Raw genomic sequence first — 57671 nt, 5'->3', positions numbered from 1 at the left:
ATGTAACGATTCCCGCAGCATCCTGCCCTCGATGTTGCAAAACAGTCAAGGCATCATAAAGTTCTTGGTTAACAGGTGAATTTGATACGATTCCAACAATCCCACACATGGCGATACTTCTCCGATTTCTTTACCCAGCTTTAATGATTAAGTTATTTGGGTGATTGCTTTAACTTAACCAATTCCGATTGAATTCGTAAAATACGATCCAAACGTTGTTGATCTTTTATGGCTTCTGCTTTGGAAATATAAGGACCGACTCTTACAGAGTAATAATCATTTTCAGGAAAATGTTTAACAAAGGTCTCATAATCATATTTCAAACGTGTCTGTAAGGCTTCAGCCAATTCTTTCTTTCGATAAGCCACTAAACGAATAATCCATTCATACTGTTCAACATCAGCGCTCTTCCGACTGATATTGCTCTTTCCCATATCAGAAAGTGCTTTTTCTTTTTGAGCCATTGCATCGTTTTTTTGAGAAGACGATTTTACTTGCTCCTCGCTTGAATGATTTATTATTTTTTTGTCAGTTGTTTCTTTTGTCTGATCTTGAGGCAAAACAAAAGGTTTTTCAATCAATACCGATTTTTTAACAGATGCTTCATCTTGTTTAATAGGATCAAAATTAACTGGATTGCTATACCAAATAGGAACAATTATGACCAACAAGCCCAACCAGAAAATGGCTCCCGTTAAGCGATACTTCAGAACCGTATGGTTCGATAAATCTTGATCAGATTCTAAATCAATCATTCTGAAAATAAGCCAACGTTTGTGAAACAGTAAAAAAAGAACCCCAGACTAAAACATCTTTTTCCGATGTTTGACGGTTAAAAGCAACGGCCTCTGAAATATCAGAATATTTTACAATATTCTCAGGCAATACGCCCGATTGAAGTAACACTGTTTCAAGCTGATCGACTGACATAGCCCGTGGAACCGCTAAATCAGCGATAGACCATTTTTTGATATAAGGTTTAACGACTTCAATCATTGGAAGTACATCTTTATCTTGCAACACCGAAAAAATGGCATCTGCCTGAATTGAGTTTTGTTTTAGATAATCTGCAAGAACACTCGCTGCTTGAGGATTATGCGCTACATCAACCAACCAATCCTGGTGTCCTAATCGAGTTTTTTGTAAACGACCTGAGTGTTTGACACAACTTAATCCTTCAGATAGCTGTTCGGATGACACAGGCAATTCGGACTGTAAGGATTCAATCAAAGCAACAACACCCGCCGCATTTTGAATTTGAAACTCGCCTGAAAGCGCCGGTAAGGTTAGCGCCGGATAAACTGATTTTTTTTGAGGATCTAGAAACGACCAGGCCTGGTTATTTTTTTGATAAAAGAAGTCTTTAGATAACCTTTTTAAAGGCACGGCTTGTTCTGCAGCATAGCGTAACAATGTATCAGGAATATTATCGTCTGAACAAACGGATGGCTTGCCAGCTCGCATAACACCGGCCTTTTCTAATGCAATTTGATCCCGATCACTGCCCAACCAGTCTTCATGATCAACATCAATAGCCGTAATTAAGCTGGCGTCTGCATCCACTAAATTCACCGCATCCAATCGCCCTCCCAAACCGACTTCAAGCAAAACAACATCCAAAGAATATTTTGCAAAAACCCATAAAGCAGCCAAGGTAGAAAATTCGAAATAGGTTAATTTGGTCTCGCCGCGAGCAGCTTCAATAGCAGAAAAAGCTTGCACGATTTGTTTATCGTCAGCCAAGTGACCTTGAACTCGAATGCGCTCATTGAAGCGTAACAAATGCGGCGAAGTATACGCCCCAACTTGATATCCTGCCGACTCATAGATTGAAGTCAGCATCGCAACACTTGAGCCTTTTCCATTGGTGCCGGCAACTGAAATAACAACAGGCTTTATCGGTATCAAATTCATCGCTATTGCGACGGATTTTACCCGATCAATCCCAAGATCAATTTCATCTGCATGCAACGAAATCAACCAATCAATCCATACCGCTAAAGAAGTCGTTTCAGTGGGTTTCACTTAATTGAATTCACCCGATTATCTTCACGCTGACTTTTGTAACAACATGCGACAGATTGATGCCAGTTCTTCACTTAGGTTATGACGGTGAATGATTCGATCAATTGCGCCATGCTCTAGCAAAAACTCACTGCGTTGAAATCCTTCTGGAAGTTTTTCACGTACAGTTTGCTCAATAACACGTGGCCCTGCAAACCCGATTAAGGCTTTCGGTTCTGCAACATTTAAATCACCTAACATCGCAAAACTGGCTGAAACACCTCCCATCGTTGGATCCGTCAACACAGAAATAAATGGCAATTTATTTGCTCGTAAACGGCCTAAAGCCGCACTGGTTTTTGCCATTTGCATCAAAGAAAATAATGCTTCTTGCATTCGAGCACCACCACTGGCGGAAAAAACGATTAAAGGACATTTTTGTTCAATCGCTTCGTTTACTGCGCGAACAAATTTTTCACCCATGACCGACCCCATAGAACCGCCCATAAATTTAAATTCAAATGCACCCGCCACGATATTCAAACCTTGGATTTTTCCCGTCATCGTGATAAAAGAATCGGTTTCGCCCGTAGCTTTTTGCGCTTGGGCAATACGCGTTTTGTAGGGTTTCAAATCTTTAAACTTTAGCGCATCAACGGGGGTAACTTCTGCCGAAATCTCAACACCTGTGCCTTCATCAAAAAAAGCTTCTAAACGGTCACGCCCCCCTAATCGCATATGATGATCACATTTTGGGCACACTTCTAAGTTACGTCTGACTTCAGCACGATATAAAGTACTTTCACACTTAGGACATTTGGTCCATAGCCCTTCAGGAACATTCTTCTTACGTTCCGCCACTTGTTTAATACTCGGTAAAATCTTTTCAAACCAACTCATTTTATTCTCCAAAGAGTTTTGTTCTTACTGTGTGCCTGTTATAAAAACTGACACAATCTAATCTTTATTCGTTATCTGCTTTATCAATTGCTTGTCTGAATTCGCACATTTTATCACTTAATACCTTTTGAATGACAGCGGCGTCAGCGGAAGCATTCTGTTCTATCAAGCTAACTAAAGCGGAACCAACAATAATCGCATCGCCTAGTTTAGCCATCTGATAAGCAGTTTCGCCATTTCGAATTCCAAACCCAATCGCCACAGGCATTGAGATTTTTTCTCTTAAATGCCCTACATGGTGAGCAACATCATCTGCATCTAAAGCTTTGGAACCGGTGACGCCCTTCAAAGAAACATAATAAACAAACCCGCTTCCCTTCTCACTCACTGCATTAAGACGCCCATCTGGCGTTGTCGGAGAGACAAGAAAGATTCGGTTGAGTTGTGCTTGTGATAGGTTTTCAAAATATCCTTCACTTTCTTCTGGTGGCATATCAACGGTTAAAACACCATCTACTCCCGCTTTAGCGGCAGCTTTGGCAAAAATATCACTCCCCATCGCTTCAATCGGGTTTAAATATCCCATTAAAATGACAGGCGTCTTTGAATCCGTTTTACGAAATTCTACAACATAACTCAACACATCTTTCAAACTCACATTATGAGTCAAAGCACGCTCAACCGCTTTTTGAATCACAGGGCCATCAGCCATCGGGTCCGAAAAAGGGACACCGAGTTCAATCATATCGGCGCCCTGCTCCACCAAGCTATGCATTAAGTTAACGGTCATTTCTGGCTTAGGATCACCCGCCGTAATATAAGGGATTAACGCAGTTTTGTTATTGGATTTTAAATCACTCAGCGTCGTATCAATTCTGTTCATTTTAAAACTCAAACCCCTCAATTTTCGCTATGGTATTCATATCTTTGTCACCACGACCTGATAAGTTCACAATAATGGTTTGGTCTTTAGACATCGTTGGGGCGAGCTTTGTCGCATAGGCCAATGCATGACTTGATTCTAATGCTGGAATAATCCCTTCAAACTTAGTCAAATCACGACAGCCCTGCATTGCCTCATCATCATTAATCGCTACATATTTAACGCGACCAATGTCTTTTAGCCATGAATGCTCTGGCCCGACTCCCGGATAATCCAACCCAGCAGAAATAGAATGGGTTCCTAAAATCTGACCGTTCTCATCTTCCATCAAATAAGTGCGATTACCATGCAGTACACCTGACTTTCCTTCACACAAGGGTGCTGCGTGCTGCCCTGTTTCCAGACCAAGTCCACCCGCTTCAACACCATAAATCTTGACCGATTCATCGGGTAAAAAATCATAAAACAAACCAATTGCGTTTGACCCGCCGCCAACACAGGCAATCAAAGCATCCGGTAATTTACCTTCTTTTTCAAAATGTTGTTGCTTGGCTTCACGACCAATAATCGCTTGAAAATCACGCACCATTGCCGGATAAGGATGTGGGCCCGCGACCGTGCCGATAATGTAAAACGTATCATCCACATTCGTCACCCAATCACGCATCGCTTCATTCAAAGCATCTTTCAAGGTACGTGTACCGGACTCTACTCCAATGACTTCCGCACCCAGCATCTTCATACGTGCCACATTAGGCGCTTGGCGAACGACATCATCAGCCCCCATGTAAACCACGCATTCAAGACCCAGTCGGGCTGCAACCGTCGCGCTGGCAACACCATGTTGTCCTGCCCCCGTTTCGGCAATAATGCGTTTTTTACCTAGGCGTTTTGCCAATAAAGCTTGACCGATCGTGTTATTAATTTTGTGGGCACCAGTGTGATTCAAGTCTTCACGCTTTAAATAAATCTTGGCGCCGCCTAATGATTCTGACCATCGCTCTGCATAATATAAAGGCGTAGGACGTCCAACATAATCTTGATAGTCTTTAGTTAATTCAGCGATAAATGCTGGATCGTTTTTGACACTTTCATATTGTTGGCTCAGTTCTTCTAATGCAGCCATTAGAGTTTCAGGCGCAAAAATGCCACCATAAACTCCAAAATGTCCTTTTTTATCAGGATATTGCGAATAATCAATACTCATTCTATTTAATCCACTTTCGTTTTATCAAAACGGTAATCAAGCGCGTTTCGCGTTTACCGAACATCATTTACAGCTTGAATAAAAGCCTGTATTTTTTTTGAAGATTTTTGGCCAGGCGTTAATTCTACGCCCCCACTGACATCAACTGCCCATGGGTGAACGGACTCAATTCCCTGCCCAACATTTTCTTCACTTAACCCCCCCGCTAAAATAACGGGTAGCGTCATTTTTTGTCGCTTTTCAGGCGAAACCCAATCCCAATTAAAAGCAGCCCCTGTTCCACCCGGAATGCCTTTAACATAGGTATCAAGCAACAAACCTTGACTTGACGCATATTGGTCTGCCAATAGCTCTAAATCCGTCTCAGCCTGCATACGAATGGCTTTTATATAAGGACGAGAGAATTGCTCGCAAAATGCTGGCGATTCATCACCATGAAACTGTAACAAATCAACCTTAAGTTCTTCGATAACCTTTTGTACCAAAACAGCGCTTGGATTTACAAACAATGCTGTCGTCGTGACAAAAGCTGGCAAATTTTGAAAAATTGACCAGGCCTGGTCAATTGTGACCGCTCTGGGACTTTTTTCATAAAAAACGAATCCGATTGCATCCGCTCCGGCTTCAACAGCCGCCTTTGCATCAGTTATATTGGTAATGCCACAAATTTTAACACGCGTTCTAGTTTGCATCGTCCAACTCTTTTAGGCTTGCCAAAGCAGTTCGTCTAACGCAACTTTAGGCAGTTCAAACTGTTCAGGGTAAAGCGCATTCACAAAATATAAGCCGTCAGCCGGTGCCGTCATACCTGCTTGAGTCCGGTCTTGCTTTTTCAACAATTCTGCCACCCAATCAATAGGTTTTTCCAGCCGCCCCACTTCCAATAAAGTACCGACAATATTTCGGACCATATGGTGCAAAAACGCGTTGGCTTGGATATCAATAAACACAAAATTGCCTTGGCGCGAAACCTTTAAAGACTGCACATTGCGATTAGCGTGGGAAGCTTGACAACCAGATGCCCTGAAGGACGAGAAATCATTTTCACCCAATAAACTCTGAGCGGCACTATGCATTTTTTTCACATCTAAAGGGCGGTTTTCCCAGGTCACGCGATTGGCTAAAATGGCAGAATGAACAGGACGATTAAATATCACATAACGATATTGCCGAGCAATGGCAGAAAATCGAGCATGAAAATCTTCCTGCATCGATTTTACCCATGTCACCCGGATATCACTTGGTAACTGGGTATTAACCCCCTGAACCCACGCTTTATCCGGTCGATCAACATTCGTCTTAAAATGAGCGACTTGACCAACAGCATGCACGCCTGTATCCGTTCGGCCGGCACAATTCAAGCCAATTGTTTCATTAGCGATATTGGACAATGCTTTTTCAAGTTGTTGCTGAACAGAGTCACAATGTTTTTGATGCTGCCAGCCACAATAAGCGGTTCCTTGGTATTCAATACCAATCGCCAGTAAAGCCATGTCTATTAGATATGGTCTTTAATCAACAGCTCAGCAATTTGAACTGTGTTGGTAGCAGCACCTTTACGCACGTTATCTGCCACAACCCAGATATTCAAACCTTTATCACAAGAAATATCTTCGCGTACTCTTCCGACATAAACTGGGTTTGTATTAGCGGCATCCGTAACGGCTGTAGGGTATCCACCATCAACATGCTCATCAATTAAAACGATACCTTCGAAGTTTCTAAACAACTCTTTCGCTTGTTCAGCCGTGATTTTTTCTTTAGTTTCTAAATGAATCGCTTCACTGTGACCAAAGAAAACTGGGACACGTACTGCTGTCGGGTTGACAAGAATCGAATCATCTTCCATGATTTTTTTCGTTTCCCAAACCATTTTCATTTCTTCTTTGGTATAACCATTTTCTTGGAAAACATCAATTTGCGGAATACAGTTAAATGCGATTTGTTTAGGATAAACCTTAGTTTCCACTGGCTTCATATTAAGTAGATTAGCTGTTTGTGTTGCTAGCTCATCAATTGCTTCTTTACCTGAACCTGAAACCGCCTGATAGGTCGATACGTTAATACGTTCAATCCCCACTGCATCATAAATAGGTTTTAAAGCGACCATCATTTGAATAGTTGAACAGTTCGGGTTTGCAATAATGCCCCGGTTTTTATAACCTGCGACTGCTGCTGGGTTCACTTCTGGCACCACTAAAGGGATGTCTTCGTCATAACGGAATTCCGACGTGTTATCTACGACAATACATCCTGCAGCAGCGGCTTTAGGCGCATATTCTCTAGAAACACTGGCACCCGGTGAAAACAAACCGATCTGAACCTTTGAAAAATCAAATGTTGCCAAATCCTGAATCTCAACCCAACCCCCATTGAATTCTAGCTTCTTACCTGCAGAGCGACTGCTGGCAAGTGGGTATAAATTGCGAACTGGGAAATTACGTTCTTCAAGTACTTTTAAAATCGTTTCACCAACGGCACCCGTCGCACCTACAACGGCAATATCATACTGTTTTGTCATATTTTTCCCTTTACTTGCTTTTTACTGCTTCGGCTTCCGATGATTGTAGATCGTCCATAATGGATGCTTGATTTTTAATCATTTCAACAACCGATCTCGCCTGATTTTCTAATTTTTGTTTTTCGTTCTCTGGAAAACTGACAATTAAACCACCTTCAGTCAGCTCTCGGCTTTCACCAATAAACTTACCACCGGATTCAATCATCATTTCACCGCAAACGACTTCTCCTAAAAGCTTTCCAGTAGCCAGTATATCAATACTTTCACAAGCCACTTTGCCTTCTAGCGTGCCACTCACAACAATGGTTTTTGCTTTAATGAGCCCTGTAACAATCCCCTCATCACCAATAGAAACATCATAATCTGTCTCAACAACACCATCGATATGACCATCAATATGCAAGGCACCATCTAGGTCTTTAATTTCACCGTTTATTTTACATCCCGCAGCAATAATTGTTTTTCCACCTGCTGGACGCGACTTTGAACCACCTGACTTAAAGATCCCCATGGCACACCTTTTACCTTTTTAAATATTTCATCATAATGCTTTAAATCCCAGTTAATAAACGGAACTGGATTTAGTTTACGCTGTACAAAACTCACCTCATAATGCAAATGAGGCCCTGAAGATAATCCGGTAGAACCGATTTCACCGATTAACTCCCCTTTTTTAATCACTTGACCGGTTTTCACATGCAATTTGCTCATGTGCCCATAAAGTGTTTTAAAACCATTGTCGTGAGAAATGATGATTAAGCGCCCATACCCACTTCTTTTGTGATATCCGGCATATTCAATGGTACCGCTAGCCGTAGCAATAACACCATCTCCGCGCTTACCTCGATAATCAATCCCTCTATGATATTCTTTCGTGCCTTTCACTGGATGAATACGCCAACCAAAGCTACTACTAACCCCCTGATACTTCTGAACAGGTCGTCCACTGGGGATGTCTTCCAACATGATCTGCTTTTCAAGCGTAGTCAGCTGAACAATCTTTACGCGATCCGTTAATAACTCATCTTCATCCGGCTTCACGCCGATCAAGTCTTCCAAACCTTGCAAGGTTTGATCTAAAAATTGAATTTGTTTCGATTTATTATCCAACTGACTTTGAAGCTTTCGCTTTTCCGCTTCCAAAGTCATGTAAGAATTTTTACTCTCTTCTATCACAGAATGATAGCTGGCTTCGGCAACCTGTCGTTTATCCTGAATATCGATAATTTCCTGGTTCAACCACCAAATAACAGTGACCGCCCCGGCTAGCATCAAGAAGATAAACAACACAACAAACAGCGCGAATTTTCGCATAAACTGTTTGAAAGAGAAATGACGTGACCCATGCACATCACTTATGGTTATCGTAAAATGATTCTTCATCTTAAAAAGGCATTCCTAATCATCGTCTCGCAATGCAGTTTACACAATTATAGGAAAATTGCACTTTCTATCCGTAAAAATCTTTACAGACTTGCCACGACCGCATCGCCCATTTCTGATGTCGATACTTTTGTTAACCCTTCTGACCAAATATCACCCGTTCTTAAACCTTGATCCAACACCTTACTGACCGCTGCCTCGATTTTCAAGGCTAAATCTTCACGGTTCAAACTATACCGTAACATCATGGCTGCTGACAAAATCGTCGCCAAAGGGTTTGCGATGTTTTGACCTGCAATATCCGGCGCTGAACCATGACTCGGCTCATACATCCCTTTGTTGTTCGCATCCAAAGAAGCAGATGCCAACATACCAATCGATCCCGTCAACATAGACGCTTCATCTGATAAGATATCACCAAACATATTACCGGTCACCATCACATCAAACTGCTTCGGATTAAGTACCAATTGCATTGCCGCATTATCAACATACATGTGTTGAACCTCAACTTCTGGATACTCCTTAGCAACTTCATCAACAATCTCACGCCACATTTCGGTCACTTCCAACACGTTTGCTTTATCCACAGAACAAAGTTTTTTGTTGCGTTTCATCGCTGCTTCGAAAGCAACATGGGCGATACGTTTGATTTCAGATTCTGAGTAAACATAGGTGTTATACCCTTGACGCTCCCCATTCTCCAAAGTACGAATACCACGCGGCTGACCAAAGTAAATCCCCCCAGTCAATTCACGAACAATCAAGATATCCAACCCTGCAACCACTTCAGGCTTTAACGTAGAAGCATCCGCTAGTTGCGGAAAAAGATACGCCGGCCTTAGGTTGGCAAACAGCTCTAGATTAGAACGTAATGCCAACAATCCCTTTTCAGGACGTACCGAAATATCCAATGATTCCCATTGGTAACCACCGACTGCACCCAACAAAATCGCATCAGACTGCTTGGCCTTCTCTAGCGTCTCTTCTGCTAAAGGGACACCATGCGCATCATAAGCCGCACCACCAACCAAGTCATGCGTCATCGTGATATCCAGGTTATCATTCTGCTTAAGTGCCTCTAAAACCTTAACGGCTTCTGCTGTAATTTCTGGTCCAATCCCATCACCGGGCAAAATCAATACTTCTTGTGTCATTACATTTTCACTCTAAATTTAATAAATCTTATCGGTACAACCATGGAGAAGCAGCTTTATATTTCGCTTCAAAGGCTTTAATTTCATCTTCGTGCTGTAAAGTTAGTCCAATATCATCCAACCCGTTAAGCAAACAATGACGGCGGAAAGAATCCACCTCAAACGGAATTGCCTCTCCGTTTGGCTTTTTAATCTGTTGATGCTCTAAATCGACTGTTAACTGATACCCTTCTTCAGCAAAGACTTCTTTAAATAAGCCATCAATAATGGCTTCGTCCAGAACAATCGGCAAAATACCATTCTTAAAGCTGTTATTGAAAAAGATATCAGCAAAGCTTGGTGCGATAATGACATCAAACCCGTAATCTTTTAACGCCCAAGGCGCATGTTCTCGACTGGAACCACACCCAAAGTTTTCGCGCGCCAACAAAATACGCGCGCCCTGATAACGAGGCTGATTCAATAAAAATTCTTTACGTAGAGGACGATTTGAGTTATCCACTCCTGGCTCACCCACATCTTCATAGCGCCACTCATCAAATAAGTTAGGCCCAAACCCAGTCCGTTTAATCGACTTTAAAAACTGCTTAGGGATAATCGCATCCGTATCAACATTTGAACGATCCATCGGTGCTACAATCGCCGTTAAGGCTGTAAATTTATCCATACTCATCTTTAGCTTGCCTCTTTCATCATGTCACGCACATCAACAAAATGTCCCGCAACCGCTGCAGCCGCTGCCATTTGAGGACTGACCAAATGCGTACGACCACCAGCACCTTGGCGCCCTTCGAAGTTTCGATTTGAAGTAGACGCGCAATGCTTACCACTCGGAAGTCTATCCGCATTCATTGCAAGACACATCGAACAGCCCGGATTACGCCATTCAAAGCCGGCTTCAATAAAAATTTTATCCAAGCCTTCTTCCTCAGCTTGTTTTTTCACCAGGCCTGACCCAGGAACAACCAAAGCCTGTTCCACCGAACTGGCTACTTTCCGCCCTTTCAGCACAGCTGCTGCTTCACGGAAATCTTCAATACGTGAATTGGTACAAGAGCCAATAAAGACATAATCAACCGGAATATCCGTAATAGCCATATCCGCTTGAAGTCCCATATAGTCAAGTGCTCGGCGAATCCCACTTGCTTTCACATCATCAACTTCATGAGATGGATTAGGCACTTTACCATTCACATCCGATACCATCTCTGGAGACGTTCCCCAAGAGACTTGAGGCTCAATTTTTGACCCGTCAATTTCAACGACTTTGTCGAATTGAGCATTCTCGTCAGACTTTAAGTCTTGCCATGCCGCGACTGCTGCATCCCAATCTTCCGATTTCGGAGCAAAAGGGCGTCCTTTGACATACTCAACCGTCTTTTCGTCAACCGCCACCAAACCAACACGGGCGCCGGCTTCAATTGCCATATTACAAACCGTCATTCGCCCTTCGATCGACATATCGCGGAAAACCTGCCCGCCAAACTCAATCGCATGGCCGTTTCCACCCGCGGTTCCGATCTGTCCGATAATCGCCAACACGACATCTTTCGGGCTCACTCCCGGTTGAAGTCTGCCATCCACTTTGACCAGCATGTTTTTCATTTTCTTTTGAATCAGACATTGTGTTGCTAAAACATGTTCGACTTCAGAGGTTCCGACACCATGCGCCAACGCGCCTAAGGCACCATGCGTGGCGGTGTGCGAATCACCACACACCAACGTCATGCCTGGCAATGTTACCCCTTCTTCCGGGCCGACAACATGCACGATTCCTTGGCGCACATCCCCGATACCAAATTCGGTAATCCCGAACTGCTTGGTATTCGCATCCAATGTCTGCACCTGAATACGAGAAATCGGATCGACGATATCTTCCACTGAATTAAAAGCGGTGGTTGGCACATTATGATCCGGCGTAGCCAGGTTCGCATCGATACGCCAAGGCTTACGATTTGCAAGACGCAATCCTTCAAATGCTTGAGGTGAGGTCACTTCGTGCAACAACTGTCGATCAATATAAATCAAAGCCGTTCCGTCTTCTTCTTCGCGGACGACATGACTGTCCCACAATTTATCGTATAAGGTCTTAGCAGACATTGGTATAATTCCACTCCTAACATTGTTACTTGAACAGACTGAATCCCATCTAAGCACTCAAAAGGCGTTAACCGCCGCTTTAATGCATTCAATCTTTCAGGCGTCGAACAGTATTCGCTATAGAATTCAATGAATTTACAGGAACACAAGGTCTAAAAAATAGCTAAACATTATAGCATTTCAAAACCGTTTCATTGGAAAAATTAGCGCGTTCAACAAACCAAAAACCACGCTAAGGAACAACATGGGTTATCGCATTAAAGAAGCATTTTATTCTTTACAAGGGGAAGGATTTCATTCCGGACGCCCCGCCATTTTCTGCCGCTTCACAAATTGTAACTTGTGGACAGGTCGAGAAGCAGATCGCAGCAACGCCGTTTGCCAGTTTTGTGATACCGATTTTTTGGGTACAGATGGCCAGAATGGCGGGAGTTTTAAAGACGCTGACAGCTTAGCACAACATTTATTATCGCTTTGGCCGACCGATAAAAATGACCAGGCCTGCCCTCATCCGTTTGTGGTGTTAACGGGCGGAGAGCCCTTATTGCAAGTTGACCAAACACTGGTTGATATATTTCATCAACGCGGATTTGAAATTGCCGTTGAAACCAATGGTACGCAAAACGCCCCTGATAACATTGATTGGATTTGCGTCAGCCCAAAGGCAAACGCACCATTAATTCTGGACTCGGGAGATGAATTAAAACTGGTTTACCCGCAAGCAGAGTTGCAACCTGAAACAGTCAAGAACTTGGATTTCAAACACTTTTACCTTCAAGCAATGGATGATGCGGATCCGGTCATTCAAGCAAAAAACCTGAAAGCCACGTTAGCGTATTGCTTGAAACATCCTCAATGGAAGCTCAGCTTACAAACCCACAAGATACTGGGCGTCGATTAGTGCTTTGGCGTTATCGATTTTCCAGTTGCTGTTTAAGTTTTAATGCCAACTGGTTTTTATAGGCAAACGGCACGGGTTGGTTAATCATCAAAGCAAATGGAAGCCATTGCTCTTGCTGATAAATATATCCTGCCAAGGCACTCACACCAATCAAAGTGCCCGATTTGGCAAAGATGTGATCTTCAACTTCCGGCAACAACGATTTCCAAGGTCGAAATGCCTGCAATAACAAAACCAGTTGTTGCGGGCTCAACCGATTTTGATGGGATAATCCTGCACCATCTTCCAGATAAAAATCCTGCCAGCCCAAATAATGCGTTAAATCTGCCTTCATCATCCGCTTGACCTTTTCGGCTGAAGCTGGCGGTCCAAATTTTTCTGCGCTCAATTTCAAAGCCAGTTGATTGGCAATAAAGTTGGTCGAATATTGCATCATCGGGCGGATCATTTCGGCCAATGTCAACGTATTCTGGTGACGATAAAAAGGCGACTCACCATTCAAAACTGCGGAGTCTTTTAAGCTGCGCCACTGAACCTCATTTTTTACTTGTACGCCTGACTGCTGCAAGAAAGCGCTTAATAACTCAGCAAAATACCGCTCTCCCATTCTGGCATCCCCGCCCAAATTAAAGCGACCATGTCGCAAGTTGGCTTGTTTTCCAAGTTCAATTGCCAACGGTGTCAACGGGGTTTGAGATTCAGCAGAAACCAGCTTGCCATTTCTTTTTTTCAAATAGAGTGTATTAAAGTTGGCGGCCAAAGCCCCTGGAATCGCATCATAAGGATTATCTGTATTCGACCGCCCTGGAAGCACCACATTAGACTCAAAGTATCCCGTATCCAAAATAATGTTATCTATCTCTCCCACACCGACTTCTTTCAGCTGAAGCGCTAAACGACGTGCCATTTTTTGAATCTCTTCCGACACCAAAAAAGGGTCTCCATAACCTTTTACACAAAGCGTCGTAAGATCACTCGCATTTCGAGTCACATAAAAATCGGTTTTAAAACGGTAACCTGCACCCCAGTGCTTCAATGCCAAATAGGCGGTCACCAGCTTCGTGGTCGAAGCGGGCACTCTGAGTTTTGAAGGGTCTTTTTCGACCAACGGTTCTTGCTGAGCATTTAACATCAGCGCACCCGTTTCCCGAAGCTGACCCAACGCTTCTTGTATAGAAAGCGAAGCAGGCGCGGCATAAAGAAGCATACTTCCCAATAAAAGCCCGACGCCAACACCCCACTGATGCACAAATCGTTTCACGATATTTCAAAACCTTATCAATCATTTATCTTTTCATTTTAACGCCTTTTGCTTTCGTTTGGTATAAGCTTTCAAGCAACTCAAGTGTGTCCTGTTATTTTTGACCAGGCCTGGTCATTTTTAGCTTCATTTCCCAGCGAATTGCAAACACAGATGCAGTTCAAAAATGATAAGATATAAAAATAACATAACGATTCATTTTACTTATTTATTGGTTACGACGAGAGTCGTCATCTTTGCTCAGAAACGTCATTAATGGGACACGCTATGCAAGTTCAAGACATGGAAAAGTTCTCGCAAATCCTAAGTTGGGTTTTTGCATATTATGAAAAGGATTTAACAGATCTTACCTTCGAAATGTATTGGAATGGTCTGAAAGATTACTCCATTGATGAAGTGCAAGCCGCATTCAATGCGCATATGCAACATCCCGAAGATGGAAAGTGGTGGCCAAAAGTTTCTGACATTATCAAAAACTGTAAAGGCGGCACGCAAGACAATGCGCTCCGTGCTTGGAGTGAAGTCGAAACCGCCATTCGTAAAGTCGGGGCTTATCAGGATGTGGTTTTCCACGACCCATTAATCCACCAAATCATTCATAAAATGGGCGGTTGGATGGCTTTATGTGATATCCCAGATGAAAAATCTTTGGTATTCAAGGCGAATGAATTTAAAAATGCCTACCGTGCACTTTATGGCACTCCTGCGCAACAACAGCCTCCTATTGAATTAACAGGCATCATCAACGCACAAAACGCTAAAATCAAAGGCGCCAAAAAGGCTCCGCCAGTGTTGATCGGTGACCCAGAAAAAGCCAAAGAAGTGATGAAAAAACTGAAAAGCCCAGACAATCTGATTACCATCAGCCAGGCGACCGAAAAATTGGTTAAAAATTTACAAAGCCCTGCCAACTCCGCCAAATAATTTTAAGGCACACGTATGAATATTCGTTTTGAAACGCAAGTTGCTGAAAAGTTATCCATTCATGAAGCAATTTTTCTAGGCTGGCTACAGTTTAACTATGCCAGAACCCCTATTAAAACCGATGAACTGGAACAGATTTTTTCCTTTTGGAAAGATGAACTGCTTTATAAAGTTTTATTGCGCTTGGAAGAACGCAAGATCATTGAAGTCAGGCGCAACCTGGAAGACTTCTGCATTTTCACCATCAACCCAACCGCTTATCAAGAACAAACCGGGTTGACGTTAGAAGCAGACAGCAATTTGCGTGGCAGCGAACCTTTACTGGATGACAACCTGAAAAAACATCTAAAACGATTCCAAGGGACAGATTCCATATTAAACAAAAAACTGTCTCAACTGATTCGAGAAGACACCGAAGCGTTGCTTTTATATGCGCAGGAAGAAGGCTTAACGGCAGAAGTGTCAAATGCCAGTTTTGACAAATTTCTGCATTATGTCGCCTCTAACCCAGACCGTTTCTGGAACAGCGATTTGGTGGCTTATTGGCGCTTCTGGGTCAGTAACAATAAAGAAAAAGCACAAACCGATGCCAAGAACAACGGGACAGGAAAACGTGCCGCCATTGAGCGCTCAGTACAAAGCGCTGCCAACAGCTGGTTAAAAAAGAAAACGCAAGATCCACAACTGTACAAGTCGGTAAAAATCACCCACGAGTAAATCAGATTTTACGCACGAGACATATACTTACCTGTCTCAGAATTGACTTTAACCACTTCGCCTTGATCAATATATTCCGGCACCTGAATTTCCAACCCGGTACTTAAAACCGCCGGTTTGGTTCGACTGTTAGCCGAAGCACTTTTCATCCCAGGTGCCGTTTCAGCAATTTCCAATGCAATCGCAACCGGTAATTCAACCGAAATCACTTGTTCATCCAAGACGATGGCATCCATTCCTTCCAAGGTTTCGGAAATATAGCCCGTTTGACCTTCTAGATCCTCGGGAGAAAGCATGTATTGTGAATAATCAGTCAAATTCATAAACACATAATTCTCACCGTCCATGTAACTGAATTGAATCGGCATTCTCTGACAATCCAGCTCTTTTAGAAAGTCATCACCTTTTAAGGATTCATCCAGTTTCTGGCCGGTTTTCACATTATTAAAACGTACTTTATACAAAGTCGCCGCACCGCGAGACGAAGGGCTTTTACAATCCACCGTCTTGACCACATAAGGCGCGTCATTAATCTCGACCACCATTCCTTTTTTTAACTCATTCGCTTTTGGCATCTTACAACTCTCAACCTTGCTGTTTAAAATACATCGTTCATATCAACCAATGCACCAACCGTAACGGCTTCACACTGAGGCTGTTTTTCAAGCCACGACTTGATCGTTTGACGATCTTCTTCAGTGGCAGAGGCATACCGCTTTTCAGAAGCGACAATGCCTCGGAACTGACAAGTACCGTCCCCACTGCCGCCCAAAACCAAATGATTTGCTTCAATGACATCAATAAACTCATCTACAAACTGTTCAAATGCGTCTAAAGACATTTCTTTAAGCTGAAGAGAGACTTCAAAAACATAAACCGTAAACTCTCCAACAAATAATTTTTTACGCAATCGTCTATTACGCTGCGACGTTTGTTCAATACTCATAAAACAGGATTCCTAATTTGAATCAATAAAAGGGAAATATAGCAGACTTATCTTAAAAAGAATGGCTTTAAACTAAAAAATGACCAGGCCTGGTCATTTTTCACAACTTTAAGCTTGATGAAGCGTAATCGCATCCGGAAAGATTTCTTGTCGAATAGAATCATTCACAATATCGGCCAGGGTAAACTGTTCTAGGTACGACAGATATTGATTCTGAGCTTGATTTAGATATTTCTTCAACTGGCAGACATCATGAATTTTACAAACCGGCTCGTCGCAATTTACAGGGTTTAACGTCACTTCCATCAACTCAACTACTTGCCGCACCGAAATGTCATGAAGGTCTTTCTCCAAATAAATACCGCCCTGCTGTCCCCTGACCGAATGAACCAGTCCATGGCTCGCTAATTTTTGAACCACCTTCATCAAGTGACTTTTAGAAACATCATATCGCTCAGAAATCATTTGAATATTCGACAGTTCACCTTGCTTTTTCGAAGCCAAATAAATCAACACCCGAAAAGCAAAATCAGTTTGTTTGGTTAATTGCATCGCTCGCCCACTCCTAATTTATATCTCATTATATTTGACAAGCCACCAAACATTCAAATATGATGCACCTTTAAAGATGCATGTAAAATGCATCTTTATTTTAAATCGTTAAACCACAAAGGAAATTTCGCAATATGCTATCTGAAAACGTTATACAAACCATCAAAGAAACGGCTCCTGTATTGGCAGAACAAGGGATTGAAATTACAGATCTTTTTTATCAAAAACTATTCTTAAATCATCCTGAACTTAAAAATATTTTTAATATGGCCAACCAAGCGCAAGGTGACCAGTCCAAAGCTTTAGCAGAATCGATATTCATGTATGCCAGCAAAATTGACGAACTACAAGAACTGACTCCTATGGTTAAACGCATTGCCCACAAACATGCCAGTTTATCAATTCAACCAGAGCACTACCCAATTGTTGGAAAGTATCTTCTTGAAGCAATACAACAACATCTCAGCCTTCCCAACAATCATCCCATCCTTGAAGCTTGGGGGGTTGCTTATAACGCTTTAGCAGACATTTTTATTGCCACAGAAGAAGATATTTATACTGCAAATGAACAAAAACTAAATGGGTGGAGAGGATTTAAACCCTTTAAGATTGATCAAATCGTTACAGAATCAAATAACGTTAAATCTTTTTATTTAAAAGCGAAAGATGGGCTTCATCCCAAATTTGACGCAGGACAGTATGTTGGAGTTCGTATCAAACCAGAACAACAAGGGTATGAAGAAATTCGTCAATATTCTTTATCCAATGCACCTGGTGATGATTTTTATCGAATCACAGTTAAATCAGAAAAGAACCATTCAAGTTGCCCTGGCGTCGTCTCAAACTATTTACACGATGCGCACGAAAACGAGACCGTTTGGTTGCAACCACCCACTGGTGATTTTGTCATTCAAAACCCTAACGACCAGCACATGACTTTTATTGCTGGCGGCGTCGGTATTACCCCTTTACTTAGCATGCTTTTACAGCAACTACCAAAAGTTGACGCTAACCAACTAACTTTTATTCAATGCTGCCGCAGTAGCGAGCACCACATCATGAAAGATGCTTTAAACGATTTACAGCAGCAGTATGGCTTTAATTATTATGTCGCTTATGAAGCGGAATCAGGAGGAGATCACAAGGGCATTTTAACCCATGATGTCTTACAGGAATGGCTGCCAAATACGCAGTCAGATATCTATTTTTGTGGCGCTAAACCATTTATGCGTTCTGTGAATGAGATATGTTTAAACATGGGCTTTAATGAAGAGCAGCTCCATTATGAAATATTTGGCCCAACAACCAAGCTGAGTTAAACCGATCGCCCTCTCTTCACCAAGAGAGGGCTGTTATCTTTAATGTGTCTTCACTACTGAATTGGCACCCATTCGTCTTTCAAGCGCTTTGGTCATTTCCCCTTTACTCGCATGCCAAACAGCACCACTGCTTAACACGAACGTAACCAATAAAATCAATAACATCAAGTTACCAGAAAGATATAGAAAAATAGTCATAATGATCTGGCTCATATTGGGATCATGCGTCATATTGTTCGATAAAAAATAACCAAGTGATAATAAAGTGCCACCAATGATATACCCAATCAAAATGTTACGGTTATGTCGATTGACCAGTTTCCAGTTCGCTAAAACATACTGCTTATTTACATCCTCCTCTCCTTTTTGCTCTGAAAGCAATGATCTAGAAAAAGCGTATTGTGATAGCATAATCATTATCGAAATGACGGGAATAATCCAAAACCAATGATAAAGATGAAATTCAAACAAAAACACAACTGCAAATAAATGCACAAGAATCATATTTAAATTAAAAATGTGATGCGGGGTTTTCGACAGCTTTTTTTGACGATAATTTAAATTTGTAACGGACATGCTCTTACTCCTTTAAGATGCAACCAAAATACATCTTAAAGACTTTATTCGCAAATGTCCATAAAGATACATATAAGATACACTTTTATGCAATTAACTAAATATACAGACTATGCCCTAAGAGTATTAATGTACTTGGCAATGCAAGACAAACCAGATACCAAAGTGCAAATCAAAACCATTTCAGAAAAGTTTGGCATTCCTAAAAACCACTTAATTAAAGTGGTGCACCATTTAGGAAAAGAAAACATGATTAAGACCATTCGAGGTAAAAACGGCGGCATTATTTTATCCAAAGCGCCATCAGATATTGTTGTCGGTCAGGTTGTTAGAAAATTTGAAATAACGTTAAAACCTGTTAACTGTGAACAACCGGAATGCCACATTCAACAAATTTGTTTGTTAAAGCCAGCTTTATTCAAGGCAATGGAAGCGTTTTTAACCACATTAGACCAGTATACGTTAGCCGATATTACTAAAAATCAACAATGCTTAAGACAATGCTTACTTTCGCAAAATACGACAGAGCTTTCTGAGAGCTAACGCTTTCTTTATTCATGCTCAACTCGATTTCGACCCGATTCTTTAGCTTGGTAAAGCAAATGATCTAAGCGTGCTTGCAACGATTTTAAGCTATCATTGTTATGCAACTCAATCACACTGATACTAATGGTCATTTTTACGTCATTCGGCCAGATATTTCCCTCAACCAATTGACGAAGTTCTTCTGCTTTTTCAATAGCTTGCTGCAAATGCGCTTCTTTTAAAATAATCGCAAACTCTTCGCCCCCCCATCGCACCAGTAAATCCTCTGAGCGAAGGTGATTTCGCATAAAATGGCTTAAGGCTTTTAAAATTTCATCGCCAACTAAATGCCCGTGCGTATCATTAATATTTTTAAAAAAATCAATATCATAAAACAATACTGACACGGGATGTCTATTGTCTTGATAATGTAAAAGCTGACGCAGTTTTTGATTAAAGTAACGACGGTTATACGCTTGCGTCAACTCATCGATTTCACTGCTATACTTCATCGCCTCATTTTTTTGCTGCAAAACATTAATCGTGTTCATCGATTTTATCAATCGGTCACTATAACGCTTCAAAATAAAGAACATTAAAATCAGAAAAACCAACAAACCAATAATGTTTAACAACCAATGCAGCCAAAAACTTTGCATATGCTTTTCATAAAAAGAAGAAATATCTTCAACCACTTGAAATTCCGCCAAAGGCTGACCGTCATAAGAATCCAAATGAAGTCCTGAAACCACTAAATAGGTTTTACCCGCCTTGTGAATCAACTGCGACTTCTCAGATTTGTGAATCTCAATATCATTAAAGATTGGATCGGAATAAATAATCGAATAATGCCCGAGATCTGAATAGTCTTCCTGATAGTCATAATGATTAAAGGCACTTTTTTTAACCAATAACCGAGATTGAATATGAAATCGCTCCTTCAGCCGATCAATAAAATATTTGGGCTTAACTCCAAATTCCAACACACCGAGATATTTCCCGTTCGCGCCAAAAAAAGGCGTATTGATTCGATAAGAAAGGCCTGTTCTTCCCGCTTCAAAGGCGCTGACTTGGTGACGGTTTTTATTAACATAAACCACCATAGGTCGCGTATCAGAGACATCATCCCCATAAGCATCAGGATTATGCACCCGCAAAATCGTGATGTTATGCGGATCATGGAAATGCATCACGAATAAATTAGGATCTTTCTGTTTCATGGCATCAAAGTCAACTTTGACCTTCTGATAAAGAGCAAGTCTATCTGCGTGATTCACTAAACGGGTAATATCGTCCAGATGACTGTAGTGCAATAACAAAAAGTTATACTTATCTTTCAAATTGGTCGCAGAATCATAAAACACACCCTGAACTCTTTCGGTCAGGTATTTCACTTGGGTATCGAATAATGCCTGATTTTGCTTTAGACTATAAATCAGCTGAAACAACAGCGTAATCACTCCGACAAATGCGATTGCAATAAAGTAGCCCCATCTCGGCGGAGACGAATGAGCAAGTTGTTTTTTATCCGGCACTAATCATTCCTTTGACAATTTCATTCCGCGGCTTGCGTCAAATCATCACTACAATCAAAGCAGATTTAAGTTAAGATAATAACCATACGCATAACTCAAGTATAGCAAAAGTATAACTTAAACACCCCATGTTACCCAATTAACTTTACCACGCGAAGAAGGATGTTGCTTCATGTTTCAAAAACTGACGTTATTTGCCTTAACCATAGCAAGCTTTTCTGCCCAGGCCAATCCTTTAAAAATCGGGGACCTCGCACCCGGTTTTACGCTCTATAACCAACACCAAGAGCAAATCAAGTTATCTGGCCAACAAGGGAAATGGGTCGTGTTATATTTTTATCCTAAAAATGACACCCCTGGTTGCACCACCGAAGCTTGTAGTTTCAGAGATAACGTCAACAAATTGATTCAGAAAAAAGCCGTTATCTTGGGTGTCAGTTTAGATAGCCTCGACAGCCATCAAGCTTTTGCTAAAAAATATCAATTACCGTTTAGCCTACTTTCCGATTCGGAAGGTAACGTTGCTGCAAAGTACGGTGCCTTAAGTGATTTCATTGTCTTTAAGTTCGCAAAACGCCACAGCTTCATTATTGATCCGAGCGGACATATTGTTAAAATTTACCGTGACGTTGATCCTCAAGAACATGTCGGCATTGTTTTAAAAGAACTCAACACGTTACAAAATGCCAAACATTAATCGGTCTGCCAATAATAGTCACTGTCATGTTTTCTCAACACCGTTTAGAAAGATTCTGTCTTTTAACGGGTCTATTCTAATAAGCATCTTAAAAAGGAAACAATCATGTTGAGCAAATTGTTGACAACCCTACTTCTTTCAACCAGTCTAATACTCAATGCATGTGCAAAGGAGCCCGCTATGGATTCAACCCTTCCATCTTCTGAAAAAACTGACAGCATCGTTCTAGGAATGGGATGTTTCTGGGGCGCTGAAAAACGCATGGGAGAAATTCCGGGTGTGATCAGCGTTGAAAGTGGCTACGCCGGAGGAGATCAAAAAAATGCTGGGTACTATGATGTTCTGGGATTGGAAAAAGAAATCCGTTTTGGCAAAAGTGATTTACGTAACCATGCAGAAGTGGTTAAAGTCACTTTCGACCCTCAAAAAGTTGGCCTGGAAACCATCTTAATTAAATTCTGGGAAAGCCACGACCCAACGCAAGGTGACCGACAAGGCAATGACATCGGTACCAACTATCGTAGTGCAATCTACACACATTCCGATGCACAGACAGCCTTGGCACAAAAGACCAAAGAGGTATACCAAAAAGCGCTAGAGAAAGCGGGTTACGGTAAAATTACCACCGAAATCGCGCCCTTACGTAACTATATTACCGCGGAAGAATACCACCAAGACTATCTGAAAAAAAATCCGAACGGCTATTGTGGCCTCGGGGGAACGGGCGTGAAATATCCGGCCACATCTCCAGACAACGCAAGTGCGATGCCAGAGAAGATGCCCCCCGCAGAACGGTTAGTGGGTGCCGACTTAAATGCGGAAAGACAATTGGTGGTCTTTGAAGCGGAAGACTGTGCCTTTTGTAAAAAATTCAAGGCAGAAGTGCTTTCGACCTGGCAATCGGAAGTCCCGATTGTCACCACATTAAACCCGAATGTGCCAGAAGGCTGGACTTTGGAAAAAGCGCTTTTTGCCACCCCGACCATCGTATTGTTTGAAAAAGGCAAAGAAGTCTCTCGCTATACTGGTTACAACGCCGACAAAGAACGCTTTTGGAAATGGCTAGGCTTTAGACTACTTACCCCTGAACAGCGTCAGATCGCATTTGAACAAGGAACCGAGCACGCTTTTTCTGGCTCTCATCTTGATGAAAAACGTCCCGGTACATTTGTGGATCCGATTACCGGAGCGGCGCTCTTTAGAAGCGACACTAAATTTGAAAGCGGGTCAGGCTGGCCAAGCTTTTTCAACCCAGTGGAAGGCGCAATCACCGAGCATAAGGACACCAGTCATGGCATGACGCGAATTGAAGTCCGCAGTGCCAGTTCTGGCATCCATTTAGGCCATGTTTTCAATGATGGCCCGCCACCAACCCACAAACGCTATTGCATCAATGGCAATGTGCTCAAGTTTGTACCGGATGAAGAGAGTAAATAAATCATTCAATGTTTTAGGTTGAGAAGGAAAGCATATGAAAATTGTCATTCTAGGCGGAACCGGGTTAATCGGCTCATATCTGAAACAATTTTTTGAAAAACAAAACCACTCCGTGTCCTGTTTGGGCAGGGAAGTCTTTCAAGCTTCCTTCAACTTAGCGGGAGAACTTAACGGCATTGATTTATTGATTAATCTATCAGGCGCTAATATTGGTCAGCGCTGGCCAAAAGGCTATCAAGATGTGCTTTGGAACAGTCGCGTCCAGACCACGCAACAGGTGGCACAAGTTATAAAATCACTGTCCGAGCCGCCGAAAAGAGTGATTGCAGCCTCTGCTATCGGCTTCTACCCAGAAAGCGATTGTGCACACCCTGTCGATGAATCCACGACCCAACCGGGCGATAATTTTCTTGCCAAGTTAAGTGTCGCTTGGGAAGATGCCTCCCGCCAATTGGCAGATAAAGTATTGATCTTTCGGTTTGGTGTGGTTTTATCAACCCAAGGTGGTGCCTTACAAAAAATGTTACCCCCTTTTAAACTCGGACTAGGCGGTCCGGTTGCCGGTGGGAATCAGTGCTTTTCTTGGATACATATTGAGGACTTAGCACAAGGGTTTCTATTCGCCCTCAATCATCCCGAGATGCAAGGCATTTATAACCTAACAGCGCCGCATCCTCTAACACAAAAAGCATTTGGCCAGACTCTGGCAACCACACTCAACCGCCCTTTTTTCCTTCCCCTGCCCCTATGGCAACTCAAACTGATGTTTGGTAAAGGGGCACAAGTATTAACTCACAGCAGCGCTGTTCTCCCCAGTAAATTAATCACCATGGGGTTTCAATTTCACTACCCAACGGCAGAAAGCGCTTTACAAAATTTACTGACAGCCAAGTCATAAGCGCTCAGAAATGACCAGGCCTGGTCATTTTTTACACCCTCTATAATCATCAATCACAAACCATTATTCTTAAAAACAGAACAGTCTTTTCGTTTTTTAATGATTTTCAAGGACTTAAGAAATCGGTACGCTATTCATATAGCCAACACATAAGATTAAGGTCACCCATGAAACTCACGAATACCGACAAACGATATGGTTGGACCAGCATCGGTCTGCATTGGTTAATTGCCATCGGATTAATCGGCCTATTTACACTGGGATTGTGGATGGTTGATTTAAGCTTTTACAGCCCTTGGTACCATGATGCGCCCGCCATTCATAAAAGCGTTGGGGTTTTGTTAGTGGGTTTCATGGTGCTACGACTCATTTGGCGTTGGAGCAACCCGATTCCGCAAGAGGTATCTGGACAAGTCCCTTTTTTAAATTGGGTCGCCCATTCAGTACACATTTTATTTTATGTCTTGGTACTGGCATTGGGCGTCAGTGGTTATTTAATTTCCACTGCGGAAGGCCACGGCATTGAGGTTTTTAACTGGTTTACGTTACCTGCTGTCGGCTTAAAAATAGAAGAGCAAGCAGATACCGCTGGGGAAATTCATTTTTGGCTGGCCTGGACACTGATTGGGTTTGCGACAATCCATGCTCTGGCTGCTTTAAAGCATCACTTTATCAATAAAGATAAGACCTTGAAGCGCATGTTAACCCCCAGAGACTGATTTAAATTTTAACGACTACTTTTAACTTTTACAGGAGAAACACCATGAAACCCTTTAATAGATTGAGCCCCTTTATTTTAGCCGCCGGATTAATGCTATTCTCAAGCTTAGGGTGGTCTGCCCCCGTCAAATACCAAATTGACACTAAAGGCATGCATGCATCCATCAACTTTAAAATTCAGCATCTAGGGTATAGCTGGCTAACAGGACGATTCGATAAATTCGATGGGAACTTCACTTATGACAAAGAAAAGGTTTCCAATAGCCAGGTGAACGTGACTATTGACACTAAAAGTGTCAACACCAACCATGCAGAAAGAGATAAGCATTTAAGAAGTGATGACTTTTTAGACGTGAACAAATTTCCTACCGCGACTTTTGTCAGTAGCTCTATTAAAAAGACTGCTGACAACACCTTAAACATTAAAGGAAATTTAACCTTGCATGGTGTTACCAAAGCGATTGAAATCCAGGCACAAAAAATCGGTGAAGGGAAAGATCCTTGGGGTGGTTATCGTGCGGGGTTCAGCGGAACTACTTTAATCAAACTGGCTGATTATGGCATTACTTACAATCTTGGGCCGGCTTCTGCCAACGTTTACTTTCAGCTAAATTTGGAAGGGGTTCGTCAATAACACCTAACCGCATCACTTGACTCCATAAGTGAGTTAACCACTAAGGTTTGAGGTGCACCTTAGTGGTTTTTTTATCCTGCCACATAAGCACAATGACGCTTGACACGAAACCACCGAAACTATCGCTTTCAATAGCAATATACGGCAATATGCTGTAAGCTACACGACCAATCGTTGTGTGTTGAAAATACAGCGATTTTATCGCTTTTATTTTATGAGACCTATCTATGACTTTTGCTTCCTTGGGTTTATCCAAACCCATACTTGATGCTGTAACCCAACAAGGTTACGAAACCCCTTCTCCTATCCAGGCACAAGCCATTCCGGCTGTTCTTGAAGGAAAAGATGTGATGGCTGCAGCACAAACCGGGACCGGGAAAACCGCTGGCTTTACCTTACCTATTTTAGAACGCTTATCCAAAGGCAAACCCGCCGGCCCTAACCAAGCAAGAGCATTGATTTTAACGCCAACTCGTGAACTGGCTGCACAAGTCAGTGACAGTGTTGAGACTTATGGCAAGCAACTGTCATTGAAATCCACTGTTGTATTCGGCGGCGTCAAAATCAATCCCCAAATGATGCGCTTAAGAAAAGGGGTGGATATTTTAGTCGCCACACCTGGGCGTTTATTGGATTTATTTAATCAGAATGCGGTCAAATTTGATCAACTGGAAATCTTGGTTTTGGATGAAGCGGATCGAATGCTGGACATGGGGTTCATTCATGATATCAAGCGCATTTTAAAAGCGCTGCCGAAAAATCGTCAGAACTTATTGTTCTCAGCGACCTTCTCAAATGAAATTCGTCAACTCGCCAAAGGATTGGTTAACAATCCCGTGGAAATTTCCGTCACGCCAAGAAACACAACCGCCACGACGGTCACTCAATGGATTTATCCGGTGGATAAAGGTCGAAAAGCGGCTTTACTGACAAAATTGATTAAAGAGAATGACTGGACGCAAGTTTTGATTTTCTCTCGCACCAAGCATGGTGCTAACCGCTTGACCAAACAATTGGAAGGGAAAGGCATCAAGGCCGCTGCCATTCATGGAAACAAAAGCCAAGGTGCGCGCACTAAAGCATTAGCCAGCTTTAAAGATGGTTCGGTACAAGCGCTAGTCGCGACCGATATTGCAGCACGAGGAATCGATATCGACCAACTACCGCACGTCGTGAACTTTGATTTACCCAATGTCGCGGAAGATTATGTACACCGTATCGGACGAACCGGTCGTGCTGGCGCCGTTGGTGAAGCGGTTTCATTGGTCAGCGCAGATGAAGTGAAAGAATTAGCAGGAATTGAAAACTTGATTCAAAAATTGTTACCGCGTAAAACCATTGACGGGTTTGAACCCAGCAATGAAGTGCCTGAAACACGTTTGAATCATCGTCCTAAAAAGCCGAAAAAACCTAAAAAGCCAAAGACACCACACGCTTCGGGAAAAGACACTTCTGACAATAAATCGGATGCACAAGCGCTTAAAAAGAAACCAGCGAATAGAAATCGTCGCCCGAATAAACCAAAAAGCAGTCCGCATTCGGGGTCACCTAAAACCAACCACTAATCTCACCCTCTACCTTCCTGACTACCCCCCAGGCCTGGGGGTTTTAGGCGGGAGGCAAAATCATCAACAGCGCTAAATACGGCACCAAGTTAAAGATAATAATCATAAGCTTATAAAAAGCCATGCCGCTGTAATGGACCTGGTCAAATCTTTCCACTGATAAATCAAACCAAAGCGAATGCATTCGATACACCCAGCGATGGGCAAACGTAAAAAATACAAACCAGATAATCAGCAAAGAAAAATTAAACACTAAGCACCAACCTAAAAAAGCCTGCAAAATTTCCATTGTCATCCTTTCTCTCCCTTTTATCTTAGAGGTCACTCTTTGAATAAAGATTGATTCTTTATCTACCTCATTAAAACAAACCTATTCAAAAAAAGATAGTCAAAACAAAACGTTATAATGCTTTTCTTATATCAATAGAAATCATATAAAGTGATTATTTATGAGTGGATTAACAACTAAGGGGGCTCTAATACACCCTTTCAAAACAGCCAGGCCTGGCTGTTTTTTAAAGAGGTTTATTTGAATCGGCTTCTTCATTTTGAATCAAGGTGGCTAAATCGGCTTTTAATACTGGCAGAAAATCTTGCTGAGGGGTTGCCAATAAAAAGCCCTGTGCATAGTCAATGCCTAGCTTTTTCACTAACTGTAAAGTTTCTTCATTTTCGATAAATTCGGCAATAGTTTTAATGCCTAATGACTTTGCCATCGACACCGCACTTTCCACAAATGCCAGGTCAATTTTGTTTTTAGACATATTATTGATGAACTCGCCTTCAATTTTGATGAAGTCCACCGGGAATCGTTTTAGATACTGGAAAGATGAAAAGCCGGAGCCGAAATCATCAATGGCAAAACGGAACCCTTCCGAACGTAATTCTCGAACAAACTTCTCCAGTAATGCCATGTTATGCACCGTCTCACGCTCGGTAATTTCAAACACAATCCGTTCATGATGAATGGCATATTTTTCCGTTAAACTCTGTATTTTGGCAATAAACTCACTCGCCACAATCGCTTTCGGAGACAAGTTAATAAACAACATGCCTTTATATCCTGACGTCTGAACTTGAGCCAGCGCTTTATCGATTAGCACCAAATCCATTTGATTGACCAACCCCATATGTTCGGCGGTTTCAATAAAACGCCCTGCACTGATCAGCTCTCCGTTGTGTCTTAAACGCATCAGCAGTTCATGCACCTTAATTTCACCTGTCTGCATGCAGATAATCGGCTGATAATTTGGTTCGATAGGTTCGCCAGTCTCCAAAGAATGCACAATAAACAAACTTTGATCATTGGACTCTTTATACACTTCAATCAGATCATCTTCTTCAGGGTAAGATAACGAGTTTTTGCCATTATCTTTAACGCGATATAGCATATTATCCGCCACCATAAAGAGATCTTCTTTATCTTGTGCATGCTCAGGATACATACTCACCCCGACCGAACAGGTCATGTTAACCACGTTTCCTTTTGGCTCAATCAACCGAAGATCGGAGGCGGCATTCAATATTCGATAAGACACTGATTTCACTTCTTCTAAATTACTCTCAGGTAATATCACACAAAACTCATCTCCACCATAACGAGCAAAAATATCGCCTTCTCTTAACACCTGTTGAATTGAATTTGCAAAAGACTGTAAAACCTCATCTCCAAACGCATGACCATACTGATCATTAATCAACTTGAAATTGTCAAAATCGATCATCAACAACCCAAAAGAATAGCCATGAGCATGAGCACGCCCCACTTCATAGGACAACAATTCATGAAAAACACGTTGATTGAATAAATGCGTTAAAGGGTCGCGTGTAGCGTAATACTCCAATTCCTTAGTAAATTTATTAATCGCTTTAATTGATCCAATCACATTCACCAGAGTGGTAAGAATGCTTTCCACCACCACCGAACGGGAAGACTCTTTCGGCGGAAAAGTTTCCACACCTAACCCAACCACTCCACCGATTTTTGGGGTATCGAGAATAAGGCTTTTACTTTGCGTTTGGATAGTATTTTTAATATCCAACGGTTCATGAGAAGCATAAGTATGGTGGACATTAAAAATAGAACCTTTTTCAAAGATTGACACCTTATCTAACAGCTCTTTTGCATGCTCTTCCAGTTCATCTTGCGCTTCTTGAGAAGGATGCCCGAGCCAAAAAACTTCAATCACATATTGCTCTGCATCGTCTGTTCTGAACACCACAAACATAGTGTAAAGCGGAAGAATATGGTTAATTTCATTCATTAATAAACAAATATGCTGCTTCCAATCTTTAATGAGCTCAGAAGACAACACCAACTTATCCAACAACTGGATTTCAAAGTCGAGAATATCTCGGTCAATGGCGATATGTTTTATTTTGTCACCAAGTTGGTTCAAACTACGATTTAAATGATCAAACTCTTCATAATCAAACACTGAACTGCCATGGGCGAATTTTTTTAAATCATCGATTTGTTGAATCGACAGGACCTGACTGTCCAGCTCTTCAACACTTTTGACCAGACTTCTAGAAAACCGTCTTCCGACCCAGAGCGCTAATATGATTGGAATCGGGGTCAAAACCAACATTAATAATAAAAACTCATCCCGCGCCGAACGCATTACTTCGCCCACATTTTGTTCAATGCTCATAATTCCAAGCACATCGCCTTTTTGCGCTTGCGTATGACACTTGAGGCAAGTTTCGCGCGCCAGTAACGGTCTTAAAACTCGAAATTGATTATGATCTTCAGTGATTTTTTTCTGTTTTGATAAAAGGACTTCTTGAAAAAGTGGCCGCATATCCTCGTTAATATCGGACGCTAAAAAACCAAATTGCTGGTTAACAATATCGGTGCGATACATTGAAAATTCTAAATTTTGCTCGGCATAAGTCCGCTTAAGATCCTGGCGAAAATCTAACAATTGATCTCGATTCCACCCCTTACTCATGATCTGGTACATATTGTCGAACGACAATTGACTGAGAGTGGCCGCATTTTTTTCGGTTTGCTTGGCGAGGCTTTCAATAAAAATCTGCGACGCGGCAAACATCGTAATGGAAAAAATAGCTAAGGCGGTAATCAACGCGCCCGTCAGCATGGTTTTGTTCAGATTTTTCTTGCGTTTTGAAAACAGATTAAAAGCCACGATAAAAGATACCTTAGTCAATAAAGAGGAGTATTTTTATAAGATGCTTATTGTGCTATAGATTAACGACAGTTTGCTAAAATAAAATTGAGACAGGTCAAATTATAGTTAAGTATATTAAATCACTTTCATGATGTGAGTGCACATTAACAAATTGAAAATAAAGCATTAGATCGACAACCAGCTAGGAAAATAATGAGTAAAGGTTTTTTCCAGGTTTTGATCAGTTTGTTCCAACAACACTTCTAGCGGTGTCGCTTCCTCTACGCCTTCATGAATACAGCGTAAATCCATAAAAGCATTCAAAGCGTCCACTGACGTTTCCAAGCGACCACAAACCCCAACAGCTGGAACATGATAGCGGCTGGCTAATTGCGCGATACGGTTCGGCAATTTACCAAACTGCGTTTGGGTATCCATTTTACCTTCCCCTGTCACGACCAAATCAATCGAGTGCGACTGAAACAATTCTTCGAGCCGTAATAATTCGGACAACAAATCAAAGCCGGACACCAATTGCGCATTCAATAATCCCACAAAAGAACCAGCCATGCCACCAGCTGCACCAGCGCCTGGCAAATCCTTAATGTCTTGACCCCAATCCTCTTTCAGAACTTCTGCCAGTCTTGCCAGACCATTTTCAAGCGTTTGGTGTGACTGTTCGTCAACCCCTTTTTGCGGACCAAACACAGTCGTTGCGCCTTGCTCTCCTAATAAAGGATTTGAGACATCACAGGCAATTACCCATTCAATCTCATCGATTGGTTTGCGTTTTGTTTCGACCAGGCCTGGCGATTTTTTGATAATTTTGGATAAAGATATTAATGCCTCTCCGCCCAATGAAATGGAATCACCCTGTCGGTCTAGAAAAGCAAAGCCCAAGGATTGTAAGGCGCCAGCGCCCCCATCGTTGGTGGCACTGCCACCCAACCCTAAAATAATTTTTTCCGCACCAAGGTCCATCGCAGCATTCAACACCTGCCCCGTACCATAAGTGGAGGCTTTTAAAGGATTTCGTTCATACGCAGCAAGCAAAGGGAGTCCTGAAGCTTGCGCCATTTCAACAATGGCTGTTTTGGTTTCTGGCTGCCAGGCAAATTTTGCGGTGGTCGCTCGTCCTAACGGGTCTTGTACCACGACCGTTTTCACCTCGGCCAGTTCGGCATAAATCAATGCTTCGACAAAGCCTTCTCCACCATCAGACATCGGTCGAGAAATGATATTAATATTGTTCGGATACGCCTTCCCCACCTTCTCGGCAATACGGCAGAAGCTGACTGCCGATAACGACCCTTTAAAAGAGTCCGGCGCCACTAATATGGTTTTTGGGGTATTCATAAGTCATTACCTAGACAGACTTCCGCGAAAGAAATCGTTTTTATGTTCGCTAAAAATTGCATCAAATCACTACTTGTCAATCCGTAAAGGGTGCCCACAAGGCAGATACGTCATCAACCGTTTCCGGCATCAACCAAACCGACTGATATGGCTGCAACACAAAATTATTTTCCCCACTGGATACGCCTCGATTATCAAGCAAATTCACCCAATAAGAAAACCGTTCAACACCTGATATTTTAGACAGATCGATGAGTTTAATTTCACTGGTTAAATTATGGATGGCCAATAACGGAAAACGTAACCCCTCTTCGTCTCGCCACAATGCAAAAAATGACTGCCCTAAATCAATAATATGTTGCGGCACATCCGGATGGAAAGCCATGTGTTTTTTACGGCGTTGCAAAATATTAGTCAAGCGTTTCAAGACTTCAGCATTCGATGTTCGGCCACTTTCAATCAACGCCTGTAAATAATCATAATCCCATCGGCGGCGATTGATTGAACGGGTCCTTCCAGTCTTTTCAACCCCTTCCCGATCATTCGGAGCCGCAACCAGACTATGAATATAAAAAGCTGGAATTCCTTGTAAAGTCATCATGATATTTTGCGAACAAATAAACCGATCAACCTGCCATTGATCAGGCCCGTTAGAGTGATAAGTCTCGCGGAAAGCACTGAATAGCGCGATATTGATTTCATAAGGTGACTCTGTGCCATCCGGATTTGATTTTGTCGTCACAAACCCACCTAAACGATGCATACTGGTAATCAAATCTTCCACTTCTCGTTCAGGCAGAATGCCTTCAACCGGTCGAACCCCAATGCCGTCATGAGAAGCAGTAAAGTTTAAAAACGTACAGCCTTTTGGTGGCGCATCCAAGGTGCTGGCCCACTCGGTTAAATAACGGCCATCTCCACGATGCAACGCGTGCAACACCAACGGCGCCAACGCAAACTGATACACCATGTGTGCTTCATCTTGCTGCCCGAAATAAGATAAATTTTCTAGATGCGGTACATTCGTTTCTGTCAGTAAAATACTCTCTGGTTTGACGATGGACATCACATCTCGAAACAGCTTCACCATTTGGTGTGTTTCAGTCAAATGAATGCACTTACTGCCTAACTCTTTCCACAAAAATGCAATCGCATCCAACCGAATCGTTTTCGCGCCCTTGTCTAAATACAGTACCAAGACCTCCAGCATCTTGATCAAGACTTTCGGATTTTTAAAGTTCAAGTCTATCTGGTCTGCACTAAAGGTCGCCCAAACCATTTTACGACCACGATGAGTATAAGCAGGCACCAGCAACGGTGTATTCCGCGGTCGCGTAACCTGTGAGACATCCTCAGAGCCTTCCATTTCAATAAAGAACTCATTAAACGGCGAAATATTGGCTTTGAAATCTGTAAACCACAGGCTTTCCCGAGAGATATGATTCACAACCAGATCAAACATGAGTTGATAAGAGTCGCCAATGGCTTCCACCTGAGACCAGTCGCCCAAGTCAGGATTGACTAAGGTGTAATCAATCACTGAAAAACCATCGTCTGAACTGTAAGGAAAAAAGGGCAAGATATGCACATTGTTGATGGCATCTTTGATATGGGCTTTCAAGAAACTGGCTAACGTCTCAAGCGGCACCTCACCTTCCTTTTGGAAGGTATCGCCATAGGTAATCAGCATGACATCTTCATGGGACCAACGAGAAGCAGGAAGAGGCTGTTCAGAAGGATAAGATTTCAACAAATCACGAATCGCCAGATAAGCCTCTTCCGCATCCTCTACAGAATAACAGTAGTTGAGTCTTTCTTTGATTCGACTTAATGCTTGTTCTTTCATTATCCAACCCCTTAAAACTGTTCAGACAACTTTACTGATTATCCAGTTCAACCGCTTCATAAATACTTTCTAGAATATCCGGACAAGCGCTCACAACTCGGTTCCAATTTGGCATAAACGGAACCTCACTGGGTGACTCAATAAAGGCTTTCCCCGCATCCAAAATGTTTTGAGCAAACAGTTCAATTACCTGTTCTTCACTATGGAGATCAATCTTGAGCCCATTCATTTCAGCATCAAATGCATAAGACTCCAGTTGATCCAACGCCGTACGGTAATACTTTGCTCGAATGGTTCTTAAGGTACTATTTGAAAATTGGTGGCCTCTGACGGCCAGTTTTCTAAACAACGATTTCGCAATGTCCTGACTCATTCTCGACAAACCGGCTTGTTTATTCTCAAATGACACTTCCTGATGCTTGTGGTCATACACATTAGCAATATCGACCTGACACACACGGCGATTGGAATAGTTCTTCAAAACCTCCGACATCACCCCAATTTCCAGCCCCCAGTCCGATGGAATACGAATTTCTTTTAAACAATGCACATCCATCGCAAATTCACCCGCCAACGGATAACGAAAACTATCCAAATACGTTAGCAAGTCATCATTCCCGACAACGCCTTTTAAAGCTCTCAACAAAGGCGTGACCAATAGACGCGACGCACGGCCATTCAATTTGCCATCGGCATAACGCGGGTAATAGCCCTTCGAAAAGACAAAGTTGAACGTCGGATGTGCGACCGGGTAAATCAAACGAGCCAATAAGCTCCGATCATAAGTCAAAACATCACAATCATGTAAAGCCACCGCTTGCGCCTTATTGGACGCTAAAATATACCCAAAACAGTTCCAGACATTACTGCCTTTTCCTCGTTCTTTCGGTGCCAGTTCTTTCTCTTTCAGCTTTTCCGTAATTGCCTTCATTCTCGGACCATCGTTCCACACGATCTTGGTGTCTTGTGGCAAGCCTGAAAAATACTCTTTCGCGAATTCAAACTGTTTCTCATCCGCACGATCCAGTCCAATGACGATCTGATTTAAATAAGGTACTTTTTTCAACTCTTCAACGATATTTAAAAGCGCCGGGCCTTCTAACTCACTGAACAAAGAAGGTAAAATCAGCCCCAACGGTTTTTGTTTGCCATGATGAACCAACTCTTCTTCAATATCCTCGACTGGTCGATCCGTTATATTGTGAAACGTTGTTACCGTTCCATTTTGAAAAAAATCACTCATCACACTCCCCCTTGAGCTTTCTGGAAAATTGGTCAAACGGTGTTGCTAAAACTTTTTCAATGGCTTCAACCCAACCAAAAGGTGCTTCTGAATCGGTATAGATGGCATTCTGAATATCCAATCCCTTCCCAGCCGGGTTACAAATCACAATCGGTACATCTGCATAGTTGAGCATCGCAATATCATTGTCACTATCACCTAATGCAACAATCACGCAATCCTTGTTATCAGAGAAATATTCTTTATTCACCAGAAAGTGCATCGCATCGGCTTTATCGTGATGCCCCATCACATGATAAAACCGTCCGCCTTTTTTCAAGGTTAAATTCTCTTCTTCCAGCGCTTCTTTAAACGCCTGCAGATTTGCATCCGAGTCTTGCCATATAATCGGCTCGGTCACTTCTCGTTCCGTGGCTAACAACGCTTCTTTTGAATGTAATCCTGTGTGGTTCATCACACCTGACAACGTCCAATCGCCAAACCCCTCGAACTGCCAACCATGTCGTTTACGAAGGTGCTTAATAAATGACCGAATTTCTTCATACGGTCGACCGATTAAAATCTTTTCTTCCCCTCTTTCCGACAAAGATGGCACTGTCATGACCCCGCCATTTTCAGCAATAACAGGGGTTGATAACTTCAACTTCGACTTCCACCCTTCCAGTTCGGACAAGGTTTTACTAGAATTAAGCACCACAGGAATACCCAAACCTTTCAATCGATCCAGCAACGGTAGAACCGCTTCATAATCATAAGATTTATGGTTGAGTAACGTTCCATCTAAATCTGTAAAGATGATCATCTTTGACACATCTTCTCTCCTTTAAAATCGCATTATTTTTTTGTTTCCGGAACTTTTACCCAACGAGAGTAAAGAGCCAAAGACAGAATAATCAACGCGATTCCAATAATTAAATATAACGCATGTAACATCATCGTCGGATCATTCAAGGCAATTTTAAAGACCACCATCAATGCCTCAATCGACAAGGCGATAATAATTGCAATCAAAAACTTCGACAGCAACCGGGATTCATCTTTCTTATCCGAGTATGCCTTAAAAAAGACCTCTCTCTCTAACAGGGTTTTCGACAAATCAAAAATAGCCAACCCCATCGTTAAAGCCACAATTGGCTTAAAAACACTTTCCAAGGTGTAATCTGCTGGGTGCATCCACTGTATAAAATAATCATAAAATGCATAGCCTATCGACATAATGGAAAAGAACATCAACGACAGACCAATCGCTAAATAAAATGCTTTCGTCACCTTATTAAAAACAGGGTGTAACTCAACCAGTCCCAACCGAGTTAATAACGAAACCACATTAAAATCAAAAAAGAACAAAGAGCCATGATCTTCTACCATCACCGTCACACAAAACTCACCCGTTGCAGAGCTGATATAGGGAGGTGTTACTGAAACATCCTGTTCTTGCCTAGCCACTTGAGAGACAAGATAAATACGGTTCTTTCCTTTTGCCGCTTCATTCAGCTTATTTTTATAGATATTGGGCGAGGTTTGAATATAGTCTGAATTAGCAGTATAAACCAATTCAAGACAAGAAAATATTGAATAGAATTTTCGTAATTGGAGAGTATCTAAATGTAACAGCTGGGCATTATTACAAATAGTTTCAATCAGAAACTTTTCAATTTCTGATTTGTGTTCGTTATATAAACTAATAAATTCTTGCATTTAATCACTCCCAGATTTCCTTTATCTAATAGCGACAGGCAAGCCAAAAAAAATTTTTACATTACATATCAATAAGTTAACAATAAAAAATGATTTTTATAAAAAAACGCGCACCATTTCGTTTTTATTTTGAACCAAAAAGAACAGTTTTAAATTGAAATTTGTACCGATTCCATCGATTTGTCATGATAGACCACATCAAAACAAGCGACAAAATTTCCTTCTTCCAAGAAAACCTGTTTTGAAATCGTAAAACACAGCTGCATATCAATCAAAGAGCGGTAAGGTTCAGACACATGTATATTTCCAGACTTTTGTAGCGCCTTGGTAAAATACCGTCGATTCTTCCAGCACAGGCCTTTCCCTTTCTTCAATACTTCAACACGATCTTCTACGCTCGGCGGGTCATACTCATTACTTACCTGAAAGCCTTCCTGATCCAAAATAAAAAACCGTTTCACAAACGAAAGGTTAGAGACGTGATCAGCCATCCTCTCTTCCAGAAAATCAAATTGATCTAACTCTTCCATTGACTCAAACAGTGCTTCATATCCTTTACGTTGAATACTGGTGATAAAAGTCCGTTCTTTAATATAAAGCGGATACTCATCAATCACCTCTTTAACACATCGTTGACCTTTTTCTACTTGATCCAGCAATTGATGCGGCCGGGCAAAATAAAAGCCTTGAACCAAATCAACCCCTGCATCCATCGCAAGTAAGGCCTGTTCTTTGGTTTCCACCCCTTCCAACAAGCAAACACTACCCGCTTCCTTAATCAAACGCGTCAAATTCTTAAGAATGCTTTGACTTCGTAAACTCTTCGAAGCTTCCAACAACACCCCTCGATCCAGCTTTACAATATCCGGTTGCGCTTTCCAGATACGATCCACATTCGAGTGACCCGCACCAAAGTCATCCAACGCGATCAAACAACCTAATCCTCTTAGCGTTTCAATCACCTGTTCAAACAACGTCTCATCGGTGATTTCACTTTCCACCACCTCAATGACGATTTCATGTCCTTTAATGTTTAAATCTTTCAGCACTTGTTCAATGCAAATATCATCCAGATTGGTGACATTTTCAAAGTCCAAGTTTAAAAACAACCAATTGTCAGGCAGCTTTGATTGCTGCCAATTTGTGACGTGCAATTGGTTTAACGCCTGACTGAAATTCGCCTGTTTCATTGAATTAGGCACTGTCAGACATTCATCCACCGTGACCTGAAACCCCGTTTCTAAAGACGTCCCTCTGACCAGCGCTTCAACTCCTACACATGCTTGATTCGAAAAACTATAAATCGGCTGAAACACCGAATAAAGTTTCTTACTTTCAATATTTAAGGTTTGAGTATCAGCCTTTTGAGGGCTTTGCATATTTAATCTTCTATTTATTACTGTCATTTAAAAGTCATAGCACTAGGATGCTCTTTATAAAACAAATTCACGCTGATGATTAGTCCAAATCATTCAGTCAAAAATTGGGCTATGCTGAACCTCTGCAATCGATTTATCTGAAAATAAACTGTCTTCACGCTGAGATCCAGAAATTAAGGTTGCGCAAAATGCTTCCGCCACTTCAGACAACCTTTTCCCTTGGTTCATCGCATGTCTCCGTATCTCATGGTATGCCTCATCCTCTGATATTCCTCTTGACTGCATTAAAAGACCTTTTGCTTTTTCGATTATGGCTCTATTGGCCAGCTTATCTTTTAATTGCGATAATTCTTTTTTTAAGGCACGTTGTTCGCTAAAGCGTGCTAAAGCGACATCAACGATTGGTTTCATACGATTCTGATTTTTATCCCCCACCACAAACGCCATTACACCCGATTTAACGGATTGTTTAATGACCTTTGAATCTCGTTCACTGGTAAAACAAATAACAGGAATGACTGGGTTTTCATTCAAGTCCGCCAAGGTGCTTAACACACTTTCCGACACATGATGACATTCCAGAACCAGCAAATCATAAGTGTCTGCTGACAAAAGCTCTGTCCAGCTTTCATCCATCGTCGTCACAGTCACATTCTGAGCACCTGCAAAAATTAACCCTGACTTCAGTTCTGCCGAATGGTTAACATCATCGCTGACTAATAACGCATTAAAGCCCATTTTAGGTTATCTCCACCATTGCAAATATAGCTCTACTAAAACAGCATGCATACCAAGCAAAATATTTACATAAAAAACAAACACTTAACCGAAAAACATACCTTTATTCAGCAAAAAAAGGAGTCCTTAAAAAATACACGTGAACCAGTTTAGTGCAAACAGCACATAGTTTTGACAGCGGAAGCTGAAAAGAGGATAAAGAAATAAGGAAATAAAAAAGCAAGGTTTAAAAACAAAAAAGCCCCGTTAGCAGAACTAACGAGGCTTTGGAATAATGGTGCGCCCGAAGGGAGTCGAACCCCTAACCGCTCGGTTCGTAGCCGAGTACTCTATCCAGTTGAGCTACGGGCGCATTTTGTGAAGTGCGTATTCTAGGGAGTTAAAGGCTTATTGTCAAGCAAATTACTGCTTGTTTTTTCTTTTATTCCTAACGCAATTTTAAAAGCAGAACTTGAATCAATAACAAATCTACTTTTGAAATAATGGCGGTGGACTAGGGATTCGAACCCCAGGTAGGCTACAAACCTACAACGGTTTTCAAGACCGCCGCCTTCAACCACTCAGCCAGTCCACCGGAACAGGTGCGTATTATAGAGCCCTCCCATATAATTGCAAGCCTTTCCCGGTTTTTTTACAAAAAAAATTCAAGCAATCGTTCATTTATTTTTTAATCGATCCTGAAGCAGAAGACGATTATTCATTAAGCGCTTAGGAATCAAAAACTTAGCATTTAAACGAAAAAACCACCAGGCCTGGTGGTTTTTGAAAGCGTAGCAAACAGGGTATGAAAATTATAAAACTTCCACGCCCCCTAAGTAAGGTCTTAAAGCGGTTGGTACGGTAATGGTTCCATCGGCATTCTGATAGTTCTCCAACACGGCAACCAACGTACGCCCCACCGCCAAGCCTGATCCATTTAAAGTGTGCGCCAGTTGAGGTTTATCTTGCCCTTTTCTGAAGCGCGCTTTTAAGCGGCGCGCCTGAAAGTCTTCAAAGTTAGAACACGAAGAAATCTCACGATACGCTTGCTGCCCTGGCAACCAAACTTCCAAATCATAGGTTTTAGCGGCTGAGAAGCCGATATCACCCGTACAAAGCGACATAACTCGATAAGGCAGTTCTAGCTTCTGCAAAATGGATTCGGCTTGCTGTGTCAAAGCATCTAGCGCATCATAAGATTGATCGGGATGGACAATTTGTACCATCTCAACTTTTTCAAACTGGTGCTGACGAATCAACCCTTTGGTGTCACGCCCATAAGATCCGGCTTCAGAACGAAAACATGGTGTATGCGCGGTAAATTTAAGCGGCAAGCTATCTTCATCAATGATTTCATCACGGAATAAATTTGTCACTGGCACTTCAGCGGTTGGGATTAAATATAAATCACGGTCCGAAGTATCGTGCTCTTCGTGCTTATCAATCTTGTATAAATCGGCTTCGAATTTCGGTAATTGCCCGGTGCCGTGCAAACTATCTTGGTTCACTAAAAACGGCACATACACCTCTTCATATCCCGCTTCGGCATGCGAGTCTAACATCAATTGTGTTAACGCTCGTTGAAGCTTGGCCATTGGCCCTTTCAACACGGAAAAGCGTGAAGAGGCAATTTTCACCGCGGCATCATTGTCATACCAGCCACGCGCTTCCGCTAAATCGACATGGTCTTTGATTTCAAAATCAAAGTTTTTCGGCTCGCCCCATTGGCGCAATTCAACATTGTCGTCTTCAGAGTTACCCACTGGGGTTGAGTCATGCGGTAGATTCGGAATGCCTGCATAAATCAGTTCGATTTCTGCCTGAATAGCATCAGAGGCCTGTTTGGCTTCTTCCAACTGATCCCCTAAATTAGCGACTTCATCCAATAACGGTTGAATATCTTCACCTGCCGCCTTGGCTTTACCAATGCCTTTCGAACGGCTGTTTCTTTCCGCTTGCAGCTCTTGGGTTTTGACTTGCCAGTCTTTACGCTTGGCTTCCAGTTCATCGATTTGCGCTGTATCCAGCACAAAACCACGCGTTTTCAGTTTGGCGGCGACCGTTTCTAAATCGGTTCTTAGTAATTTTGAATCTAACATGAATACATCTCTTTAAATAATAACTCTGTCACTTTGGCTTACGATATAACCAAAGCGTTAAAATAGGGTTTATTTTACGGACTGAAAATTTGTTTACCAGCCCAAATACCAAACCAAACCGCAAATAACCCAGAAAGCACACTCACACCGATATTCAGCATAGCTTTAGTAATTTCACCGGTTTGCAAAAAGGAGTAGGTTTCAAATGAAAACGTCGAGAAGGTGGTGAAAGCGCCTAGAAACCCAACAATTAAGAAAGATCGCATTTCAACCGAAGCATGAAACTTATCGATCATCAAAATCATTAAAAACCCGATCGCAAAAGAACCGATGAAGTTCACCGCTAAGGTTCCCCAGGCAAAGTCTCGCCCCCACCAGGCATACACCTGATTCGACAACATAAAGCGCGCCATGGCACCGAGCGCCCCGCCGAAACCGACGGCAATGAGTTGTAAAAAGTGAAAGGACTGCATCAGTCTTGTCTCCGTTTAATTGGCGAAACCGCATCCATTTGCGCTAGGCGCTGCATTTTATCGGCAATTTTAATTTCTAACCCGCGATTAACCGGTTGATAGTAATTTCTTTCCAACATTTCTTCTGGGAAATAACTTTCTCCGGCTGCATAGGCTTCCGGCTCATCATGCGCATAACGATAGCCTTCTCCGTAGCTTAAATTTTGCATCAATTTAGTCGGAGCGTTTCGCAAGTGTAAAGGCACTTCATAAGAGCCATGCTCTTTAATGTCTTTCAAAGCTGCTTTGTAAGCCATATAAACCGCATTCGACTTGGGCGCCACCGCTAAATAAACCGCGGCCTGTGCCAACGCCAAATCGCCTTCGGGCGAGCCCAAACGCTCATAAGCTTCTGCGGCGTTGATAGTGACATCCAATGCGCGCATATCGGCATTACCGATATCTTCACTCGCCATCCGAATCAACCGACGAGCTAGATAACGTGCGTCCACACCACCATCTAACATACGCGTCAACCAGTAAAGTGCCGCGTTGGCATCCGAGCCTCGAATGGATTTGTGCAATGCAGAAATCTGATCATAAAAGGCTTCGCCGCCTTTATCAAATCGGCGTACGCCCCCTTGAATCACTTCACGACAATTCTCCACCGTTAAAACGACCAGGCCTGGCGGATTTTCGTCCGTTTCTGCATCAGAGTCATCACGAGGAATGACTTCGGCAAAATCGACGGCTTGTTCCAGTAAGTTTAATAAACGACGCGCATCGCCGTCGGAAAATTGAATCAATGCGGCTTGGGCATCCGGTTCAATTCTGAGCGGTTGCGACAGTTCTTGGTTTAACAGGTCCGTGGCTCGATTCAATACCTGCTGCAAGTCATCTTCATCCAAAGAACGAAGAACATACACTCTGGCGCGGGATAACAAGGCGTTGTTTAATTCAAATGACGGGTTTTCGGTGGTGGCACCAATAAAAATAAACGTGCCATCTTCCACAAAGGGTAAAAACGCATCTTGTTGGGCTTTGTTGAAACGATGCACCTCGTCTACAAACAGTAAAGAGCCTTGCTGAAATTGCTGACGATGCAGTTTGGCTTGCTCAACCGCTGCACGAACTTCTTTAACGCCATCCAACACTGCCGACAAATTCAGGAACTGTAAGTCAGACTGTTTTGCAATCAACCTTGCTAAAGTGGTTTTACCCGTGCCTGGTGGCCCCCAGAAAATCATGGAGTGCATCCGCCCGGACTCAAACATTTTAGACAAGGCACGCCCTTTGCCGAGCAAATGGGTTTGCCCCACAAAGCCTTCTAACGTTTGCGGGCGCAGTCGATCCGATAATGGTTGGTAAGCTTGGTGTTCCATGCAATCTCTCTATGGCAAAGCTTGACCAATCACATCCACCCCTTTTGGCGGCTGAAAGTCGAATTGTTGGTCGCGAACCGGTTGATTCTGTTTAATATCTTCAAACACCACTTTGGTGACGTTATCGGCATTTTGATACATCCAAATCTGTACCATCTTGCCATCCGCAATCGCCACTTCCAGACTTTGGAAAAAAGTACCTTCTTTCGGGGTTAAATTATACCAACTCACGCCATCTTTGACCGAGCCGGGAATAATATTAAAGCGTTCTGACAAAGGTTCTTTATAAAGTAACCAGCTCAACGGAAAATCTGCTTCCACATTGGCTAAGGCACGAACAGTCGCTTGATCCAAATCGACATCATAGACCCAGACGTTTCGACCATCGGCAATGATTTTTTGAGGGTCAGGCTTTTTATAAACCCAAAGCAAGTGACCTGGGCGTTTCATTGCAAAATATCCGGTTGAACGATTCAAAGCAAACAAGCTTTCATCTGGTTGGGTTTGTTCAAACTTGGCACTGAATGTATTCAGGTTAGCAACAAAATCATTCAAGTCAGACAGATTCGCTCGTTCATTGGCGGATGACACTGCTGGCAAAACCAATACACAAGCCATACCCAAGCTTAAGATGATTTTGTTAAACGTTGCTTTCAAAAGCATATATTTTTCCTAAAAATTTGGTTGTTATTATTTCAACATTAATACGTTTTAATCGGAGGATTTTGGTGCCAGCACATCTCGGTTACCATTCGCTTTCATAGGTGAAACCACCCCGGCTGACTCCATTGCTTCCACAATTCTAGCCGCGCGGTTATAACCGATTTTAAACTGTCTTTGAACCAATGAAACGGAAACACGCTGGTTATCAACCACAAACGCTACGATTTGGTCGTAAAGCATATCTTGCTCGGCATCTTCTTCCAACGTTTTATTACTATTGTCTATTTGATTGGCTTGTGTCACGCTTTCCAGATATTGTGGCTCACCTTGTGATTTCACAAACTCGGCCACTGCATGCACTTCTTCATCGGACACAAACGCACCGTGAACACGTTTCGGGCTTCCAGTACCTGGTGGCATAAACAACATATCCCCCATTCCAAGTAATTGTTCTGCACCGCCTTGATCAAGAATGGTTCTTGAGTCAATTTTCGTATTCACCATAAAAGAGATACGCGTTGGAATATTCGCCTTAATCAAGCCGGTAATGACATTGACCGATGGGCGTTGAGTCGCGAGAATCAAATGAATCCCCGCCGCACGCGCTTTTTGCGCGATACGGGCAATCAATTGTTCGACCTCTTTCCCGACCACCATAATCATATCAGCAAACTCATCCACCACGACCACGATGTAAGGTAACGGCTCCAGCGTCGGTGGCTCCTCACCTAATTCATGTCCGAAGTTTGCGGGTTGTTGATAAAGCGGGTCAATCAAGGGTTCGCCTTTATCAATCGCCGCCTTTACTTTGGCGTTATAACCGGCAATGTTACGCACCCCTAGTTTCGCCATTAACTGATAACGACGATCCATCTCATAAACACTCCAGCGCAAAGCATTCGCCGCTTCCGACATATCTGTGACCACAGGGGTTAACAGATGTGGAATGTCTTCATAAATCGACAGTTCCAACATCTTCGGATCGACCATAATCAGACGGACTTCTTCTGGCGTACACTTATAGAGCAAGCTTAAAATCATGCTATTCACACCAACCGACTTACCGGAACCCGTTGTCCCCGCCACCAATAAATGCGGCATTTTGGCAATATCAGCCACCACCGTTTTGCCGGCAATATCCTTCCCTAGGGCAACCGTTAGCGGTGATTTAGAGTTCTGAAATTCATCAGAAGAAATGACTTCTCGGAAACTGACCATTTCTCGCTCGTCATTCGGAATCTCAATACCCACGACTGATTTACCGGGAATGACATCAACCACGCGAACCGATTTAACTGATAATACGCGCGCCAAATCTTTTGCGAGGTTGTTGATTTGACTGACCTTGACCCCTGGGGCAGGCAACACTTCAAAACGCGTTACCACTGGCCCTGGCTGAACGGCTTCAACTTTCACGGTGACCCCAAATTCTTTTAAGCGCTGCTCCAACAACAAAGACAACGCCGTCAATTCATCATCAGAAAACCCTTCTTCATATTCAGGCACTGGGCTCAATAATTCGACACTCGGTAACTCGCCCGATTCCATCACTGGAATCAAACTATTAGACGAAGCGCGTTTACCGACTTTAACATCCGATTTTGTCTCCGCTGTCGAGGCCGACGTTTCAGTATTTTTTGTCTCATGTTCCAGTGCAATACGAGGTTCTACTCTGGAAGATGTACCAGTATGGTTCGCTTCTGTTTTGAGTTTACTCTTAGACTTCATTTTTTCGGCCAACGCTTCAAGTACTTTCGTTTTGCGCTTATTGCCTGGCTCTTCAGAATTCGAGGCCGTTAAAATAGCAGGCGTTGATTTGTTTTCAATACGTTGGGCTGACGAAGTTTGTGGTTTATTCGTTTCATAATCGTTTTTAAAGTTTTGTAACTGCCCCATTAAATAATCGATTAGTTTCCAAATCATCATGCCGCTGTAATCAATAATGGTAATCCAAGAAAAACTGGTTAGCAGACTGAAGGCAATCGCAAAGACGACTAACAAGATTAAGGTTGCACCTAATAAGTCGACCATTTCAACCAAGGCCGTGCTGACCTCATACCCCAACACACCCCCACCGGAATAAGGCAAGTGAATCAAGACGTTATTGGGTTCTAAGTATAAAGAAGACAATCCAGAGCCGGCCATAATCATCAATAAAAGCCCAAGCATGCTCAAGGCAAAATGCAGATAATCTGTTTCTGAACCTGCACGGATTTTCAATGTCACCATGCCGGCAAACAGAAGACCAAATGGAATTAAAAACCCAAACAATCCAAATAGATACAAGATAAAGGAGGAAACCCATGCACCAGTTTCTCCTCCATAGTTTTTCGCCATTTGCCCATCGTTAACGGTATCAAACCCTGGGTCCGCGGGATGATAACTGAACAAAACGATAAACAAGAAAAAAGCCAGCCCAATACACGCTAGCAAAATCGCATCTTTGACCAACCAGTGAAATCTGGGTTCCGCATTCGCCTCAGTTGATTCTACTTCATTTTTGATTGATGACGATTTTGAGGATTTAAAAGACATATTTATACTATAGACCTTAATGTATTTGACTCTTCGAGTAAATTTATGAAATCTTTTATAAAAAGACAACCGCCTGAGAAGACAGTCACACTGATTCAATTATCCTTATTTCTTCGCAAATATAATTATGCAAAGCGTCTTGAAAAACTGCTAGAATTTTAGCATATTTCAAAAATACCCGTTCATTCTATTGCTGAGTGCTAATACAGACGATTCTTGATTGTATTTGTCTTAATCTCAATGGCAAGTTAAAGTGTCTCAACTAAAAGAATGCAACACGGTGACTCAAGCTGAATCTTGATCACCCCTTAAATTCAAACCGTTATTCTGACCACATGAAGTCAGATACACGATCAAACATGAAAAGGACAGGATGTTATGTCAACAAAGCATTGTAAACTCTTAATTCTCGGATCTGGGCCAGCAGGTTATACGGCAGCAGTTTATGCGGCACGTGCTAACTTAGAACCTGTCATGGTGACAGGGATGCAACAAGGTGGACAGCTCACCACGACCACCGAAGTGGATAACTGGCCTGGGGATGTTGAAGGATTAACAGGTCCTGACTTAATGGTTCGCATGCAAAAACACGCAGAACGTTTTGGAACTGAGATTTTGTTCGACCACATCCATACCGCTGAACTAAGCCAACGCCCATTCAAATTAATCGGTGATTCTGGTGAATATACTTGTGATGCCTTAATCATTGCAACCGGTGCTTCGGCTAAATATTTAGGCCTTGAATCAGAAGAAGCCTTTAAAGGAAAAGGGGTTTCAGCCTGTGCGACTTGCGATGGTTTCTTTTATCGCAACCAAAAAGTTGCAGTGGTCGGTGGCGGGAACACTGCTGTTGAAGAAGCACTTTACCTTTCTAATATCGCTTCTGAAGTTACCGTTATTCACCGTAGAGACTCATTCAGCTCTGAAAAGATCCTTTCCAAGCAATTATTGGAAAAGGCGGAAAACGGCAACATCAACATTGAATTCAACAGCTCTTTAGAAGAAGTACTGGGGGATAAAATGGGGGTCACGGGGCTTCGCGTCAAAAACAACCAAACCAATGAAAGCAAAGACATTGATGTTTCAGGCATATTTATCGCTATCGGCCATACACCGAATACCGGCATTTTCGACGGTCAATTAGACATGGATCATGGCTATTTAAAAGTACAAAGCGGGCTGCAAGGCAATGCGACACAAACGTCAATCCCTGGCATTTACGCAGCTGGTGACGTAATGGACCAAGTCTACAAACAAGCAATCACCTCTGCGGGTGCAGGTTGTATGGCAGCACTAGATGCTGAAAAATTCTTAGATCAACTTGAAGCACAAAGCTAATCCTTTTCTTCAAGCTGACCTTTTAGCTAAAAACAGCCAGGCCTGGCTGTTTTTAGAATCAATTACAGTCGTTACTGTTAACTTTTGAGGATAATATGAAAAAAACCATTCTTGCGACTTTTCTTATCACTGCACTTTACGGAACGCATGTTTTTGCTGCGGACGCTAAACTAGAAACAGTGGATCAGAAAGCAAGCTACACGCTCGGAACCGATCTGGCGAAAAACTTTGAAAAGCAAGGTGTCACTATTGATATTCCTGCGCTGGTTCAGGGCATGGAAGACGTCATTCAAAACAAAAAACTGCGTTTAACGGATGAGGAAATGAAACAGGCCGTTAATCAAGTGAAGCAGCAAGTGATGCAAAAGCAAGCTGAAGCGCGTAAAAAACAAGCAGAGCTGAATGCAAAAAAAGGAGAAGCTTTCCTTAATCAAAACAAAAAAAATGACGATGTACATGCCGCCAAAAGTGGCCTCCAGTACAAAATCATCAAGGAAGGTAAAGGGACACCTCCTACAGCGGAAGACAAAATTACCGCGAACTATCGTGGGACATTAATCGACGGGACGGAATTTGATAGCTCTTATAGCCGTGGCATTCCTCTTGAATTCCAAATGGGCGATGTGATTACCGGCTGGGGTGAAGCGCTCAAACGAATGAAGCCTGGTGCTAAATGGGAAATTTACGTGCCACCTTCTTTAGGCTATGGTTCTAAAGGTGCGGGCGATGTTATCGGACCGAATGAGACGTTGATCTTTACCATCGAACTTATCAAGGTCGACAAAGACAGCGATCAATAGAAATAAAAAAGCCCAAGTACTATCCATGTACTCGGGCTGTATTATTCAATACAAAGGGAGGATTAGTTGAAGACTCAACTGCAACTAGTATACCCAACAACATTATACTTTTCTAATATAAAATTCATCTATCAGTATAGATAAAATTTATCTCTACCTCTTCTTTTTTACCGAATAACTTAGAGCACCAACGCATCAACATCGACTAACGCCATTACATCAAAGGCTGGTTCTTCATAAGGATGGGCTTTTAAGAACGCAGACATCACTGCTTTTATTTTTATTTTCTCCACCACCATTTCCACTCGATATTCTTCTACTTTTTCCAAGCTGTCTTGCTGACCAATATAAGGCTGGCTGCCAGCTAAGGCTCGAAACTGCCCCATTCCCTTTATCTGCCAACTACAGCAATCATAATGACCTATCCGGCCAGCCCCGGCTTCGAAAACGGCTGACTTGACTGACTCAAGGTGAGATTCCGGAACAAAAAAACAGAATTTATACATATTCATCCTTAAAACCTACTAGAATAAATGCCATTTCATCAACGAAGATTAAGTTAGACGGAGGCATCATGAAAAACATTCTTATTACCTACTCCATTATACTGGCACTGGGTATCAGTTCGATGGTAACAGGTATTCACTACCTTGCAAACATTGCAGGATTCATCTCTGCAGTCGGATTTATGATTGTGTTTTTCAAAGATCAGCCTGCCAACTTGACGGAAGAAGACGCTCAGCAAGCTGCGAAAATGAGACGTTATTGGTATATTGTTTTTGGAACAGGGATTCTTTTCAGTTTATTATTTGGAAGTTTCTGGAACAGTGAAATGGGCAATATGACCTAAAGCTTCTTTTTTCTTCTTTTCAGAATCCAATAAAAAAGCACCTTATCGGTGCTTTTTTTATAGTTTAATATTTTTCCATTACCATTGCTTTAGAACAGGTCAATATCACCCTCATCCATCGACTCAGATGACACTCGTTTCATACGCTTAGATTCAATCTCTTCACGCTCCTGATGAATGGTATGCCTAAAGCTTTCTAAGCGCTCTTTATGTTCTGCAACCGACTTGACAGGATCGTTTTTACTTTCTTCGATAAAGTGATTAATTTTATGCGAGAAGCCGCTCAAATTTTCAAGATGGTTAAGCACTTGTTCTACCAATTGGCGAACAATATCTTCAAACTGCAATGAACGCATGGCATTGGACACACTGACCTCAATTTCAGAAATAATCCCTGATACATCACCGAGCTTATCAGAAATACCACTATTCATACTTTCTAAGTCAGTAACGAGAACTGTCACTTGTTCTTGAGATGTATTAGCTTCTTCCATATCTTTCGCCGCGGTATCGCTTACCAATTGACGCACGTGATCAACCGTTTGTTTGGCTTTTTCGGCTTGGTTACGAATCTGTTCGTTCAGCAAGTTTGAATTCAAGGACAGCTTTCTAACCTCATCGGCAACCACCGCAAAGCCACGCCCTGCTTCCCCTGCTCTGGCGGCTTCAATTGCCGCGTTCAAAGCTAACAGGTTGGTTTGATCGGCAATGCCTTTTACATCTGCCAACAAAATGAAGATCGATTCAATCTGATCCACCATATCGTCAATCTTACCAACAGTTTCATTACTGCGCTGACTGGACTTTTTCAATAATGAAATAAGATAGCCTAAGACTTCTTTAATTTCTGATGAGAACTTTTGAATACTCATCCCTTCACCGCTACCACCGAGATTATCCAGCAGAGAAACCACCAGCTGATATTCCGATTGAGTTTGAGAATGCAATCCAGAAAAACTGTCACTTAAGGTTTCGATAGCTTCTGCCACTAGCTCTTTAACCTGCAGCAACTCACCTCTAACCACGTCCACCTCTTGATCGACGACGGCATCAATGTCATTCATAATCACTTGAAGCGCATCATCAATCACGGCTGCATCAAAATCAGCAGATTGAGAAGTAACAACAGGTGTTGCCGTGGCTTGCGAAGATGGCTTTGAAGCAGCGTCTCCCAACCTGGCAATTCTTGCCACGACCAGAGTCCATGTCACAGACACCAACACCGCGACAATTGCCCCAATAAATGGAATCTCAATAAAAGTCAGTGCGACACCTACGATGGTGACTAGCCAAGCGGCCCAATATTGCTTCATTACCTGCAACATGTATCTTTTTCCCCAATCAAAATATTTTGAATATACGAAGCACTTTACATGCCAAGAAAATTCTCTAAAAACGTATTCGGGTATTATATAAAACTTATTGAAAGATTAGGATGTGTTTGGTTAAAACCACCAAATTAAAGCCCCCTGTTAAGCCCTTTAAAGACAAAGGACTCAAGATAAGGAAAGCGTTATGAACTTAATGAGAGAAGGTACTATTTTTTAAGCAATGAAAGGATTTTTTCGGGAATTGATTCTAACGGTAAAACATAGTCGGCAGCGCCAAGTCTCACCGCTTCTCCAGGCATTCCCCATACAACACACGTTTTTTCGTCTTGCGCAATGGTCGGAACTCCAATCTCTTGAAGCTCTTTCATGCCTTTTGCACCGTCTGCTCCCATACCCGTTAATAAAACACCCACGGCATTTTTCCCCACACTTTGAACAACGGTACGAAACATCACATCAACTGAGGGTTTATGACGATTAACTGGTGGGCCGTCATTTAAACGACAAATATAACCCGAGTGGGTTCGCTCAACCAGTAAATGCTTATCTCCTGGTGCAATATAGACATGTCCTGCCAAAATGGGTTGACGATCTTCAGCTTGTGTTACTTCCATCTCTGAAATGCTATTCATCCTCTGTGCAAAAGGCAAACTAAAAGAAACTGGAATATGTTGTGTAATCACGATAGCGGGCGTTGAAGCAGGCAATCGCATTAAGACCTCCTTAATGGCTTCAGTTCCACCAGTCGATGCGCCCAATGCAATTACTTTATGCGATGGCTTAGCAAAATTTGAAGGCGCTTTTTTCGGCACTATCGCATCCGTCGTGAATTTTTCAACCACTTTAGAAACCAATGAACCCGGTTTAGACAATACTTTAGGCTTACTTTCTTTATTGGCTACATAGCGCGCATACTGTCTTTCAAGCTGCCCCCTAGAGACCTTTGCAGCGGTTTTGACCTTGCGACAGATTTCATCAGTATATTGTTCAAATGTATGCTGCAAATCAATCTTCGGTTTTGCAACAAAATCAACGGCTCCGAGATCAAGCGCTTCAAACGTAATGCCCGCTCCCTTCTCGGTGAGGGTTGAAATCATCACCACTGGCAAAGGATGCAATCGCATTAAGTTTTTTAAAAACGTCACGCCATCCATACGGGGCATTTCAACATCCAAGGTCAAAACATCAGGGTGAAGTTGCTTGACTTTTTCTCTTGCATCGTAAGGATCTGATGCCGTGCCGACCACTTCGATCTGTGGGTCTGACTTCAGCATCTCTTGTAACATTTGTCTAACTAAAGCAGAATCATCAACGACTAATACCTTTATCTTTGACATCCTCTCCCCTTTCTTTCATTCATTACGTCCTATCTGTGAACGCTTGAGTTTATTTTATTTTTTTATAAATCGTTTGGCCAAGCAATTCGAATCGATCACAGACTTTATAGAGTGATTCAGAATGACCAATAAATAAATGTCCATCATCAGGCAGCAAGTTGGCATATCGGTCAAATAATTTTGCCTGAGTTGTCTTATCGAAATAAATGACGACATTGCGACAAAAAATCACATCAATGACATCTTTAATCGGCCATTCATTCATCAAATTGACTTGACCAAAATCAATAATCTGCTGCAACTCGGGTTTAACTCTTACATAGCCATCTTTCGATCCGGTTCCTTTTAAAAACCAACGCTTTTTACGTGCTTCAGAAACCCCTTTCAGGCGGTCTACCTTATACACCCCCGTTCTACCGGTTTCCACCACATTGGTATCCAAATCCGTGGCTAGCACACGTGCATCCCACCCGGCAGGAACGGCCTCTTTTAGCACAATGGCTAACGAATAAGGTTCTTCACCGGTAGAACAGCCAGCCGACCATATTCGAATCTTTTTACTACTTTTATTATGTTCAATAATGGATGGGATAACGGTATTAGCAAGATATTCGAAGTGATGATTTTCCCTAAAAAAGAATGTTAAATTAGTGGTGATCGCATTGATCAGATGAACAAATTCCGATTCTCCCTGTGCCTCAACAAAACTGAGATACTCTTTAAAAGAATTGAGCTCCAAAAAGCGAATACGTTTTGCTAAGCGGTTGTAAACTAAGTTTTTCTTTGAGTCATTCAAATCGATTCCGGCGAATTCATATACGAGAGCCTTAACTCTCATAAAATCTTGCTCTGTAAAGTCAAACTCTCTTTCACTCACCAGCGATTATCCTTCTAGTTTCAACCCATAATTGTTGTATTGTTGTATTAATTATAATTGCTTCACCCATCGTTTACAGTTTATTATTTAACTCTATGAAACACAATATAACTGGATTGATTGCTTTATGGCACTAACGCCGACGGGAATGCCTCCTAATTTAACGCTAAACGCAAGTTCTGGGCAAGCGTTAAAACTTGCTTTAGGTAGCACCTATACGGTTAACATCGCCAAAGTAGACGGAAGCCAAGTCAGTTTTTTCTTGGCCGGAAAGTCATTAACCGCCACAACCCAACAAACGCTTACCGAAGGCAAGCCCTTAACGGTCAAAGTCACGCAAACCCAACCCAACCTTGTGTTACAGATTCAACCAAAGTCTGCGCCTCAAGATAATGCCGCAAGAAATCAAGCTCTTATTCAATCGGCTTACCGCCAACTTCTGCCCAACCAAATCCCAATTTCTCAAGGCATACAGCAATTAACGTCCTTGACGAACAGTGGACTTTTACCCACGACGATTCAGGCCCAGCTATCAAGCTTGTTGGAACAATTATTCAAGCCCGGCACACAAACATCAGCTAGGGAGTTAAAAAGACAGCTACTTTCAAGTGGTTTGTTTTTAGAAAGCAGCTTATCAAACGCTAAAAAACCGCCCCCTGGAGACTTCAAGGCAAAGTTATTACAACTGCTTCAATTGGTCAATCAAACCCAAGCTAACAAACAACCTGAGCTTTCAAGGCTTTCTAGCATACTCAACCAGACCTTGAATCGTTTAACGCTTCAACAATTACAAGCTGCAGAAAACCCATATCTAATGAACATTCAGCTGCCGTTGGCGCCCAATGATTTTTTAAAAGAGCTCTCGATTGATATTCGTAAACAAAAAAACGCCTCCCCTCCCTTTTGGGAAGCCATCATCAATTTACAACTCCATGAAGGTGAACTATCCAGCAAACTGCTTATTCAAGAAGACATCATTTCCATCATGCTTTGGGCTGACAATACAGCACTGGAAAAAACGGTCACCGACAAACTTCCTCTATTAAGGGAACAATTTCAAGAAGCATCAATTCCGTTAAAGCACTTAATGATGTCAAAAGAAAAACCAACCAATACCGCTCATGCAGAAAAAGTCGCTTTAATTGACATCCATATTTAACATTAACACTTGGTCTCGTAATTGCTTATTAGTGCTTACTTTTTTGTCTGTTTTTTTAGATGATTTTTCTAAAAATAGGCCTGAATAAACTAGACGTTTCAGAGCAAATAAGGTAACTTAATGCAAACATCGATAAATAGACTGAATAACTATAACTGTGGGGCTGAGTAGATGGGTGCTGATATGGAGGCGATTAAAGATCAAATTGAACAGAATGAAGGTTCAGATGATCAAATATTAAGCTTTATCCTTGGAAGCGAAGAATACGGCGTTGATATCTTAAGAGTACAAGAAATTAAAGGCTGGGAACGCACCACAACCATTCCAAATGCACCGGATTATGTCAAAGGCGTGATTAATTTGCGTGGTGCAGTGGTCCCTGTTGTGGACCTAAGAATTCGATTTGGACTCAACGACATTACTTATGACGAAAGTACCGTTGTCATCATATTGCGTGCGACCGATGCATCCTCAAATACACAGAAAATTATTGGTGTCGTTGTGGATGGTGTGTCAGATGTCCATGCAATTGATTTAGGTAGCCTTCAAGCTTCACCAGAGATCAACGGTAGCATTCATACAGAATATGTTAAAGGCCTTGCCACCGTTTCAGAAAAAATGGTGATTGTTTTGCACGTTGATGAACTCGTCTCTTCTGGCATCTTAGAAGAAATCAAAAAAAGCCTGAATATAGACGAATAACTGTATAATAACGACAAATTTAATTTAAGTTTTAAAGAAATATTGAGAGGGTAACAATGTCCAAAATTCTTGCAGTAGATGATTCAAAGTCAATGCGCCAAATGGTAAGCATGTCATTAAAATCTGCTGGTCACGACGTGACAGAAGCTGAAGATGGTGCAATTGCATTAGATATTGCTAAAAAAGAACAGTTTGACTTAATCGTAACCGATATCAACATGCCTAACATGAATGGTATTGAGCTAATTCAAGCGGTTCGAGGCACTTTACCAAACTATAAATTCACACCTATTCTATGCTTAACAACAGAATCCTCTGGTGACATGAAAACCAAAGGTAAAGAAGCGGGTGCAACAGGTTGGATAGTGAAACCATTCAGCCCGGAAAAACTTCTATCCGTCATTAACCGTGTTTTATAAAACACACTACGTGAACAGAGGTTCTTATGAGCGAAAATACGATCGAATTGCCTGAAAACCTAACCATTCATCACATTGAAGAAGAGTTCAGTAATTTAAAAATCGCTTTTCAATCTGATGCAGAAACGTATAAGCTTGTTGCGGGAAATGTTGAAGCAATCGATACTTCTGGGTTGCAAGCCTTACTTGCCTTAATCAAAAGTGCAATGGCCAACCAAAAGCGTATTGAGTGGGACTCTCCCACCGATGTTTTAAAAATGGGTGCCGAGAAACTCGGTCTCACAGAAAAAATCGGCCTCACCTCTTAGTCATAAAAAGCCACTTTTTAGTGGCTTTTTTATTCTCTGGTCAACCCCATGACTAAATCAAACCATCACAACACCACTTTAGATCAAAAAGTTGCCATCACATTGGAGTATGACGGAGAGTCTGCCCCCAAAGTAACGGCAAAAGGGTCTGGAACACTTGCTGAACAAATCATCAAGATTGCTGAAGAGCATAACATCCCCATTACGGAAGATCACGATCTTGTGCAGCTTCTTTCCCAGGTAGAATTGGATCACGAAATTCCAGAGCTACTCTATGAAGCCGTGGTACAAGTGTTAATCTTTGCCTACCAACTCTCGGATAAAGAAATTCCTACCCCTCCTCAGGAAGCGTTGAAAACGGATGACGAATTCTCTTAACTAGAAACAAAAAACGACCAGGCCTGGTCGTTTTTCTTATTAAAGAACCGGGGGTTCACACCCTTATCAATCGTAGTACTAAGTTTGACCTGAAAACATACTGTCAACGTCAATTAGAACAATCACATCACCATTATAGTGTGCAATCCCTTGCAAGTATCGAGAAGCCCCTTCTTTTGTCGCTGACATGGGTTCAAATTGTGATTCAGGAATATCTTTCACTTCCATCACACAATCCACCATCATGCCGACAATGTTATCGGTATCTAACTCGACAATGATAATACGAGATAAATCATCTGCCGGTTTATAAGGTAATCCATAAGTAGTTCGGGTATCTACAACCGTCACGATTACCCCGCGAACATTAATCACGCCTAATACACTTGGCGCAGAACCTTCTACTTTTCGAATCGTCCCAACTCTTAAAACTTCTCGAATCTTTTTAACATTGATTCCATATACCTCAGAATCTAAGTTAAACATCACGCAACGAATGCTGGGGCCAACGTATTTCTCATCATCCTCATCGGTAATGACACCATCTAACAAATTGCTGGTTGACTGCATATTCGGTTCAGAGTCCATTTCTACTCTCCGTTTTAATATTGAAAGCGTTGAATTACGCCGGGTAAATCTAAGATCAAGGCAATATTACCGTTACCAGTAATGGTCGCGCCTGCATATCCCTCAAGATGCTTCATCATCACACCTAATGGTTTAATGACAACCTCTTCTTGTCCATTTACCTGCTCAACGACTAGACCGGCTCTTTGATTACCAATCGAAACAATAATGACTTTATCACCAGCATAGTTATCTTTTACTTGGTCCGGTGCGAGCCAGTCTGATAAGAACAATAAAGGAATACTTTTTTCTCTTAGGCGAACCATCATTTGACCATCTATACGGTTGATTTGAGAAGAATCATAATCAAATATTTCTTGCACACTGGTCAAAGGAATCGCATAACTATCATCTTCGAAAGAAACCATCAGCGTGGGTAAAATGGCCAACGTTAATGGCACACGAATTTTAATTTGCGTCCCTTCTCCTAAAACGGAATTAATATCGATACTACCATTCAGCTTAGTGATCATGTTCTTGACCACATCCATCCCGACACCTCGCCCAGAGATATCACTAATTTGATCCGCTGTTGAAAATCCTGCCGACATAATTAATTCAAAGGCTGCTTTATCATCCATTTGATTCGCAGACACCTCATCCATCATGCCTTTTTCAACCGCTTTACGACGCAGAACGTCAGGATCCATACCTTTGCCATCATCGGTGATGGACAATAGAATATGATCTCCCTCTTGCTCAGCCGCTAAAATGACCGTGCCTTTGCGTACTTTTCCAGCTTGCTCACGCACATCAGGCATTTCTACCCCATGGTCAACTGAATTTCGAACCAGATGCACCAACGGATCGGCTAAGGCTTCAACCAAGTTTTTATCTAAATCGGTCTCTTCCCCTTTTAGCTCCAGCTCAATTTCTTTACCTAATTTACGAGCAAGATCTCGAACAACACGAGGAAAGCGCCCAAAGACCTTTTTCACTGGTTGCATACGAGTTTTCATCACAGAAGCCTGCAAATCCGTCGTAACATGATCTAAATTACCAACGGCATTAGATAATGCCTCTTCAGGCCCATCACTTGATCTTAAGGTCAGTAAACGATTTCGAACTAGAACCAACTCTCCGACCAAATTCATAATTTCATCTAATCGACGTGTATCCACACGCACGGTAGATTCAGCACTGGCTGCTTTAGCTGCATCCGGTTTAGCGGCTTCCGGTTTCGATGCTTTCTTAGGCTCTGGTGGAGGTGTTGGTTTTGCAGGTTCAGGCGGAGGAGCCGGTGCAGATGACGCACTCTCTTTAGACTCTTCAAGCCCATCCATCATGTCTCTTTGATTTAAGAGGGCTTCAAATTCATCATCCGTAATATCACCATCCGGATCAACGTCATCAGGTAAAGCAAGTTTCGGTTCTTCAGATTCTGATTCATTGGAGCCTGAATTGTCTAACGCATCACGCTGATTTAAGAGTGCTTCAAACTCATCATCTGAAATTTCGCCATCCGGATCAACATCATCAGGCAGTTCTAATTTAGGCTGAGAGGAAGCTGCTTCTTCAGCAGGTTCAGGTTTTGGGGCCGCCCCACCTTTCCATAAAGCATCTAACTCAGACAATAAACCTTCATCTGCACTTTCAAACTCACGAACACCATCATTCAGTTGTTGAATATAATCACTGATCGCATCAAACGCTCGCATAATAATATCTGCGGCCGTTGC

The 57671-nt window shown here is 42.1% G+C and carries 59 protein-coding genes and 2 tRNA genes (2 of these 61 cut by a window edge); 19 read left to right on the top strand and 42 right to left on the bottom strand.

The genetic code is table 11. The annotated features are described in order from the left end of the window. The 14 genes from purF to leuC all read right to left on the bottom strand — a co-directional run. Window positions 1–109 carry the start of an amidophosphoribosyltransferase gene (purF, locus tag P8629_RS09105; RefSeq protein WP_278165815.1) on the bottom strand. It extends 1403 nt beyond the left edge of the window, so 109 of the gene's 1512 nt are visible here — the first part of the coding sequence; its start codon is at window positions 107–109; its stop codon lies beyond the left edge, outside the window. Between the two features lie 43 nt (window positions 110–152). Continuing rightward, window positions 153–755: an SPOR domain-containing protein gene (locus tag P8629_RS09100; RefSeq protein ID WP_278165814.1), complete on the bottom strand. Its 603-nt coding sequence runs from the start codon at window positions 753–755 to the stop codon at window positions 153–155. Then, window positions 748–2025 carry a bifunctional tetrahydrofolate synthase/dihydrofolate synthase gene (gene folC, locus P8629_RS09095; protein WP_278165813.1) on the bottom strand — a complete coding sequence of 426 codons (1278 nt, stop codon included), beginning with the start codon at window positions 2023–2025 and terminating at the stop codon, window positions 748–750. The genes P8629_RS09100 and folC overlap by 8 nt, the downstream gene beginning before the upstream one ends. Window positions 2026–2049: 24 nt before the next feature. Continuing rightward, the gene (gene accD, locus P8629_RS09090; protein ID WP_278165812.1) at window positions 2050–2904 is read right to left on the bottom strand and encodes an acetyl-CoA carboxylase, carboxyltransferase subunit beta; all 855 of its coding nucleotides are present in this window, start codon (window positions 2902–2904) and stop codon (window positions 2050–2052) included. A gap of 64 nt (window positions 2905–2968) precedes the next feature. Continuing rightward, complete coding sequence (gene trpA / locus P8629_RS09085; protein WP_278165811.1) at window positions 2969–3787, bottom strand: tryptophan synthase subunit alpha; 819 nt, start codon at window positions 3785–3787, stop codon at window positions 2969–2971. Between the two features lies 1 nt (window position 3788). Next, complete coding sequence (gene trpB, locus P8629_RS09080; RefSeq protein WP_278165810.1) at window positions 3789–4994, bottom strand: tryptophan synthase subunit beta; 1206 nt, start codon at window positions 4992–4994, stop codon at window positions 3789–3791. Between the two features lie 53 nt (window positions 4995–5047). Then, window positions 5048–5686, bottom strand: a complete 639-nt coding sequence (locus tag P8629_RS09075) for a phosphoribosylanthranilate isomerase (RefSeq protein ID WP_278165809.1) — start codon at window positions 5684–5686, stop codon at window positions 5048–5050. Between the two features lie 12 nt (window positions 5687–5698). Then, window positions 5699–6487: a tRNA pseudouridine(38-40) synthase TruA gene (gene truA / locus P8629_RS09070; protein WP_278165808.1), complete on the bottom strand. Its 789-nt coding sequence runs from the start codon at window positions 6485–6487 to the stop codon at window positions 5699–5701. 5 nt (window positions 6488–6492) lie between these two features. Next, window positions 6493–7515 (bottom strand): aspartate-semialdehyde dehydrogenase, encoded by a 1023-nt coding sequence (locus P8629_RS09065; RefSeq protein WP_278165807.1) that lies wholly within the window; start codon window positions 7513–7515, stop codon window positions 6493–6495. A gap of 10 nt (window positions 7516–7525) precedes the next feature. Beyond that, window positions 7526–8026: a bactofilin family protein gene (locus tag P8629_RS09060; protein ID WP_278165806.1), complete on the bottom strand. Its 501-nt coding sequence runs from the start codon at window positions 8024–8026 to the stop codon at window positions 7526–7528. Then, on the bottom strand, window positions 7948–8898 hold the full coding sequence (locus P8629_RS09055) for a M23 family metallopeptidase (protein WP_278165805.1): 951 nt from the start codon (window positions 8896–8898) through the stop codon (window positions 7948–7950). The genes P8629_RS09060 and P8629_RS09055 overlap by 79 nt, the downstream gene beginning before the upstream one ends. An 83-nt stretch (window positions 8899–8981) precedes the next feature. After that, window positions 8982–10055, bottom strand: coding sequence for a 3-isopropylmalate dehydrogenase (leuB, locus tag P8629_RS09050; RefSeq protein ID WP_278165804.1), 1074 nt, complete (start codon window positions 10053–10055; stop codon window positions 8982–8984). Between the two features lie 28 nt (window positions 10056–10083). Beyond that, on the bottom strand, window positions 10084–10728 hold the full coding sequence (leuD, locus tag P8629_RS09045) for a 3-isopropylmalate dehydratase small subunit (RefSeq protein ID WP_278165803.1): 645 nt from the start codon (window positions 10726–10728) through the stop codon (window positions 10084–10086). 2 nt (window positions 10729–10730) lie between these two features. Next, complete coding sequence (gene leuC, locus P8629_RS09040) at window positions 10731–12155, bottom strand: 3-isopropylmalate dehydratase large subunit (RefSeq protein ID WP_278165802.1); 1425 nt, start codon at window positions 12153–12155, stop codon at window positions 10731–10733. Between the two features lie 244 nt (window positions 12156–12399). Between leuC and queE the strand changes: the two genes are divergently transcribed. After that, window positions 12400–13056: a 7-carboxy-7-deazaguanine synthase gene (gene queE / locus P8629_RS09035; protein ID WP_278165801.1), complete on the top strand. Its 657-nt coding sequence runs from the start codon at window positions 12400–12402 to the stop codon at window positions 13054–13056. A gap of 10 nt (window positions 13057–13066) precedes the next feature. On the opposite strand, the gene P8629_RS09030 is transcribed toward queE, so the two are convergent. After that, a complete protein-coding gene (locus tag P8629_RS09030; protein ID WP_278165800.1) occupies window positions 13067–14317 on the bottom strand; it encodes a D-alanyl-D-alanine carboxypeptidase/D-alanyl-D-alanine-endopeptidase in 1251 nt (416 codons plus the stop codon). A 267-nt stretch (window positions 14318–14584) separates the two neighbouring features. On the opposite strand from P8629_RS09030, the gene P8629_RS09025 reads away from it, so the two are divergent. Next, on the top strand, window positions 14585–15241 hold the full coding sequence (locus tag P8629_RS09025; protein ID WP_278165799.1) for a DUF6475 domain-containing protein: 657 nt from the start codon (window positions 14585–14587) through the stop codon (window positions 15239–15241). A 15-nt stretch (window positions 15242–15256) separates the two neighbouring features. Next, window positions 15257–15958 carry a hypothetical protein gene (locus P8629_RS09020; RefSeq protein WP_278165798.1) on the top strand — a complete coding sequence of 234 codons (702 nt, stop codon included), beginning with the start codon at window positions 15257–15259 and terminating at the stop codon, window positions 15956–15958. A gap of 8 nt (window positions 15959–15966) precedes the next feature. Here the strand turns inward: P8629_RS09020 and efpL are convergent, their stop codons facing one another. The 3 genes from efpL to P8629_RS09005 all read right to left on the bottom strand — a co-directional run bounded on the left by efpL (window position 15967) and on the right by P8629_RS09005 (window position 17456). Further along, window positions 15967–16533 (bottom strand): elongation factor P-like protein EfpL, encoded by a 567-nt coding sequence (efpL, locus tag P8629_RS09015; protein WP_278165797.1) that lies wholly within the window; start codon window positions 16531–16533, stop codon window positions 15967–15969. A gap of 23 nt (window positions 16534–16556) precedes the next feature. Continuing rightward, window positions 16557–16904 (bottom strand): YggL family protein, encoded by a 348-nt coding sequence (locus tag P8629_RS09010; protein WP_278165796.1) that lies wholly within the window; start codon window positions 16902–16904, stop codon window positions 16557–16559. A gap of 108 nt (window positions 16905–17012) precedes the next feature. Beyond that, window positions 17013–17456 (bottom strand): RrF2 family transcriptional regulator, encoded by a 444-nt coding sequence (locus P8629_RS09005; RefSeq protein ID WP_278165795.1) that lies wholly within the window; start codon window positions 17454–17456, stop codon window positions 17013–17015. Between the two features lie 134 nt (window positions 17457–17590). On the opposite strand from P8629_RS09005, the gene hmpA reads away from it, so the two are divergent. Further along, window positions 17591–18775: an NO-inducible flavohemoprotein gene (gene hmpA, locus P8629_RS09000; RefSeq protein WP_278165794.1), complete on the top strand. Its 1185-nt coding sequence runs from the start codon at window positions 17591–17593 to the stop codon at window positions 18773–18775. A 39-nt stretch (window positions 18776–18814) separates the two neighbouring features. Here the strand turns inward: hmpA and P8629_RS08995 are convergent, their stop codons facing one another. Continuing rightward, window positions 18815–19351, bottom strand: a complete 537-nt coding sequence (locus tag P8629_RS08995) for a hypothetical protein (RefSeq protein ID WP_278165793.1) — start codon at window positions 19349–19351, stop codon at window positions 18815–18817. Window positions 19352–19438: 87 nt separating this feature from the next. Here P8629_RS08995 and P8629_RS08990 point away from each other — a divergent pair, with 87 nt between their 5' ends. Continuing rightward, window positions 19439–19894 (top strand): Rrf2 family transcriptional regulator, encoded by a 456-nt coding sequence (locus tag P8629_RS08990; RefSeq protein WP_278165792.1) that lies wholly within the window; start codon window positions 19439–19441, stop codon window positions 19892–19894. Between the two features lie 8 nt (window positions 19895–19902). On the opposite strand, the gene P8629_RS08985 is transcribed toward P8629_RS08990, so the two are convergent. After that, entirely contained in the window at window positions 19903–21411 is a 1509-nt protein-coding gene (locus tag P8629_RS08985) for a sensor domain-containing diguanylate cyclase (RefSeq protein ID WP_278165791.1), read from the bottom strand. A 172-nt stretch (window positions 21412–21583) separates the two neighbouring features. Here P8629_RS08985 and P8629_RS08980 point away from each other — a divergent pair, with 172 nt between their 5' ends. The 6 genes from P8629_RS08980 to P8629_RS08955 all read left to right on the top strand — a co-directional run bounded on the left by P8629_RS08980 (window position 21584) and on the right by P8629_RS08955 (window position 27362). Continuing rightward, on the top strand, window positions 21584–22108 hold the full coding sequence (locus tag P8629_RS08980; RefSeq protein WP_278165790.1) for a peroxiredoxin: 525 nt from the start codon (window positions 21584–21586) through the stop codon (window positions 22106–22108). Between the two features lie 180 nt (window positions 22109–22288). Continuing rightward, entirely contained in the window at window positions 22289–23545 is a 1257-nt protein-coding gene (gene msrA, locus P8629_RS08975) for a peptide-methionine (S)-S-oxide reductase MsrA (RefSeq protein ID WP_278165789.1), read from the top strand. 34 nt (window positions 23546–23579) lie between these two features. Further along, a complete protein-coding gene (locus P8629_RS08970; RefSeq protein ID WP_278165788.1) occupies window positions 23580–24443 on the top strand; it encodes a TIGR01777 family oxidoreductase in 864 nt (287 codons plus the stop codon). Window positions 24444–24610: 167 nt separating this feature from the next. Beyond that, complete coding sequence (locus tag P8629_RS08965) at window positions 24611–25162, top strand: cytochrome b (protein WP_278165787.1); 552 nt, start codon at window positions 24611–24613, stop codon at window positions 25160–25162. A gap of 44 nt (window positions 25163–25206) precedes the next feature. Then, on the top strand, window positions 25207–25797 hold the full coding sequence (locus P8629_RS08960; protein WP_278165786.1) for a YceI family protein: 591 nt from the start codon (window positions 25207–25209) through the stop codon (window positions 25795–25797). 227 nt (window positions 25798–26024) lie between these two features. After that, window positions 26025–27362 (top strand): DEAD/DEAH box helicase, encoded by a 1338-nt coding sequence (locus tag P8629_RS08955; RefSeq protein ID WP_278165785.1) that lies wholly within the window; start codon window positions 26025–26027, stop codon window positions 27360–27362. Window positions 27363–27405: 43 nt separating this feature from the next. Here P8629_RS08955 and P8629_RS08950 read toward each other — a convergent pair whose 3' ends face one another. The 16 genes from P8629_RS08950 to P8629_RS08875 all read right to left on the bottom strand — a co-directional run bounded on the left by P8629_RS08950 (window position 27406) and on the right by P8629_RS08875 (window position 45866). Then, on the bottom strand, window positions 27406–27657 hold the full coding sequence (locus tag P8629_RS08950) for a DUF6868 family protein (protein WP_278165784.1): 252 nt from the start codon (window positions 27655–27657) through the stop codon (window positions 27406–27408). Between the two features lie 220 nt (window positions 27658–27877). Next, the gene (locus P8629_RS08945; RefSeq protein ID WP_278165783.1) at window positions 27878–30514 is read right to left on the bottom strand and encodes a bifunctional diguanylate cyclase/phosphodiesterase; all 2637 of its coding nucleotides are present in this window, start codon (window positions 30512–30514) and stop codon (window positions 27878–27880) included. 168 nt (window positions 30515–30682) lie between these two features. Beyond that, window positions 30683–31852: a glycerate kinase gene (locus P8629_RS08940; protein ID WP_278165782.1), complete on the bottom strand. Its 1170-nt coding sequence runs from the start codon at window positions 31850–31852 to the stop codon at window positions 30683–30685. Between the two features lie 76 nt (window positions 31853–31928). After that, window positions 31929–33698 carry a sugar phosphorylase gene (locus tag P8629_RS08935; protein WP_278165781.1) on the bottom strand — a complete coding sequence of 590 codons (1770 nt, stop codon included), beginning with the start codon at window positions 33696–33698 and terminating at the stop codon, window positions 31929–31931. A 31-nt stretch (window positions 33699–33729) separates the two neighbouring features. Beyond that, window positions 33730–34941: a glycosyl transferase gene (locus tag P8629_RS08930; RefSeq protein ID WP_278165780.1), complete on the bottom strand. Its 1212-nt coding sequence runs from the start codon at window positions 34939–34941 to the stop codon at window positions 33730–33732. Continuing rightward, window positions 34934–35743 (bottom strand): HAD-IIB family hydrolase, encoded by an 810-nt coding sequence (locus tag P8629_RS08925; RefSeq protein ID WP_278165848.1) that lies wholly within the window; start codon window positions 35741–35743, stop codon window positions 34934–34936. The genes P8629_RS08930 and P8629_RS08925 overlap by 8 nt, the downstream gene beginning before the upstream one ends. A gap of 32 nt (window positions 35744–35775) precedes the next feature. Next, window positions 35776–36639: a hypothetical protein gene (locus P8629_RS08920; RefSeq protein WP_278165779.1), complete on the bottom strand. Its 864-nt coding sequence runs from the start codon at window positions 36637–36639 to the stop codon at window positions 35776–35778. A gap of 149 nt (window positions 36640–36788) precedes the next feature. After that, the gene (locus P8629_RS08915) at window positions 36789–38018 is read right to left on the bottom strand and encodes a sensor domain-containing phosphodiesterase (protein WP_278165778.1); all 1230 of its coding nucleotides are present in this window, start codon (window positions 38016–38018) and stop codon (window positions 36789–36791) included. 93 nt (window positions 38019–38111) lie between these two features. Beyond that, a complete protein-coding gene (locus P8629_RS08910; protein ID WP_278165777.1) occupies window positions 38112–38756 on the bottom strand; it encodes an ANTAR domain-containing response regulator in 645 nt (214 codons plus the stop codon). Window positions 38757–39031: 275 nt separating this feature from the next. Further along, window positions 39032–39108 (bottom strand) — tRNA-Arg (locus P8629_RS08905). A 131-nt stretch (window positions 39109–39239) separates the two neighbouring features. Beyond that, a tRNA-Ser gene (locus P8629_RS08900) sits at window positions 39240–39330 on the bottom strand. A gap of 217 nt (window positions 39331–39547) precedes the next feature. Continuing rightward, a complete protein-coding gene (gene serS, locus P8629_RS08895; protein ID WP_278165776.1) occupies window positions 39548–40834 on the bottom strand; it encodes a serine--tRNA ligase in 1287 nt (428 codons plus the stop codon). Between the two features lie 74 nt (window positions 40835–40908). Next, entirely contained in the window at window positions 40909–41307 is a 399-nt protein-coding gene (gene crcB, locus P8629_RS08890) for a fluoride efflux transporter CrcB (protein WP_278165775.1), read from the bottom strand. After that, window positions 41307–42668: a replication-associated recombination protein A gene (locus P8629_RS08885; protein ID WP_278165774.1), complete on the bottom strand. Its 1362-nt coding sequence runs from the start codon at window positions 42666–42668 to the stop codon at window positions 41307–41309. Before P8629_RS08885 ends, crcB begins: the two co-directional genes overlap by 1 nt. A gap of 9 nt (window positions 42669–42677) precedes the next feature. Beyond that, window positions 42678–43331: an outer membrane lipoprotein chaperone LolA gene (gene lolA / locus P8629_RS08880; RefSeq protein WP_278165773.1), complete on the bottom strand. Its 654-nt coding sequence runs from the start codon at window positions 43329–43331 to the stop codon at window positions 42678–42680. A 48-nt stretch (window positions 43332–43379) separates the two neighbouring features. Further along, the gene (locus P8629_RS08875) at window positions 43380–45866 is read right to left on the bottom strand and encodes a DNA translocase FtsK (protein ID WP_278165772.1); all 2487 of its coding nucleotides are present in this window, start codon (window positions 45864–45866) and stop codon (window positions 43380–43382) included. 378 nt (window positions 45867–46244) lie between these two features. On the opposite strand from P8629_RS08875, the gene trxB reads away from it, so the two are divergent. Both trxB and P8629_RS08865 read left to right on the top strand, forming a co-directional pair. Next, window positions 46245–47204 (top strand): thioredoxin-disulfide reductase, encoded by a 960-nt coding sequence (gene trxB / locus P8629_RS08870; protein ID WP_278165771.1) that lies wholly within the window; start codon window positions 46245–46247, stop codon window positions 47202–47204. 95 nt (window positions 47205–47299) lie between these two features. Then, complete coding sequence (locus tag P8629_RS08865; RefSeq protein ID WP_278165770.1) at window positions 47300–48004, top strand: FKBP-type peptidyl-prolyl cis-trans isomerase; 705 nt, start codon at window positions 47300–47302, stop codon at window positions 48002–48004. 179 nt (window positions 48005–48183) lie between these two features. Here the strand turns inward: P8629_RS08865 and P8629_RS08860 are convergent, their stop codons facing one another. Further along, window positions 48184–48516, bottom strand: coding sequence for an NGG1p interacting factor NIF3 (locus P8629_RS08860; protein ID WP_336618924.1), 333 nt, complete (start codon window positions 48514–48516; stop codon window positions 48184–48186). A 62-nt stretch (window positions 48517–48578) separates the two neighbouring features. Between P8629_RS08860 and P8629_RS08855 the strand changes: the two genes are divergently transcribed. Beyond that, window positions 48579–48854, top strand: coding sequence for a hypothetical protein (locus P8629_RS08855; RefSeq protein ID WP_278165769.1), 276 nt, complete (start codon window positions 48579–48581; stop codon window positions 48852–48854). Window positions 48855–48943: 89 nt separating this feature from the next. Here P8629_RS08855 and P8629_RS08850 read toward each other — a convergent pair whose 3' ends face one another. The 3 genes from P8629_RS08850 to P8629_RS08840 all read right to left on the bottom strand — a co-directional run bounded on the left by P8629_RS08850 (window position 48944) and on the right by P8629_RS08840 (window position 52399). Further along, on the bottom strand, window positions 48944–50167 hold the full coding sequence (locus P8629_RS08850) for a methyl-accepting chemotaxis protein (RefSeq protein WP_278165768.1): 1224 nt from the start codon (window positions 50165–50167) through the stop codon (window positions 48944–48946). 224 nt (window positions 50168–50391) lie between these two features. After that, on the bottom strand, window positions 50392–51522 hold the full coding sequence (locus P8629_RS08845; RefSeq protein ID WP_278165767.1) for a protein-glutamate methylesterase/protein-glutamine glutaminase: 1131 nt from the start codon (window positions 51520–51522) through the stop codon (window positions 50392–50394). A gap of 49 nt (window positions 51523–51571) precedes the next feature. Further along, a complete protein-coding gene (locus P8629_RS08840) occupies window positions 51572–52399 on the bottom strand; it encodes a CheR family methyltransferase (RefSeq protein ID WP_278165766.1) in 828 nt (275 codons plus the stop codon). A gap of 127 nt (window positions 52400–52526) precedes the next feature. Here P8629_RS08840 and P8629_RS08835 point away from each other — a divergent pair, with 127 nt between their 5' ends. The 5 genes from P8629_RS08835 (at window position 52527) to P8629_RS08815 (ending at window position 55365) form a co-directional block, all read left to right on the top strand. Further along, window positions 52527–53558, top strand: a complete 1032-nt coding sequence (locus P8629_RS08835) for a flagellar hook-length control protein FliK (protein ID WP_278165765.1) — start codon at window positions 52527–52529, stop codon at window positions 53556–53558. A 171-nt stretch (window positions 53559–53729) separates the two neighbouring features. Beyond that, window positions 53730–54260, top strand: a complete 531-nt coding sequence (locus P8629_RS08830) for a chemotaxis protein CheW (RefSeq protein WP_278165764.1) — start codon at window positions 53730–53732, stop codon at window positions 54258–54260. Between the two features lie 56 nt (window positions 54261–54316). Next, window positions 54317–54679 (top strand): response regulator, encoded by a 363-nt coding sequence (locus tag P8629_RS08825; RefSeq protein WP_278165763.1) that lies wholly within the window; start codon window positions 54317–54319, stop codon window positions 54677–54679. 26 nt (window positions 54680–54705) lie between these two features. Next, on the top strand, window positions 54706–54987 hold the full coding sequence (locus tag P8629_RS08820; RefSeq protein WP_278165762.1) for an STAS domain-containing protein: 282 nt from the start codon (window positions 54706–54708) through the stop codon (window positions 54985–54987). Between the two features lie 48 nt (window positions 54988–55035). Beyond that, window positions 55036–55365, top strand: a complete 330-nt coding sequence (locus P8629_RS08815; RefSeq protein WP_278165761.1) for an EscU/YscU/HrcU family type III secretion system export apparatus switch protein — start codon at window positions 55036–55038, stop codon at window positions 55363–55365. A 78-nt stretch (window positions 55366–55443) separates the two neighbouring features. Here the strand turns inward: P8629_RS08815 and P8629_RS08810 are convergent, their stop codons facing one another. Further along, window positions 55444–55953 carry a chemotaxis protein CheW gene (locus P8629_RS08810; RefSeq protein ID WP_278165760.1) on the bottom strand — a complete coding sequence of 170 codons (510 nt, stop codon included), beginning with the start codon at window positions 55951–55953 and terminating at the stop codon, window positions 55444–55446. A gap of 14 nt (window positions 55954–55967) precedes the next feature. Next, window positions 55968–57671, bottom strand: partial view of a chemotaxis protein CheA gene (locus tag P8629_RS08805; protein WP_278165759.1) — the 3' portion only. Its footprint extends 243 nt past the window's final position; the window shows 1704 of its 1947 coding nt (coding positions 244–1947); its start codon lies off the right edge, out of view; its stop codon occupies window positions 55968–55970.

The organism is Hydrogenovibrio sp. 3SP14C1, from assembly GCF_029625905.1.
Taxonomy (GTDB): Bacteria; Pseudomonadota; Gammaproteobacteria; order Thiomicrospirales; family Thiomicrospiraceae; genus Hydrogenovibrio.
The sequence above is the reverse complement of the archived record's forward strand: the minus strand, read 5'-3'. Positions and strand labels throughout refer to the sequence as shown.

Coding starts and splice junctions, on each gene's coding strand:
- P8629_RS09005 (WP_278165795.1), bottom strand. CDS start 17,456: ATGCAATTAACCAAACAAACTGATTTTGCTTTTCGGGTGTTGATTTAT.
- P8629_RS08830 (WP_278165764.1), top strand. CDS start 53,730: ATGGGTGCTGATATGGAGGCGATTAAAGATCAAATTGAACAGAATGAA.
- P8629_RS09060 (WP_278165806.1), bottom strand. CDS start 8,026: ATGGGGATCTTTAAGTCAGGTGGTTCAAAGTCGCGTCCAGCAGGTGGA.
- crcB (WP_278165775.1), bottom strand. CDS start 41,307: ATGCAGTCCTTTCACTTTTTACAACTCATTGCCGTCGGTTTCGGCGGG.
- P8629_RS08810 (WP_278165760.1), bottom strand. CDS start 55,953: ATGGACTCTGAACCGAATATGCAGTCAACCAGCAATTTGTTAGATGGT.
- P8629_RS08925 (WP_278165848.1), bottom strand. CDS start 35,743: ATGATCATCTTTACAGATTTAGATGGAACGTTACTCAACCATAAATCT.
- P8629_RS09075 (WP_278165809.1), bottom strand. CDS start 5,686: ATGCAAACTAGAACGCGTGTTAAAATTTGTGGCATTACCAATATAACT.
- leuB (WP_278165804.1), bottom strand. CDS start 10,055: ATGACACAAGAAGTATTGATTTTGCCCGGTGATGGGATTGGACCAGAA.
- P8629_RS08965 (WP_278165787.1), top strand. CDS start 24,611: ATGAAACTCACGAATACCGACAAACGATATGGTTGGACCAGCATCGGT.
- trpA (WP_278165811.1), bottom strand. CDS start 3,787: ATGAACAGAATTGATACGACGCTGAGTGATTTAAAATCCAATAACAAA.
- P8629_RS09065 (WP_278165807.1), bottom strand. CDS start 7,515: ATGACAAAACAGTATGATATTGCCGTTGTAGGTGCGACGGGTGCCGTT.
- P8629_RS08935 (WP_278165781.1), bottom strand. CDS start 33,698: ATGAAAGAACAAGCATTAAGTCGAATCAAAGAAAGACTCAACTACTGT.
- hmpA (WP_278165794.1), top strand. CDS start 17,591: ATGCTATCTGAAAACGTTATACAAACCATCAAAGAAACGGCTCCTGTA.
- queE (WP_278165801.1), top strand. CDS start 12,400: ATGGGTTATCGCATTAAAGAAGCATTTTATTCTTTACAAGGGGAAGGA.
- P8629_RS09010 (WP_278165796.1), bottom strand. CDS start 16,904: ATGAGTATTGAACAAACGTCGCAGCGTAATAGACGATTGCGTAAAAAA.
- efpL (WP_278165797.1), bottom strand. CDS start 16,533: ATGCCAAAAGCGAATGAGTTAAAAAAAGGAATGGTGGTCGAGATTAAT.
- P8629_RS08815 (WP_278165761.1), top strand. CDS start 55,036: ATGACTAAATCAAACCATCACAACACCACTTTAGATCAAAAAGTTGCC.
- P8629_RS08865 (WP_278165770.1), top strand. CDS start 47,300: ATGAAAAAAACCATTCTTGCGACTTTTCTTATCACTGCACTTTACGGA.
- P8629_RS08835 (WP_278165765.1), top strand. CDS start 52,527: ATGGCACTAACGCCGACGGGAATGCCTCCTAATTTAACGCTAAACGCA.
- serS (WP_278165776.1), bottom strand. CDS start 40,834: ATGTTAGATTCAAAATTACTAAGAACCGATTTAGAAACGGTCGCCGCC.
- P8629_RS08930 (WP_278165780.1), bottom strand. CDS start 34,941: ATGAGTGATTTTTTTCAAAATGGAACGGTAACAACGTTTCACAATATA.
- P8629_RS08980 (WP_278165790.1), top strand. CDS start 21,584: ATGTTTCAAAAACTGACGTTATTTGCCTTAACCATAGCAAGCTTTTCT.
- P8629_RS08960 (WP_278165786.1), top strand. CDS start 25,207: ATGAAACCCTTTAATAGATTGAGCCCCTTTATTTTAGCCGCCGGATTA.
- P8629_RS09020 (WP_278165798.1), top strand. CDS start 15,257: ATGAATATTCGTTTTGAAACGCAAGTTGCTGAAAAGTTATCCATTCAT.
- P8629_RS08955 (WP_278165785.1), top strand. CDS start 26,025: ATGACTTTTGCTTCCTTGGGTTTATCCAAACCCATACTTGATGCTGTA.
- P8629_RS08825 (WP_278165763.1), top strand. CDS start 54,317: ATGTCCAAAATTCTTGCAGTAGATGATTCAAAGTCAATGCGCCAAATG.
- P8629_RS08915 (WP_278165778.1), bottom strand. CDS start 38,018: ATGCAAAGCCCTCAAAAGGCTGATACTCAAACCTTAAATATTGAAAGT.
- P8629_RS09025 (WP_278165799.1), top strand. CDS start 14,585: ATGCAAGTTCAAGACATGGAAAAGTTCTCGCAAATCCTAAGTTGGGTT.
- P8629_RS08850 (WP_278165768.1), bottom strand. CDS start 50,167: ATGAAGCAATATTGGGCCGCTTGGCTAGTCACCATCGTAGGTGTCGCA.
- P8629_RS08995 (WP_278165793.1), bottom strand. CDS start 19,351: ATGTCCGTTACAAATTTAAATTATCGTCAAAAAAAGCTGTCGAAAACC.
- P8629_RS08885 (WP_278165774.1), bottom strand. CDS start 42,668: ATGGAACACCAAGCTTACCAACCATTATCGGATCGACTGCGCCCGCAA.
- P8629_RS08875 (WP_278165772.1), bottom strand. CDS start 45,866: ATGTCTTTTAAATCCTCAAAATCGTCATCAATCAAAAATGAAGTAGAA.
- P8629_RS08950 (WP_278165784.1), bottom strand. CDS start 27,657: ATGACAATGGAAATTTTGCAGGCTTTTTTAGGTTGGTGCTTAGTGTTT.
- P8629_RS08860 (WP_336618924.1), bottom strand. CDS start 48,516: ATGAATATGTATAAATTCTGTTTTTTTGTTCCGGAATCTCACCTTGAG.
- P8629_RS08845 (WP_278165767.1), bottom strand. CDS start 51,522: ATGTCAAAGATAAAGGTATTAGTCGTTGATGATTCTGCTTTAGTTAGA.
- P8629_RS09055 (WP_278165805.1), bottom strand. CDS start 8,898: ATGAAGAATCATTTTACGATAACCATAAGTGATGTGCATGGGTCACGT.
- P8629_RS08820 (WP_278165762.1), top strand. CDS start 54,706: ATGAGCGAAAATACGATCGAATTGCCTGAAAACCTAACCATTCATCAC.
- lolA (WP_278165773.1), bottom strand. CDS start 43,331: ATGCTTTTGAAAGCAACGTTTAACAAAATCATCTTAAGCTTGGGTATG.
- P8629_RS08920 (WP_278165779.1), bottom strand. CDS start 36,639: ATGCAAGAATTTATTAGTTTATATAACGAACACAAATCAGAAATTGAA.
- P8629_RS08855 (WP_278165769.1), top strand. CDS start 48,579: ATGAAAAACATTCTTATTACCTACTCCATTATACTGGCACTGGGTATC.
- msrA (WP_278165789.1), top strand. CDS start 22,289: ATGGATTCAACCCTTCCATCTTCTGAAAAAACTGACAGCATCGTTCTA.
- P8629_RS08910 (WP_278165777.1), bottom strand. CDS start 38,756: ATGGGCTTTAATGCGTTATTAGTCAGCGATGATGTTAACCATTCGGCA.
- truA (WP_278165808.1), bottom strand. CDS start 6,487: ATGGCTTTACTGGCGATTGGTATTGAATACCAAGGAACCGCTTATTGT.
- trxB (WP_278165771.1), top strand. CDS start 46,245: ATGTCAACAAAGCATTGTAAACTCTTAATTCTCGGATCTGGGCCAGCA.
- P8629_RS08970 (WP_278165788.1), top strand. CDS start 23,580: ATGAAAATTGTCATTCTAGGCGGAACCGGGTTAATCGGCTCATATCTG.
- trpB (WP_278165810.1), bottom strand. CDS start 4,994: ATGAGTATTGATTATTCGCAATATCCTGATAAAAAAGGACATTTTGGA.
- leuD (WP_278165803.1), bottom strand. CDS start 10,728: ATGAGTATGGATAAATTTACAGCCTTAACGGCGATTGTAGCACCGATG.
- P8629_RS08940 (WP_278165782.1), bottom strand. CDS start 31,852: ATGAATACCCCAAAAACCATATTAGTGGCGCCGGACTCTTTTAAAGGG.
- P8629_RS09100 (WP_278165814.1), bottom strand. CDS start 755: ATGATTGATTTAGAATCTGATCAAGATTTATCGAACCATACGGTTCTG.
- P8629_RS08990 (WP_278165792.1), top strand. CDS start 19,439: ATGCAATTAACTAAATATACAGACTATGCCCTAAGAGTATTAATGTAC.
- leuC (WP_278165802.1), bottom strand. CDS start 12,155: ATGTCTGCTAAGACCTTATACGATAAATTGTGGGACAGTCATGTCGTC.
- accD (WP_278165812.1), bottom strand. CDS start 2,904: ATGAGTTGGTTTGAAAAGATTTTACCGAGTATTAAACAAGTGGCGGAA.